The organism is Paraglaciecola sp. IT1134 (assembly GCF_058068185.1).
In genome coordinates, this window is record NZ_CM176486.1 from 4,613,230 (window position 1) to 4,670,900 (window position 57,671).

General features: G+C 41.5%; 42 protein-coding genes and 1 pseudogene (2 of these 43 only partly in view). 20 read left to right on the top strand and 23 right to left on the bottom strand.

The features are described from left to right. The 3 genes in view from AC3RV5_RS20070 to AC3RV5_RS20080 are tightly spaced (at most 31 nt apart) and all read right to left on the bottom strand, a layout consistent with a single transcriptional unit that may run on beyond the window. On the bottom strand, positions 1-84 hold the 5' portion of the coding sequence (locus tag AC3RV5_RS20070; RefSeq protein WP_489729343.1) for a tryptophan halogenase family protein. 1,434 nt of this gene lie to the left of the window's left edge; the window shows 84 of its 1,518 coding nt (coding positions 1-84); it begins with the start codon at positions 82-84; its stop codon lies beyond the left edge, outside the window. Beyond that, positions 81-1,607, bottom strand: a complete 1,527-nt coding sequence (locus AC3RV5_RS20075; protein WP_489729344.1) for a tryptophan 7-halogenase — start codon at positions 1,605-1,607, stop codon at positions 81-83. Before AC3RV5_RS20075 ends, AC3RV5_RS20070 begins: the two co-directional genes overlap by 4 nt. A 31-nt stretch (positions 1,608-1,638) precedes the next feature. Beyond that, a complete protein-coding gene (locus AC3RV5_RS20080) occupies positions 1,639-3,111 on the bottom strand; it encodes a tryptophan halogenase family protein (RefSeq protein ID WP_489729345.1) in 1,473 nt (490 codons plus the stop codon). Positions 3,112-3,420: 309 nt separating this feature from the next. Between AC3RV5_RS20080 and AC3RV5_RS20085 the strand changes: the two genes are divergently transcribed. The 5 genes from AC3RV5_RS20085 to AC3RV5_RS20105 all read left to right on the top strand — a co-directional run bounded on the left by AC3RV5_RS20085 (position 3,421) and on the right by AC3RV5_RS20105 (position 14,161). Continuing rightward, positions 3,421-6,738 carry a TonB-dependent receptor gene (locus AC3RV5_RS20085; RefSeq protein ID WP_489729346.1) on the top strand — a complete coding sequence of 1,106 codons (3,318 nt, stop codon included), beginning with the start codon at positions 3,421-3,423 and terminating at the stop codon, positions 6,736-6,738. A 467-nt stretch (positions 6,739-7,205) separates the two neighbouring features. After that, positions 7,206-8,918, top strand: a complete 1,713-nt coding sequence (locus AC3RV5_RS20090; protein WP_489729347.1) for an endo-1,4-beta-xylanase — start codon at positions 7,206-7,208, stop codon at positions 8,916-8,918. A 240-nt stretch (positions 8,919-9,158) separates the two neighbouring features. Then, positions 9,159-9,251 carry a hypothetical protein gene (locus AC3RV5_RS20095; RefSeq protein ID WP_489732220.1) on the top strand — a complete coding sequence of 31 codons (93 nt, stop codon included), beginning with the start codon at positions 9,159-9,161 and terminating at the stop codon, positions 9,249-9,251. A gap of 26 nt (positions 9,252-9,277) precedes the next feature. Next, positions 9,278-11,065, top strand: a complete 1,788-nt coding sequence (locus AC3RV5_RS20100) for a glycoside hydrolase family 43 protein (protein ID WP_489729348.1) — start codon at positions 9,278-9,280, stop codon at positions 11,063-11,065. Positions 11,066-12,073: 1,008 nt separating this feature from the next. Further along, on the top strand, positions 12,074-14,161 hold the full coding sequence (locus tag AC3RV5_RS20105) for a TonB-dependent receptor plug domain-containing protein (RefSeq protein ID WP_489729349.1): 2,088 nt from the start codon (positions 12,074-12,076) through the stop codon (positions 14,159-14,161). Positions 14,162-14,600: 439 nt separating this feature from the next. Here AC3RV5_RS20105 and AC3RV5_RS20110 read toward each other — a convergent pair whose 3' ends face one another. Next, a complete protein-coding gene (locus AC3RV5_RS20110; protein WP_489728402.1) occupies positions 14,601-15,713 on the bottom strand; it encodes an ISAs1 family transposase in 1,113 nt (370 codons plus the stop codon). Between the two features lie 532 nt (positions 15,714-16,245). Next, positions 16,246-17,340 (bottom strand): glycoside hydrolase family 26 protein, encoded by a 1,095-nt coding sequence (locus tag AC3RV5_RS20115; protein WP_489729350.1) that lies wholly within the window; start codon positions 17,338-17,340, stop codon positions 16,246-16,248. A 756-nt stretch (positions 17,341-18,096) separates the two neighbouring features. Between AC3RV5_RS20115 and AC3RV5_RS20120 the strand changes: the two genes are divergently transcribed. The 3 genes and pseudogenes from AC3RV5_RS20120 to AC3RV5_RS20130 all read left to right on the top strand — a co-directional run bounded on the left by AC3RV5_RS20120 (position 18,097) and on the right by AC3RV5_RS20130 (position 19,587). Continuing rightward, a complete protein-coding gene (locus AC3RV5_RS20120; RefSeq protein ID WP_489729351.1) occupies positions 18,097-18,699 on the top strand; it encodes a hypothetical protein in 603 nt (200 codons plus the stop codon). A gap of 157 nt (positions 18,700-18,856) precedes the next feature. Continuing rightward, a pseudogene (locus AC3RV5_RS20125) lies at positions 18,857-19,153 on the top strand (transposase); the annotation flags it as partial. 278 nt (positions 19,154-19,431) lie between these two features. Next, positions 19,432-19,587 carry a hypothetical protein gene (locus tag AC3RV5_RS20130; protein WP_489729352.1) on the top strand — a complete coding sequence of 52 codons (156 nt, stop codon included), beginning with the start codon at positions 19,432-19,434 and terminating at the stop codon, positions 19,585-19,587. 88 nt (positions 19,588-19,675) lie between these two features. Here AC3RV5_RS20130 and AC3RV5_RS20135 read toward each other — a convergent pair whose 3' ends face one another. The 5 genes from AC3RV5_RS20135 to AC3RV5_RS20155 form a co-directional block, all read right to left on the bottom strand. Then, on the bottom strand, positions 19,676-20,836 hold the full coding sequence (locus tag AC3RV5_RS20135; protein ID WP_489729353.1) for an endo-1,4-beta-xylanase: 1,161 nt from the start codon (positions 20,834-20,836) through the stop codon (positions 19,676-19,678). Positions 20,837-21,263: 427 nt separating this feature from the next. Further along, complete coding sequence (locus AC3RV5_RS20140) at positions 21,264-22,745, bottom strand: tryptophan halogenase family protein (protein ID WP_489729354.1); 1,482 nt, start codon at positions 22,743-22,745, stop codon at positions 21,264-21,266. A gap of 44 nt (positions 22,746-22,789) precedes the next feature. Further along, a complete protein-coding gene (locus AC3RV5_RS20145) occupies positions 22,790-23,806 on the bottom strand; it encodes a cupin-like domain-containing protein (protein ID WP_489729355.1) in 1,017 nt (338 codons plus the stop codon). Between the two features lie 8 nt (positions 23,807-23,814). Beyond that, complete coding sequence (locus tag AC3RV5_RS20150) at positions 23,815-24,549, bottom strand: SapC family protein (RefSeq protein ID WP_489729356.1); 735 nt, start codon at positions 24,547-24,549, stop codon at positions 23,815-23,817. A 110-nt stretch (positions 24,550-24,659) separates the two neighbouring features. Further along, positions 24,660-27,776, bottom strand: coding sequence for a TonB-dependent receptor (locus tag AC3RV5_RS20155; protein ID WP_489729357.1), 3,117 nt, complete (start codon positions 27,774-27,776; stop codon positions 24,660-24,662). A 467-nt stretch (positions 27,777-28,243) separates the two neighbouring features. On the opposite strand from AC3RV5_RS20155, the gene AC3RV5_RS20160 reads away from it, so the two are divergent. After that, positions 28,244-28,936: a GntR family transcriptional regulator gene (locus AC3RV5_RS20160; RefSeq protein ID WP_489729358.1), complete on the top strand. Its 693-nt coding sequence runs from the start codon at positions 28,244-28,246 to the stop codon at positions 28,934-28,936. Between the two features lie 24 nt (positions 28,937-28,960). On the opposite strand, the gene AC3RV5_RS20165 is transcribed toward AC3RV5_RS20160, so the two are convergent. Then, positions 28,961-29,965, bottom strand: a complete 1,005-nt coding sequence (locus AC3RV5_RS20165) for a substrate-binding domain-containing protein (RefSeq protein ID WP_489729359.1) — start codon at positions 29,963-29,965, stop codon at positions 28,961-28,963. 305 nt (positions 29,966-30,270) lie between these two features. Here AC3RV5_RS20165 and AC3RV5_RS20170 point away from each other — a divergent pair, with 305 nt between their 5' ends. The 8 genes from AC3RV5_RS20170 (at position 30,271) to AC3RV5_RS20205 (ending at position 41,286) form a co-directional block, all read left to right on the top strand. Beyond that, positions 30,271-31,107, top strand: coding sequence for a hypothetical protein (locus AC3RV5_RS20170; protein WP_489729360.1), 837 nt, complete (start codon positions 30,271-30,273; stop codon positions 31,105-31,107). Between the two features lie 2 nt (positions 31,108-31,109). Then, positions 31,110-32,108 (top strand): Kelch repeat-containing protein, encoded by a 999-nt coding sequence (locus tag AC3RV5_RS20175; protein WP_489729361.1) that lies wholly within the window; start codon positions 31,110-31,112, stop codon positions 32,106-32,108. 393 nt (positions 32,109-32,501) lie between these two features. Beyond that, entirely contained in the window at positions 32,502-34,154 is a 1,653-nt protein-coding gene (locus AC3RV5_RS20180) for a glycoside hydrolase family 43 protein (RefSeq protein WP_489729362.1), read from the top strand. Next, entirely contained in the window at positions 34,141-35,919 is a 1,779-nt protein-coding gene (locus AC3RV5_RS20185) for an IlvD/Edd family dehydratase (protein WP_489729363.1), read from the top strand. Before AC3RV5_RS20180 ends, AC3RV5_RS20185 begins: the two co-directional genes overlap by 14 nt. A 31-nt stretch (positions 35,920-35,950) precedes the next feature. After that, complete coding sequence (locus AC3RV5_RS20190) at positions 35,951-37,132, top strand: fumarylacetoacetate hydrolase family protein (protein ID WP_489729364.1); 1,182 nt, start codon at positions 35,951-35,953, stop codon at positions 37,130-37,132. Between the two features lie 10 nt (positions 37,133-37,142). Beyond that, positions 37,143-38,732, top strand: a complete 1,590-nt coding sequence (locus AC3RV5_RS20195) for an aldehyde dehydrogenase (NADP(+)) (RefSeq protein ID WP_489729365.1) — start codon at positions 37,143-37,145, stop codon at positions 38,730-38,732. Between the two features lie 251 nt (positions 38,733-38,983). After that, complete coding sequence (locus tag AC3RV5_RS20200) at positions 38,984-40,318, top strand: glycoside-pentoside-hexuronide (GPH):cation symporter (protein WP_489729366.1); 1,335 nt, start codon at positions 38,984-38,986, stop codon at positions 40,316-40,318. Continuing rightward, positions 40,318-41,286, top strand: a complete 969-nt coding sequence (locus AC3RV5_RS20205; RefSeq protein WP_489729367.1) for a D-2-hydroxyacid dehydrogenase — start codon at positions 40,318-40,320, stop codon at positions 41,284-41,286. Before AC3RV5_RS20200 ends, AC3RV5_RS20205 begins: the two co-directional genes overlap by 1 nt. A 33-nt stretch (positions 41,287-41,319) precedes the next feature. On the opposite strand, the gene AC3RV5_RS20210 is transcribed toward AC3RV5_RS20205, so the two are convergent. From AC3RV5_RS20210 to AC3RV5_RS20235, 6 genes are all read right to left on the bottom strand, one after another. Beyond that, the gene (locus tag AC3RV5_RS20210) at positions 41,320-42,330 is read right to left on the bottom strand and encodes an SMP-30/gluconolactonase/LRE family protein (protein WP_489729368.1); all 1,011 of its coding nucleotides are present in this window, start codon (positions 42,328-42,330) and stop codon (positions 41,320-41,322) included. After that, complete coding sequence (locus AC3RV5_RS20215) at positions 42,327-43,385, bottom strand: Gfo/Idh/MocA family protein (protein ID WP_489729369.1); 1,059 nt, start codon at positions 43,383-43,385, stop codon at positions 42,327-42,329. Before AC3RV5_RS20215 ends, AC3RV5_RS20210 begins: the two co-directional genes overlap by 4 nt. Positions 43,386-43,415: 30 nt before the next feature. Continuing rightward, positions 43,416-44,948, bottom strand: coding sequence for a tripartite tricarboxylate transporter permease (locus AC3RV5_RS20220; protein WP_489729370.1), 1,533 nt, complete (start codon positions 44,946-44,948; stop codon positions 43,416-43,418). Between the two features lie 5 nt (positions 44,949-44,953). Then, positions 44,954-45,757, bottom strand: coding sequence for a tripartite tricarboxylate transporter TctB family protein (locus tag AC3RV5_RS20225; protein ID WP_489729371.1), 804 nt, complete (start codon positions 45,755-45,757; stop codon positions 44,954-44,956). 1 nt (position 45,758) lies between these two features. Further along, a complete protein-coding gene (locus tag AC3RV5_RS20230; protein ID WP_489729372.1) occupies positions 45,759-46,766 on the bottom strand; it encodes a tripartite tricarboxylate transporter substrate binding protein in 1,008 nt (335 codons plus the stop codon). Between the two features lie 93 nt (positions 46,767-46,859). Beyond that, positions 46,860-47,966, bottom strand: a complete 1,107-nt coding sequence (locus tag AC3RV5_RS20235; RefSeq protein ID WP_489729373.1) for an isocitrate/isopropylmalate dehydrogenase family protein — start codon at positions 47,964-47,966, stop codon at positions 46,860-46,862. Between the two features lie 385 nt (positions 47,967-48,351). Here AC3RV5_RS20235 and otnK point away from each other — a divergent pair, with 385 nt between their 5' ends. From otnK to AC3RV5_RS20250, 3 genes are read left to right on the top strand one after another with little or no spacing between them, the layout of a single operon-like run. After that, positions 48,352-49,635, top strand: a complete 1,284-nt coding sequence (gene otnK, locus AC3RV5_RS20240; RefSeq protein WP_489729374.1) for a 3-oxo-tetronate kinase — start codon at positions 48,352-48,354, stop codon at positions 49,633-49,635. Further along, positions 49,626-50,264, top strand: a complete 639-nt coding sequence (locus AC3RV5_RS20245) for a class II aldolase/adducin family protein (RefSeq protein WP_489729375.1) — start codon at positions 49,626-49,628, stop codon at positions 50,262-50,264. The genes otnK and AC3RV5_RS20245 overlap by 10 nt, the downstream gene beginning before the upstream one ends. An 8-nt stretch (positions 50,265-50,272) precedes the next feature. After that, positions 50,273-50,590 carry a putative quinol monooxygenase gene (locus tag AC3RV5_RS20250; protein WP_489729376.1) on the top strand — a complete coding sequence of 106 codons (318 nt, stop codon included), beginning with the start codon at positions 50,273-50,275 and terminating at the stop codon, positions 50,588-50,590. Here AC3RV5_RS20250 and AC3RV5_RS20255 read toward each other — a convergent pair. From AC3RV5_RS20255 to AC3RV5_RS20280, 6 genes are all read right to left on the bottom strand, one after another. Beyond that, positions 50,583-51,281: a DUF6445 family protein gene (locus AC3RV5_RS20255; protein ID WP_489729377.1), complete on the bottom strand. Its 699-nt coding sequence runs from the start codon at positions 51,279-51,281 to the stop codon at positions 50,583-50,585. The genes AC3RV5_RS20250 and AC3RV5_RS20255 overlap by 8 nt on opposite strands. Before the next feature lie 9 nt (positions 51,282-51,290). Then, on the bottom strand, positions 51,291-52,772 hold the full coding sequence (locus AC3RV5_RS20260; RefSeq protein WP_489729378.1) for a tryptophan halogenase family protein: 1,482 nt from the start codon (positions 52,770-52,772) through the stop codon (positions 51,291-51,293). A 31-nt stretch (positions 52,773-52,803) separates the two neighbouring features. Next, positions 52,804-53,820 (bottom strand): cupin-like domain-containing protein, encoded by a 1,017-nt coding sequence (locus AC3RV5_RS20265; RefSeq protein WP_489729379.1) that lies wholly within the window; start codon positions 53,818-53,820, stop codon positions 52,804-52,806. Between the two features lie 39 nt (positions 53,821-53,859). Next, positions 53,860-54,582, bottom strand: a complete 723-nt coding sequence (locus AC3RV5_RS20270) for a SapC family protein (protein ID WP_489729380.1) — start codon at positions 54,580-54,582, stop codon at positions 53,860-53,862. Between the two features lie 34 nt (positions 54,583-54,616). Further along, positions 54,617-56,173 (bottom strand): tryptophan halogenase family protein, encoded by a 1,557-nt coding sequence (locus tag AC3RV5_RS20275; RefSeq protein ID WP_489729381.1) that lies wholly within the window; start codon positions 56,171-56,173, stop codon positions 54,617-54,619. Between the two features lie 251 nt (positions 56,174-56,424). Beyond that, positions 56,425-57,671 carry the final stretch of a TonB-dependent receptor gene (locus AC3RV5_RS20280; RefSeq protein ID WP_489729382.1) on the bottom strand. Its footprint extends 1,795 nt past the window's final position, so 1,247 of the gene's 3,042 nt are visible here — the last part of the coding sequence; its start codon lies off the right edge, out of view — the gene reads right to left on this strand; it ends in the stop codon at positions 56,425-56,427.

Sequence of the window (57,671 nt, forward strand, 5' to 3'; positions counted from 1 at the left end):
CAGCGCCGCCGCAGACATCCAACCTGCGGTTCCGCCGCCAGCGATAACAATTTTGCGGATACGATTGGTAGATGACTGACTCATGATTGCCTCTTTAAATAATTCAAAAACTTTTGTGTATATAGTGAACTGGGTGGCATTTTGGGCACAATGGCTGCTATTGCATTTTTTGTATGCAATAAGTGCTGTTTAACATTTGAATTATCGATGTTGTCGCATTGACTATCGAGGCGTCTTGGAAAACGCCGCATACCAAAGTGAAGTATTATCCAATCTTCGGTATTGAAGGGCTCAAAGTCGTAGGCAACCATTAATCCACGGTGCAAATATTGTGCTAATTTTCTATCAAGTAATGCTTGTGTATCACTATCAAGAACCTGATTCTGAGTGGAATGCTCATGTCGCAAAAAATGCCTTGTATCGGTCAATGCCAAGTTAAATAGTTTGGCGTGTTGAACGTCCAACCTATAGCGCCGATTGTACTCTTTTTGTTCCATGCGCATATTATTCGAGATAGGAATTAGCTGTAGAAGGCGCTCGATATCAAGCTTAAGCAATCTAAACGGCACATTTGAAAATGGCTCAAGAACAGCTGCACTCAGGCTGATTGCAACACAATTACCTACCCAAGCTCGCTCTTGTTCACCAATATCAGCCCTTATTGATGCAATTGTGTTGGCAGAACTTTTATTTTCTGCAGACGTCTCTTTAGCACTATTTCCAGCGCTATCTACAGTACTAGCCGCTTGCAATATCTGACTAGAATTTTGTAAGTAAAGCGTCGACTGCCAAGCATTCACATGTCCCGATACTATGTTACATGGTTTCATCTGTGCGTCATTTTCGTTAGTTAATAACGAAAGGTTTATTTGCGAGTGCACTCGTTTTTTTACGCCCAAAGCGCTCATTAATTTAGCGTCAGTGCCCGAACAGTCAATGAATAAATCGGCCTTAATGCACGAGTCATCATTTAGTCGCAAGCTAGTAATATGCTCATCCGCAACATTGGCTTCTAAAAGATCTGATTGAATCAGTCTTATATTTCTCTGCTTAATCTTATTTAGCATAAACAAGGCGTAATTTTGATAATCAAAATTATACCCATATTCAGCCCTAGACAATGGCGATGCCGGTTGATTTTGCGGTGGGTGAGCAAACTTGTCTTGTAAAGCTGACTGGGCCCCAACTAAGTAGGTTTGCAAGTCCTGTTTGTGTTTTAACAAGACCTGGTGGAAGTCCATACCGTACTTCGAAGTAAACGGCAAACTAAACGCTTGCACCCAGTCAAGTTTTTCTCCAGTCCAATTTTGATAATGCGTTCCAAACGAAAAACTTGAGTTGGTTTGTTGAAATAACTCCGCCTCAGAAATATCCATTGCCAAATGCAGGTTATAAGCATCAGGCGTACTCGTACCACCATACAAGATATCGCTATGCGCCTGATCAGCAGGTAATATCAGGGAAAGCGTAACGTGATCTGCAAGTGCGTTATGGATTGTCAGGGCTGATATAAAAGCAACAATGCTGTGGCCATATATCACGATATCTAGGTTTTTCGGATTCGGTATATTAACGGAGTTGTCCTTGTGCACTTCATTTTTATTCATTTACAGCATTCCTTACGATGCATCGGCAAAGTCATGATAAATAGCGATTCAAAAAAGCCTGATGTTCTTCAGCCTGATGTAAACCTAGCTTGATATCTTCGCGCATCGCATTTGCTTTAGAACGTATATGATTAGACCCAAACGCTTGCACCCTAGGATCGACATTATGCGGTATCAAGTTTTGTCCAAGCAAAACTGCAACCCAACTTGGTGGCAAAAACGCGCCTATTTCATAGCGTTGAATGTAGGCTCGATGCATCCACGGATCTAGTTTTTCTTGCAGGCTATCTGGTAGTGTCATATTTTTAAAATATGCCCACATAGGGCTATCACTGCGGTCATTTGCAACATAGTGTAATAATAGAAAATCTCGAATACGCTCATATTCTAAGCTCATCTGAGCATTGTATTCCGTAATATCTAGTTCATCTATTATCAGTGTATCCGAGGTGTTTTGTTGATCATCAAACGCGGGGAACAGCTCGATTAACTTAGTAATGCCTTCTTGAATTAAGTGAATGGATGTTGATTCGAGTGGCTCTAAAAAACCTGCCGACAACCCGATAGCAATAACATTGTTTTTCCAAAAGTGATTTCTACGGCCTGTTTTAAATTTAAGTTTGCGAGGCTCAGCCAACACCTTGCCATCCAATTGCTCTAAAAGTGAGTTTTGAGCTGCGTCGTCACTAATAAACTGACTGCAATACACATGACCATTTCCAGTGCGATGCTGTAACGGAATTCGCCATATCCAACCTGCTTCTTTAGCTGTTGAGCGCGTAAAAGGATTTAACTGCTCTGCACTTTCACAAGGCACAGCAATGGCTCGGTCACATGGTAACCAACTAGACCAGTCTTGGTAGCCAGATTTTAGACTTTGCTCAATCAGCAAACCACGAAAACCTGAACAATCAACAAATAGGTCGGCGCTAACGCGTTGGCCATTCTCCATCGTTAATTCTGAAATGTTTCCATTTATTTCGTTTAACGAGGTGTTAACAATTTTTCCTTCTATTCTATTAACCCCGAGTTTGCATGAAAATTCGCGTAAGTATTGCGCATACAGGCTTGAGTCAAATTGATAGGCATAACCAAAGGAGTTTTTTAAATCTGGTGCTCCCACCTCTGGTATAGTGAATTTGTTGGATTTTGCGGCGGCAATACCAAATGCATAGTCCTCTAATCTACCAATGTCATTATTTTTTTGAGCTAACAACCAATACTGATAAAAGTCGACTGAATTTATTTTTTCGCCAAAGTCACCAAAAGGATGAATATAACTCTGTCCCTTGCTTCCCCAGTCAACAAACTCGATGCCTAGTTTAAATGTTGCTTTGGTTTTACGCATAAAATCACGCTCGTCTATGCCAAGCGTTTGATTGAAGAATCTTATATGCGGCAAAGTGGCTTCTCCGACTCCAACGGTACCAATCTCTTGGGATTCGACCAGGGTAATTTGAAGTTTTTGTCTTGAAAATTTTTTTGCAAGTGCTGCCGCTGTCATCCATCCAGCAGAGCCTCCTCCCACTATACATAAGTGCATAATTCGACCTGTTTTTTATTACCTAATTTCACTTTCGCTTTCATAAATACCGCAAACTTAAAAAAAAATTGTAAATAAATACGACATGATGTTATTAATGAAATGTTAACGCTAACATATAATATATTGTCAATAAAATCGCGAATTATAAAAATAACGAGTTTTTATATCAGGTCAATGGTCGAAGTATTTTGAACCACTAACCCAAAGGAATATAGCTAAGAACACGTCGAATTTGGCGTAGAAAACACATAACTAGGAGAATACACAATGAGCTTGCAAAGAAAAACTTTTCTAAGCGCCTCTGTAAGAGCAGCCATGTTTGGCACGACAGCTCTTCTCACAGCAGCCACAAGTCAATATGCCGTCGCACAAAGTGTTGGCGAAGAAGAAGAAGCTGCAGTAGCCGCCGAAGAAGCGGTTGAAGTCATCGCAGTTACCGGTATTCGTGGTGCACTAGCCGTCGCAGCTGAAATTAAACGTGAATCATCAACATTTGTCGACTCAATTACCGCATCTGACGCAGCTGCCATTCCTGACTTGTCAGTTGCTGAGGCTCTTTCGCGTATACCAGGTCTTACTGTTTCTCGTTTTACCGCTGGTGGAACTGCGGGCGATTTTCCTTCTCCAGAAGGTTCAGGTAACTTAATTCGTGGTCTTGGTTTTATTCGTTCAGAATTTAACGGACGCGATGCGTTTTCAGCAAACGGAGGCAGAGCTTTAGATTGGTCGGCAGTGCCTCCACAGCTTATTGGCCGTGTAGATGTATTCAAAAACCAACAAGCCGACCTTATTGAGGGCGGTATTGGTGGAACAATTAACCTACAAACACTTGCACCATTCGATAATGAAGACGGTGTAGCGCAAATTTCTGTTGATACTGTTTATACTGATATACGCGAAGAATGGAGCCCGACATTTAGCGGTATATTTGGTAAAAACTTTGATACCGATAACGGCAAGTTTGGATTTGTAGGCTCATATTCTTCATCTGAATTACAGTCAGACATTAATGGTTACCAAGCAGGTTCGCTTGTTCCTCGCGATAATATACCGGCCTCTAGTTTTGCTGAGGGTCAAGGGGTAACTGACCCTGTAGGCACTGTCGCCCTAGCACCTGGTTTCAATTTACGCACAAACGAAGTTGATCGCGACAGAGAAAGTATCTACCTTGCAGGACAATGGCGCAGTGCTGACGACAGTGTTGAAGTATTGGTTAAATACGTAACCGTAGAAAATGAGATAAATGGTCTTGAACGCACCTCTGAGTGGTATGCTGACGCTGAGACAGTGAGATCTGGAGGGGTAGAGATTAGTGATTTGATTGTGTCACCCTTTACGTCAGATGGGATTCCTAAATGTAATGGGAGCAACGAAGATCCTGCTGGCGAATGTGACGAGCTAATCCCCGTTACAGGTGGTTTAATGGAAGAAGGCCTGATAACAGATGATTTTAGAAGCTGGGCTGGCGCGTACGGATTGCGAGTGTCTAACCTAGGCATAGGTAAACAAGAATATTCAAAAACTGATGATGTCAGTGTTAACGTAAAATGGCGTGCTACCGACCGATTGATTGTTGAATTTGATGCCCATAGAACAACGGCCGAAGCGTCTTTCGAAGAACAATGGATTGGTGTAAATACATTCTTAAACGTATTTTCTCGTCCTAGTTTAGATAACCCATATTTAGAATTTTCTGTTGATCCACGTACTAACCTCAATGAAGGTAACCGCCGAGACGGTGGCACGGTTCAAGTTCCGTACGTAGCGCCTACTAGTCCGGCAGACCCTTCTGGTTCTTATGTTGGTTTTGCAAACGACTCATTCAAAGAAGGCGAAGGCGATTTACAGGCGGCTAAGCTTGACGTTGAATATGAATTTGACAACTCAGACGGTTGGTTTCAGTCTGTCAAAATGGGCGCACGCTACTCTGAGCGTGAACAAATCAACAAAGAAGCAGATAGCAACTGGAAAGGCGTCACCCCATTATGGAACGGGGGCGTAGCGCCTTTAAATTCGTTAGACAAAAATATTTACGATGAAGTCGATTTCAGTGATTTCTACCGTGGTGGTGTGGTAGGTGGTGAAAATACCACACTACTTTATGCTAGTGCTGACCTGTTGCGTAACCCAGCGTTATTCTACGATTACTTACAGGCTGAGCCTGATTTCGCAACATCAATCTATTCGCCCTTCGCGGCTGATACTGATCTTAATCCTGAAACCCCACCTGATGCGGACCTACTGCGTCGCACTAGGGATGGAAACTATACTAAAATTTATGCGCCAGGCGGTATTGCAGATGTTGTTGAAGAAACAATCAATTTGTATGCCATGGTAAAATTTGCACAAGAATTTGACAACGGAATGTGGTTAGAAGGTAATGTAGGTTTACGTTATGTTAAAAACACATTGGGTTCAAATGGGAGGCTTAGCTATAACCAATTCGGCGAAGATAGACAAGAGCTTGACGATCCCGAGGAATATCCACTTTACACGCAAGAAGTGGAAGATCGCGATGAAATCAATGACTTTTTGCCTGAGACAGAAGCATATTTACAAACAGCAGACTCTGTACGAAGAGTTAACGTAAAAGATGAGCATTGGTTACCTTCATTAAATGTTAAATTGAACCTTAACGACGATATGCTCATCCGTTTTGGCGCGAGCAAAGGGGTTACTCGTCCAAACATGTCAGACCTTAGTGCGACTCAGACAATAGATGCCAAGACGAGTGTTGAGCGTTTCCAGAATCCTCTTCCTGGTGACCCGGATTTTATTCCTGATGACGGGACTCCTAGGCCTCCTCGTCCTTTAGTAAATGGCACCTTACAAAATATCCGCATTGAGGGCGGTAATCCAGACCTTGTAGCGACTACAGCGAATAGCTTTGACCTTTCATATGAATGGTACTTCGAAACAGGCTTTGTTACCTTTGGTGTGTTTAAAAAAGATATTAAAAACATCGTGCAAGATGGCTTACAACCAGTTGACACTATTAAACTAGACAACACACAAGTTAATGTTAACTACAGCGGTAAAATTAATTTAGCCGAAGCTGAAATTTCAGGTTTTGAAGTCGCTTATCAAGATTTCTTTACTGGGTTACCGGGCATATGGGCAAATTTTGGTATTCAAGCCAACTACACCTTTGTTGACGCGTCGGCAACACCACCGCCACAGTTTTTAGATATTGATGACGATGGAGTACCTGATTCGGCTGATACTACTTTCCGTTTCGGTTTAGATAATCTGCTTGGACAATCAGAGCATACAGGTAACCTAATTGGTATTTATCAAGATGATGCGTTAGAAGTGCGTTTAATTTATAACTATCGTTCAGAGTATCTGAATTCATATCGTGACTTTGTAACGGGTAACCCAGTTTTCCAAAAACCCACTGGATTTTATGATGCGTCTGTTAGATATCACTTTAGTGACAATCTAACGGCGAATTTTCTAATTGCCAACATCACTGATGAGAAGAACAAGTCAGAAACACAGGTTGACGCAGCTGGTACTCGTTACCAACGTTCTAGCTTCTTGAATGATCGTCGTATACAACTAGGATTAACTTATAAATTTTAATTTAAACTTATTTTAAACTTATATATAAAAAGGGAGAGATTAACCTCTCCCTTTTTATTTTAGTGAGATCATTAAATCACGTATTGTCTACTAGTAAAAATGAACCTGTAAGTTTGAATAGATTCACCAGAGCAAAAAACAGTTAAACAATAAATAAATCATTCATCTATAAACACTGGGCATTTCAGTCACCAGTGCGGCTATTCAAAATTAATATGGGCTTTGGTTAATATCAATCCATATTAATAAGTGCTCTCTCAGAATGCATCCAGCGGTTTTTGAACAAGGTGTCGGTATGTAGGAATGGTAGCGCTAACTTTGCATGGTAATAGTAATTATTTTCGATTTAAAAAAGTGTTACTGCAATTAACATCATAAAAATAAAAACGTAGATTAAAATGAAGTCAACTAGAGGGATTTTCGTATTTAACGACTCATTTTCTTGCTAACTTAAGAGGAAAAGTAAAATGAAAAAATTATTAATTCGCTCGGCAAGTACAGTGACACTCATGTCACTATTGACAGCATGTGGGATAGAGGATCATCCAAAAGATGTAGAATTTCCAGATAACGTATCTGTAATTCCAGAACCTGAAGCTCCCGCGCCTGAAGTTCCAGAAGAATTTTCTGTAGTGACGGCGACTAGCCTAAAAGCATTAGCACCTGGTTTAAACATTGGTGTAGCTGTTCCGGCTGGTGGTAATTCTAACAGTATAATAAACTCACCTGAATCTAAAACTGTTATTCAACAATATTTCAATCAGTTATCTGCTGAAAATATTATGAAGCAAGCCTCTTTGCAACCACAGGAAGGAGTGTTTTTCTATGATGATTCTGATGAACTTGTTCAGTATGCAAAAGACAATTCACTAACGGTACATGGTCATGTATTAGTTTGGCATTCACAAATAGCAGATTGGATGAAAAACTTTGTAGGTGAGAAAGCTGATTGGATAACCATGATGAAAAATCATGTAACACAAGTAGCAACTCATTTTGAAGAAGCAGGTGATAGCGATACAGTTACTAGCTGGGATGTTGTTAATGAAGCCTTTATGGATAATGGACAATACCGAGGTGCAAAAACGACTACTCTTAGCGATGATGCATCTGTTTGGTATGAAAATATTGGTGAAGAATTTATACCATTAGCATTTACAGCAGCAAGAGCTGCAGATCCCGATGCTGATTTATACTACAACGATTTCAACCTTATTTGGAGTAGCGATAAATTAGGCGCTGTTATTATTATGGTTAATAATATGCAAGCTGATGGTGTACCGATTGATGGTATTGGTTTCCAATCACATATTTCAGTTAATAGCCCTGATATTTCGACAATCAGAGCTCAATTTCAGAAAGTGGTAGATATTCGCCCAAAAATCAAACTGAAAATCACCGAACTTGATGTTCGTATGAACAATGAAAATGGTACTGATTTTACTACCCTAACAAGTGCAAGAGCTGAGGAACAAAAGGAATATTATCATGACATTGTTGAAGCATATTTAGACATTGTTCCTGAAGATCAACGTGGTGGTATTACTGTTTGGGGAATCATTGATGCAGATAGTTGGTTACAAAGCTTTCCTGAACCTACAATAGAATGGCCATTATTGTTTAATGATGATTTTACTCCTAAGCCAGCATTACAAGGTTTTGCTGATGCATTAGAAGAAGCTAATTTTATTCCTACTCCAGATCCAGAAGTAACTTCATTCTTTAATACAAACTTTGAAACTGATCTTGATTCATGGGGATCGCGAGGAGATGCAACAGTAACGTTAGAAACTACCGAAGCACACGCTGGTAATAATAGCGCTTTAGTTGTAGGACGTACGGCTAATTGGCAAGGTATATCAAAAAGTGTTGTAGGCTTATTCACAGCTGGTGAAAGTTATAACGTTTCTGCATGGGTTAAGTTATCTGATGATGCTAGTACAGTTACACCTAGCATGAAGCTAACTCTAGAAATAAACCACGGTGCAGGTGACGGTACCACTGAATACCTTGAAATGACTGCTCCTGTAACAGTAAGTGCAGGTGATTGGGTTGAACTAACAGGTACTTACACGCATACGATAACAACTGTAGCAAACTCTGCTAACCTTTATGTTGAAGGAAGTGAAACAACAGTTGATTTTTATGTTGATGATATTTCGGTAACATTGGCGGAATAATATATATATTAACTTTGATTATTCATTATTGATTACGGATTTACATCTACTTTAATGTTTAATTACAGTTAAATACTATTAATGAAAAAGAGCTAACAGATTTATCTTTTAGCTCTTTTTTTAGATCTAAATTTAGTCGTTAAACGGTAGCAATTCATAAAAGCCAATGCGGCATTAGATAATATAAGTCTTACAGCTTGTGAGTTTTTCAGGATGTATTCTGAAATGAAAAAATACTTTATGGGTGGAAAGTTATGGAGTCAAAACTACCTTGTAGAAACGATTGGTAATGCAAATGAAGAAACAGTTATAAATTTTTATCTTATTATCTAACCCTACTTTAAAAAACGAGTCTTTATATGAAAAAAAAGTACCTATTATCTTTATTATTCAGTGCTGCTTTATTAGTTAATTTATCCTCTTGCTCTGATGAAAGCACGATAGAAAGTTCTAATCGTCAAATATATGATGATAAAAAAGAAATTTTGGTAGATAAAACCGTCGCATTTGACTGGTTTGAATATCAAGGTAATGATGCGTTTTTTACTGATAAATTACCTGAAGGTCAATTTCAAAACCCCATTGTGGCAGGATTTTATCCTGATCCCAGTATTACCCGAAAAGGTGATGATTATTACATGGCGGTTTCTTCTTTTTCATACACCCCCGGGGTGCCACTTTTACACAGTAAAGACCTAGTTAATTGGGCGCTTATTGGCCATGCGTTAACACAAAAAAATCAGATTAATCATAGTGGATTAACAGTCTCTAGAGGAATTTACGCACCAACAATTCGTTATCATGATGGTTTATTTTATTTGATCACTACCGCGGTTGACTCAGGCGGTAATTTTTTTGTTACCGCAGAAGATCCCGCAGGTGAATGGTCTGAACCCTATTGGTTGCCTGGAATTGCCGGTATTGATCCCGACATATTTTTTGATGATAACGGCAAGGTTTATATTACGCATAATGGTGAACCTATTGGAGCGCCTTTATATGAAGGACATCGCGCCATTTGGCAATGGGAATATGACATGGAAGCCAAACAAGTTGTTAAAAATTCAGGTCGCGTTATCGTCAATGGCGGAGCTGATTTAAGCAAACAACCTATTTGGATTGAAGCACCTCATGTTTATAAAATTAATGGTTGGTATTATTTAATGTGTGCAGAAGGCGGCACCGCTTACGATCATTCAGAGGTGATTTTTAGAACAAAAAGTTTAAGTCAAACTTTTGAACCTTATGCTTATAACCCCATTTTAACTCAACGTGATTTAGACATTAACCGCGACAATCCCATCACCACCGCAGGCCATGCTGATTTAATACAAACGGCAACAGGGCAATGGTGGGCAGTATTTCTAGCAACCCGTGCGTACGATAAAACCTATTATAATACGGGTCGTGAAACGTTTTTATTACCGGTAACTTGGCAAGATAACTGGCCAGTGATTCTTGATCAAGGTATTGAAATACCAAAGCAATTAAACAAGCCTGTTATTGTTCTTGATAATCAAACACCTCAATTACAAACTGAAGCCTTAACGGGAAATTTTACTTGGCGTGATGATTTTGACTCTTCTAGCACTGAAACTCATAGGTTAAGCCCTCATTGGAGTTTATTGCGTAGCGTGAATAATGATTGGTATGCAATAGCGTCAGGGAAAATTCACCTAAAACCTGCCGCTATTACACTTGCGTCATTACAGCAACCCAGGTTTATAGCTCGTCGCCAACAACACATGACTTATCAAGCTTCTACGGCTTTAGTGTTGCCAGAATCTGAGCGTATTTCTGCGGGTATTGTTGCTTTTCAAAATGAAAAATATCATTATTATTTTGCGGTAAAAAAAGTAAATCAAGGTTATGAATTATTTATTGAACAAGTTAAAAATGGTAGCGTAATTAAAATTAATAGTGTGATCATTAATACTAGAGTTAATGCAAGTGAAGAAGACGAAGCAGGGCAGTTATTAACCTTAACTATTATCGGAGACAAGGCTGATATAAGTTTCTCTTATCAACTAAGCGACGCTGAAAAAATAATTTTAGCACAAAATATCGACGGAAAAATATTAAGTACCTCAGTTGCAGGTGGCTTTGTAGGAAGCTTTTTAGGAATTCACACAAGAATAGAATTGTAGATTTGGTAGCCGAATAAAAAATAGAATTGTCTTAGCAGGTAAGTAAAGCCCCTGATGATTTTAACCCACAACTATTTTAAAAGGTTTACATGTGTTGTTATTGATTTCGATAAGGACACTATAAGGATGTAAAATTATTTGAAAAGGAATGAGCTATTCTCATGAATAACCATTTTATTCTATCAAAGTCTGGCCTCCAAGATTTTTAATTATCGCTAAGTGGTCAATTAATTATAATGTACTTGGTATAAGTACTAAGTCTTTAACTATGAGCTGAAGGCATAGTAAATCCACTAGATATGGATATACTAATGTACTTTTTATTCGCTTTAACATCCAAGTTTATTACTAATACGATCCAACGACCTCTAGCAAATTAAGTTTCGTCGTTTTCAGGGGTTTTACCATTTGTCATCGCTACTGAACGAACGGTAATCATGTCGTTTTTCTTAAAGTGGTGTGTCATTGTTATCTCCCATGTAAATAATTCACTATTCGCTACTTAACGTTTTAATTAAGAACATGTTTCGGCAGTTATTTTTACTTTTTAGTCATGAGTCACAAATAACTCATGTTTATTAAAACTTATTTAGAAAACGGTAAGAAGTGGGCTTGGAAAGGTTAGATACAGCTAGTTTTTTAGTATACCAAAAGCAAAAGATGATATATAAAAAGTCTTTTATCAATATATGCATATCATGCGCTTAAAGCATGATTCGATAGAGCAATGTTCTTTCAATTTAAGTTGTGAAAGCTCAGCAGCGTGTGTGCATTAAAACTTAACCCTATGATATTTTTGTTAATAATCTTAATAGATTAGCTCATAAAATAGGTGTGACTTATCACTAAAAAAACCTCAAGTTTTTCAAATGTTTATTAAAATATATAGAACTAGCTTAATCATATTCAGTAATAAAAACTTATCTTATATTCAATTTGACCATTACCGTGTAGCCATATATATTATTGTGTACGCGCGCGCTGTATTCTAATTTTATGGAGAAAGTTTTGAGTCCCTTAAGTCATTATTATAAAAAATTTCTGATAACAAATAATCGTATATTTTTTTTAAAAGTATTAGTTTCATTCTTTTTTATATTAAATTTAATAGGCATAACACATGCTGCAGAAAAAGAAGATGCAAACTCTACTTCCTCAACCTATCCAAGAGAATACTTTGAACAATATAATGCCCAAAATGCTTTTGAAATGATCCAACGTATTCCTGGCTTTATCTTAGAGGGAGGAGGCAATGCGAGAGGCTTTAGTAGTAATGCAGGTAATGTTTTAGTCGATAATGTTAGACCTACAACAAAAACTGGTGGGTTAGACTCTGTGTTAAAACGAATTCCTGCAGGGCAAGTAAAGTATATAGAGCTACTTCGTGGAGGTAATGACAAAGGGAGTGAGGCCTCAGGGCAAAGTTTAGTTGCTAATATCATACGCGAGCAAGGTACCAGTAGTGGCACATGGAAAGTAATAATAAGGCGAACGCCAGAAAATAGAATACGTCCCGACCTCACAGCAAGCTACGCAACTCAATTAGGCGATTGGCAAACATCATCAGAAATGACCATAGGTAACTATCCAGAAGACAAAACGTCATTCCTTCAAAATTTTTCTTCTGAACAAGTACTCACATCAGAAACCGACGAAAAAATAAAGTTCTCAAAAGATTGGGTAAGATTAAGCAATGAATCATCACTTAAAACCGATAAGGGTTTATTCGTACTAAATAGCCGATTTGAAAACGAAATAGAAGATGAAGACAAACATCGTACAATAAATAACATTAATGATACTGACACAACATGGCTACTCACCGAAAGAGAGAAAAAACAACTTGTCGAATTATCACTTGATTGGACTCAGCCAATAAATAACTGGAAATGGCGTTTACTAACATTAGGCGTAGTCGACAAAGAAAAATATTCAAACCAAGAAAATAGCTATGCTTTATTAAAAGGAAAAAATACAAACCTTTACTCCGACTCTTATCAAGATGACAGTACAAATACTGAATTGATTATACGAAGCACATTAGGTAAAGTTTTAGACACTAAATTCAAGCCTGAAATAGGTTTTGAAATAGCGAGTAATCGTCTTGATACCAAAGTTAATTCATTTAGCAACGGTATTGAAGAACAATTAAGTAATTCTGACGTTGTTGTTTCTGAAATAAGAGCCGAAATTTTTGTTAATAGTACCTACCAAGTAAACAAAGAATTAAGTTTAGATACCAATATTACCGCAGAATTTTCTAAGATCAATGTGGATGGAGATAATCCACGAGAAAAAAACTTTAATTTTATTAAATCTAGAGTAGTGTCGAATTATCAGATAGATATAAATAATATAATTTCTTTTGAAATTGAAAAAAAGGTCGACCAACTAGACTTTAGTGACTTTTCATCAAGTGCTGAAGCAGTTGATGACAGAGTAACCGTAGGTAATTCAAATTTAGTCCCAACACAAACCAATAGAACCTCTCTTAGCTATGATTGGCGATTTAGTGACGCAGGTGCATTAAAAGTTGAACTTTTTTATGAATGGAAAAAAGATGTTCTAGAAAAGATAATATTACCTTCAGGAGATCAAGCATTAGGAAATGCTGGCGATGCAGAGTTTTTTGGCTTTGATGCCGATTTAACACTACCTTTAGATTTACTATTAAAAAATAGTAACTTGATATTAAACTACCAATATAAAGACACGAGTTTTTATGATGAAATAATTAACGAATATCGCTCACATAACGAAATTATCCCCGTTAAATACTCAGCTAAATTCCGTCAAGATATTACCTCATTAAATTTAGCTTGGGGTGTTGACTATGTTAATGAATCTTACGTTGATAAATTTGAAGTTAATGAAATAGAAAGAAAAGATAGAAAAGGAAAACTCTCTTTATATCTAGAATCTGGCTTTATCGAAGGCATAAAAACAAGTTTTATGGTTTCTAAAGCTAGTACTGATAGGGAAATAATTAATCGTTCATTTTTTATAAACAATAGAAGTGGTGCAAGAAACGGAAACGAAATCAATTATCATCAGAAAAAGCCTGTATTTGAATTAACCTTATCTGGAAGTTTTTGATTATCATTATCGGCTAAAAATAATTAAACAGTATATAAAGAGAAAGCCTCTACCTAAAACAACAATATCGACTGGCAGATAAAAATTCAGGCATTATTACTATCATAAAGGGTAATTTCAAATGTAAAGATAGGTAAACAGATGCAAACGTCTTCCATGTCGGAATTTTTGTCATTAGCAAATTAGTAGTTATCGGCCTTTTGCAGACATTTCGATGAACCTAACTCCGCCGTTTTGTTATGGCGTTTTCGCTCCCAGCAGCAAGCTGCGAGCCCAAGTCACTACATATAAACATGGAAAAACAGCCTTAAAATAGCCAGTAAAGAAGACGATAAGATAGACAACTAGCAGGTAATCTAACTTATCTCGCAAGGAGACTGTTGGAGGGTATGACAATAGTCATATTCATCCCCACGGCAAGAGCGTGAATGCCTAATTATCACTCAACTAACTCGGATCCCGCTAAAAATATAGCCTCAAGGTAATCAGTATCCATTGCAGCCATGCGTTGTTTACGTCTTACACTGGCTTTTCTGCTCGTATCAACTTTTATCAGATTAATCCCGATATGCCTTAGGCGGGCGATATTCTCTGCTCCATCACCACGGTATATTTGACAGTTATCTTCTCGCATCGCTGTGTCCAGCACCCAGTGCAACTTACTTTCGATACCCCAGTGGCCTCGTGCCGCTTTACCAAATTGTTCTGCTGTCAGCAGGGTAGAGCTAATGTAATAGCGGTACTCTAATGACTCTTTTTGACCATTATGCTGGTAGTTTATCGCCATACCAATGCTCGTTAAGCCTGCCCAATCAGGGAATGCCTTGGCGATATCGCCTCCATCTAGCAAGTGATATTCACGGGCTTCAACCCGACCATGTCCTTTCTCCATATGCAGGGTAGATGCTTTATTCGCACAGGCGAAGGCCTGTTTGATGCTATCGTACAACCGCTGCTGATTGCCTTTGACCGCAATCAGGTAATCCGCCCCTTTATCTATGATGGTCTTGGTTATTTTATGTTGGCATCCCATGGCGTCAATGGTGATAAGGCAACCTTTGATATCCAGCAAATTGAGTAAATCCGGAATGGCTGTGATTTCATTCGACTTGGCGTCGGTTTTAGTCTGCCCGATAACCACGCCATTAGCAGTGGCAAAGGCACTGACCATGTGAATGGCAGATTGTCGGTCATGACGATTATATGAGCTGCGTAAACACTTGCCATCCACCGCGACCACTTCCCCTTCGCTCAGCTTCACCACCTCTTTCATCCAGCGAATAAAGGTCGATTGCAATGCACTGGGGTCTATCCTTGAAATAAGACGGGCTATCGTATCGTGAACAGGCAACCCATCTTTAAATAATCCCAAACCCTGTAGCCAGGTTAATCTGGCTTTACCGAAATCTTCAATATCCTCCCAGCCCTCGCAACCAGTGATGATGGCGCAAATAGATAAGAACAATACATCGTAAAGGGGATAGCTTATTTTCGCGGTTTGGCGAGGGTCTTTTACATCAGCGAAGTGTCGGGCAAATACATCGATTGTCATGGTTGGTCTCCCAAAAGGGAGTATAAGATCACAGCGACAGCAGCCCGTCAAATAATGTTGTTTTTGTTCAAAAAACGTTCATGATCTTGCCGTGTATTCATCCCCGAGCACATATTTATTAAAAAACAATGTGGGGCTCTGCACGCTAGAAGAGGCAAGTTTTGCCGACATAACCTTCTCCACATTTAGACCGACTGCATGTGCTGGCATTATTGTCTCCAATTAAAAAATGAGGCGACAACTATCCTGACATAGCGGGTTATTCAGCGATCTTCCTGATGTTAATACGCATAACCCACCTACCGGACTAAAATAAAACACCTGTTAAGTGTAGTTCAGTTCAAAAAAGAGGTGAAATTAACATGGCTGTCTTCGTAATTCGTCTTCGTAATTCATTCGTAATTCATTCGTCTTCGTAATTCATTCGTAATTCTAAGTAAATGTTTGTTGTAAACGTTTAGCAATTTACCATTACGGTTAACGTTACTGAGTGACGAGTAAATGTTTGTTAGCCGACTATTAAAAATGCAGCTCACTTCCCTTCAAGGGTCGACATTTCAAGCTTAATAGCTTGCTGTGAATGCAACCAAATAGGATCTTTAAGTTCATTAACATAGTGCTTATTAATATATTCATTCTTTTCAATTCGGGCGTCTTTCCAGTTGTGCCAAGGGAAATCTAGAAATTTAGCCCAATAGTCCCAATCCCAATTAATATAACTAATAGCTTTTATTTCAGGATGTTGTTTAACCATATTAAAAAATGGCCGGTACCAAGCGTCCCAGCTTTTTTTACCGTCGTTAACACCTACATGACGAGGAGTTGTTTCGCCGATCATCACCGGTTTTCCATGTTTTGCGGATAACGCATAAAATTTACCAAGCCAAGGATTAGTGATTTCTTCTGGTGAAAATATATCTACTCCCCACCAATCAACATATTCATCTCCAGGATAATATTTCATAAGTTCGTCGAAGTTGATAAAATTTGCAGAACCTCCGCCAGAGCACCAAACATAGGCTGTTTTTTTAAGTCCTTGAGCTCTCGCTTTATTCACTATACGTTTAAAAGTAGCGGCATAAGCATTTGGAGTATATCCATTCCAACTACCTTCAAACTCGTACCCTATTCTTAAATACGCAGGACGATTCAACTCAATAAGTGATTGTATAACTTGGTCAATAGCCTCGTCGAATTTACCACTGGCTGCATCTTCCGCACGACCTTTTCCTTTATCATTACCACCAGTAAAACTCAAACCAATTTGCAACACGGTATTATGTTTAACTTGGCTATCTATTTCTTTTTTTAACTTATTTTTCCATTTTTCAACTTCCGCACTTCCTTTGCTAATACTGACATATGTCATGTAGATAAGCGGTTTATGCTCGTCAGCAAATAATGAAGAATAATGATTGAAACTTTCTACGTCCTGACCTGCCCCGTGAATAATTTCACTTTCAGGCTCTAATACTGCACCAAAGTACTTGCGAGGCATATATTCATATACACCAGAAGTAGAGGTAATTGGTTGTTTTGCCTCAGGAGAATCTATACTTTTTTGTGGAATATTTTGGCAACTAGCAATAGCAACCAGCAAACTTAGAATAAATAATTTAATTTTCACGGTAATAATTTCCTCGCTCTTTTTCTTTAGTCGGCTTCACTAAGGAATCAGCTTCCTTTTCTGTTAATCCGAAATAGCAGGTTCCAATTTGGGGTACTGGGACATTCCGTCCGCTAAAGACATAATCCCTGAAATCCCTTTCTCAACAGGCCCTACAGAAAGAGACATTAATTTCTAATAAAGGAATAACGTGTTTTTACGCTTTCAAGCCGAGCCTCGAATTTCTGACCATCTGCACTGGCATGAATAACACCTTCCTGGATATAATAATGCTTAAAAATTCCAATTAAGCTGTCGCGTTGTTGATCATATCACTGGTTTCAGCAAGTGTTTCAGGAAGAAGGTAATTAGTTTGAACCAAGCGAAGCCGTACATAGGAACGATCAGAGATGTTAGCTAAGCCATACAACACTTATTGGAACCATTATCAATAAGTGGTGCTAGTAAATCATTTTGGTACTGGATTTGCTCTGACTGTACCTGACGAACATGTTCAAAGCTTGATAATAATTCTGCAGAGCTCGGTACTTCATTGACTCAGGAATATACAATTGCCCATGTAACTTACTCTGTTAGAAACAAAATACGATAGTAGTATCCCAGCCCATATCAATCTAATTTCATCATTACAATTCTAAGCGAATAAATAAACTATATATTGCAATAAAGATGATAAAAATAGCACATGATTTTAGATGTTGTTGATGTCAATCTATGGCGATATTTTCCACTTCAATACTATATTTAAGGAAAGATATGAACATCGCCTATTGTATAATTCTAACTGTCTTGTTTTCCCTGTGCTCGCACGCTAACGAGATGAGTCCAATTAAACTTAGTGAAGATAACAACTTGGCATACCTCATTAATGACAAACCGTTAACAGATAAGAAGAATATTCGTAAGTTAGCACATGTAAAGAACGTACTATTCGCCAATGAGGATTTTCAGTTAGTAACTGAAAGTACTAAACATTCTGTTTTTTATGATGACAGCAAGACCGATTCGTTGGCAATAGATGCAGCTATTTTGGGTTACCGCGACAAATACGCGGCTGCTACCTACACTGTCGATGCAAGTTTAAAAGGCAAGTTCAACATTGGTTTAGTCACACTTTCTGAATTTGATGGTGAGAGTCTTTACAATATCTACATCAACAATAAGCTTATTGCTAACTTTCAGAACCCGAGAACTGAGCTCGATTATCACGAAGTGTACTTTACTGCAGCTGACCCAATCAATCTAAATGAAGGTGATATAATTAGAGTAGAGGCAATTCCTCATTCAAACGGATTGATACCAGAAGATGGTGGATTCGCTTGGGCTCGCGGGCGCTGGCGTGCAATCACCTTTAACTGATAGGGACGCTAGGTAGACAAAAGTGTTTATTCACTGGAACCCAACATTCGAATAAACCAGCCAAAACAAACCTTCATCATGCCATAAACAAAGCGTCCAAACCCCACCCGAATTTGGAATTCCTTTCATATCTAACAGATTGATGCGGTCCAAAGGTGAACTCATGGATAAAGGAGTCGAACTGATAACCACCGTACGCAAAAACATGAAAAAGAAATTTATATCGCTTTGGGACAGAGCTATTCTAAAAAAGCGGCTCATTATCGAAACGGTCAATGACCAGCTAAAAAATATATCTTACATTGAACACTCCAGACACCGCAGTATTCATGGGTTCATGCTTAATTTATTAGGTGGTTTAATCGCTTACTGTTTGAAAAAGGACAAGCCTTCCTTAGATTTATCTGCCCAAGAATTTGAACTGATAAATGGTAATAATATGATGCTCGCTTAACCAGATCTCAGGTTAACTCAGCCTACTATTCAACCCGAGCGAGAAGCTCACGGTCAACCAGATAAGGTAAGACTCCCTCAGTATGCTCATGCCAAGTTAGCGAGATGCGAATACGTTTAAACCAGCGCCTTTAAATACTTGGATAAAATATCTCCCGCCAGTAAAGCTCAATTTTCTTCATTCGAGGCATCAAAACTGATACCTCCTTTTATCACTGCGACACTTGTTCTAGGCATATTTAGTCAGGTAAGTGATATGGCGTGATGCTCGGCAATGTTATGACTAATGTAACTTCAGGGTCAGTGCACATTATGACTTCGGATATTGCAGAGTTATTTGTTGTGTCGTTATTGCTGAACGACGACTTCCGCTGCGACAACTGGCTGATAGCACAAGCCATAAGAAATGAAACCAAGGTTAACTTTATTAATTAACCTAATATTCATTACCTATGATGACTTATACACACAATAAATAGTGGGGTTGCACAATCCCCCGCCATTTATGAAGATGTCTCGATGGTTATTCTAATGCTAAAGCCAATACTACATCATGTGCTTTTTTGGGTTGGCCGTCGCGATTAAATAATAATGGGAAATTGGTTCTTCCTTCTACAGGCCAGCCATTTAACCAAGAATCACCATCGGTAACGCCCCAAAAAGTAACGCGATCAATGCTTTTTTGATGCTTAATAAACGTTTGAAAAATTTCTTGATAACGCGCCGCTAATTTATCTTCGGCGGCTGGTGAAAAGTTACCATCAGGGTATGGGTTGTTTTCCGGTGTTGCAGTTAGCTTATTGATATCAACATTAGCACCCAACATGCCATCTCTGCCTAAAAAATCAACGTCAAGCTCGGTAATATGTAACGGCAAGCCAGTTGCCGCATAAGCGGTTAATGTTTCATCAATTTTTTCTGCGCTTGGGTTAACCATTCCCCAGTGACCTTGCAAGCCAATGCCGTCAATACGTACACCTTTTTGTAAGAAATCATTAACCATAGCGATGACAGTATCTCGGCGGCCTTTTCTGTCCATACCATAATCGTTATAGATCAAGGTTGCGTCTTTTGGCATTTCTTGATCAGCAATAATAAAAGCTTGTTCGATAAAGTCATCACCAATAATTTGGTTATATAATGATTGACGTAATGAGCCATCATCTTCTATCGCTTCGTTAACTACATCCCAAATTTTAACTCTGTCACCATAACGGCTAGCAAACATTTTTGCCCGTTCTCGCATACGCTCAAGTAAGCCATCTCTGGTCAATAAGTTACCTTGTGTATCTTTAAAAACCCAGTCAGGTGTTTGGCTGTGCCAAAATAAGACGTGGCCGACCGTAGTGATATTTTCATCAACGCCAAGTTGCGCAAATTGATCGGCGATATCAAATTCGTATTTCCCCGGTAAAGGATTAATCCGTTCCCATTTCATATCGTTATCAAGAGTAATTGCGCTGAAATGGCGTTTTGCTAACGCTAAAGATGGGTGATTTGGTTTGGTAAACATTGACGCGCCTAAGGTCGCACCCACCAAGAATTTATCTGCATAAGCATCTTTTAAAGTAATCTTAGTACTTGGCTGCTGAGTGGTTTGTTTAGTTACGTTTTCTGAACAACTAAATAGCGCAACGGTAAATATAGCGATAAGCGCTATATGGGATATCTTATGTTTGTTCATAACATCACCTTATAAGTAAATTTTGTGTTTATAACCTGAATTGTAACGAACGTTATTTTCAATTCAGTTTATTTCAATAGTACTGCTATTATGATTTTTAATGATAATGGTCGAAATTTAGCTTTTGTGGCCGTTAGAATTTCTAGCCATCGTTGTGGGTGTATTTAATAATCAGCGATTGAAAGCACATAAATATATTATCTATAAATCCCCTCAATAATTCGAAACAACTCTGCTTGCTCGTACAAAAACTCGCAATATCAAGCATCGAACAGTCGTGATGTTTCGCCGCAATACAATTTCATTCAACTCATGAATACGTATAACTGTCACACCTGGGTAGGAACTACCTCGTGCTCATTGTGATCGACAGCTAACGGATAAGCTAAAAATATTTTGCCATTTAACATACAGTGACAACCTGCAGTTATTGATTGCTAAGCACGTCATACTGACGCAGAAAGTCGCCATGCAGCGGCATTTCATCGACCGCGGTTTTGATGTGCTTTCGTAATTCGTTAAACGCTTTGTATAAATTATCATTTGCAACTAAGCGACCCATTTGATGATAGCCCTCAACTTTAATACCTTGACCCAACATCACTTGATTCCAAGAATCCACTCGAAAGAGGTCTCCATCATTTTGAAATGCTATTGACGTTTTTGTATATAGCTTCATCCTGTGTTTGAGCGTGTCGGGAATAGCCATAGTGGCAACATGGCGCCAAAAAGGCTCCGCTCGTCGGTTCAAGGTGTAATGCAAAATAATAAAATCTCTAATGCTATTTACCTCGCCATCAACGTAAGTGTTGTAATGTTTTTGTAGCGTTTCATCTATGCCATTAAACGGAAACATCTGTACTAGTCTCGTTGCTGCAATCTGACTAAGATGAATACTGGTCGACTCAAGTGGTTCAAGAAATCCACTAGCAAGGCCCATAGCCACACAGTTCTTAAACCATGCTTTTTTACGTTTTCCTGTTTTGAACTTCAGCAAACGTGGCTGGGAGACCATATCGCCCTCAATGTTGTCAGTGAGTATCTGAAGCGCTTCCTGCTCAGAGGTATAGTCACTGCAAAAAACCAATCCGTTGCCTACTCTATTTTGTAACGGGATACGCCATTGCCAACTGGCGTCATGAGCAATCGATTTGGTGTAAGGCGGAATATGCTGCATCCCTTCTGTTTGCACCGCCCAAGCACTATCCATAGGTAACCAATGTGACCAGTCTTCAAAGCCTACTCCTAAAGCACCATTAATAAGTAACCCTTTGAATCCTGTACAATCTATAAACAAATCACCCGAAACATTTGTGCCATTACTTAATAAAAGATGGCTAATATGCCCACTTTTGCTATCCATTTCTATGCGCTCAATCGTCCCCTCGATTCGCTTAACACCTCGTTGCTGACTAAAATCACGCAAAAAAGAGGCGTATAAGCCAGCATCTAAATGGTATGCATAATTGACGTTAGTTTTACTGTCGTTAGCGAATTTTCCTGCTTTGGCAGCTTGAAGTTCAAAACAGTAATCCTGCAATTCGCCCCCCCAACCTAATGTATTGGCGTGTTGCCAAAGATGTTGAAAATCCCCCATCCACGTAGAGCGTCCAATTTGACCAAATGAATGAAAATAGCGCTCCCCAATATTTCCCCAATTGCTAAATTCAATACCCAATTTAAACGTCGCCTGGGTTTGTCGCATAAATACTTGCTCGTCAACGCCAATAAGACGATGGAAAGCTGTATGCGTAGGTATCGTTGCCTCTCCCACCCCGACAGTTCCTATATCTGCAGACTCAACGAGTGTAATGTCAATCAAGCTACCTAATTGACTCGATAACGTAGCCGCTGCTATCCATCCAGCTGTACCACCACCTGCGATGACCACCTTTTGTACCTTTTGCATCTGAAAGTTCCTATGAGCTAACCAAAATATGCGTGCTTAAAGCATTACCGATTAATCTTTTTCAACACTTTATTGCGCAGTACCCGAGCACTTAATTCATCTAAATCACGTAAGGCTCCCCACGTATGCTCAGGTAAGTGTTGGCGTGCCTGCTGTTTGTCTTCAAAAACATAATATTGAAATAGCGCCTGCCATGCGTCTTTTTCACTTTGCGGTCGACCGCGCAAGCTCAACATGGCATGGAATAACGTAGCCATGGGGTCATCAATGTAAGCGGGGGTGCTATTCCACCAGTAGTTAAGCATCACGTTAAAGTCATCTAATGCTTCAACTTGATGCCACCATAGCGCTGGGTATACCAATATATCGCCTGGCTCTAGATCGACTACTACCGCGTGTTTGAGAGCCTCACGCGCCTTTGGATAGCGAGCAAAATCGGGGGCTGAGATATCCACCATACTTAATACTTGGCCCCCAGGCGTTGGCTCTAATGGCCCTGGATATAAATTGCCACTTTGCTCAGGCGGGAACAAGGTGAACCTGCGGCGACCGAGCATACAGGCAGCAATATTATTCGAAGTATCGAAGTGAGTAACGGCAGTCGTTTTATTACCAAGCCAAATTCCAGCTTGGGCTGAATGCCCGGAAAGGTTGGTATGATGGATAGGTAGATTGGCCTCTAGTATTCCTGGAAAATAGTTGTCCAGCCTAGCCGAACCAATATAAAAAGAAATGTCGCCATGGCTCATCTGATTCTGTGCTATATCGTTAAAAAAGTCGCTCAATTGGACATAGCGCGTTGTGAAATTCATTCCATCAAATTGCGCGTTGTAGGAAAATCGGCCTTTTGCTGCAGCTTCGCATTGATAAACCAACATAGGCTTTTGAGTATAAAAAGTCTGTAAGTACTCTTTCGCCGAGCATAAGGATTGGCGGCCTTTACGAACTAAAGGAGAGTCCGCAATTGCTCCTTTTATTAAACATGGCTGACCTAATTCCGTTAGAGCGTTAAAGTTTATTTCATTAAACTGACACGCTTCAATTGTATTAACGTAGCTCATCATCTTTCCTATAAATTGGGCGAATGAGATGAGTGCATTTTCATATTAACTAGGTTCGCTATGTTGCCCGCGGACGATGCCACTGCAAAACAATGTTCCAGTAAGCCCATCCCATTTAATTCATGCAATTCATCAGCGCCTAGTGCAGCTAAACGCTCACGACTTATCGTGAATAAGTTCGCCATGTTGCAGGTACCCATTTGCCCTAAATTCACCGCTATTTCGACTGGCTCTATCAGCTCAAACTTGGTTAAAATCGCAAAAAAATCACCAGTACTGTGGCTGCCGACATGGATCCTTTGCATCGCTTGCATTATCTGTTCAAAATAGGGGCTGTAACCTCCATGGGTCTTGAATAAAGGTTTTCCTATTTCATTACTGATACGAGCGTCATCAATGTCGACCATAACAATGGGGTCTGCCATAGTATGCTGCTCGCTCATATTATTTATTAACTGCAACGCGAATGGCCCCCGCATTGACATGGCGGGAATGTAACGTGCAGCCCAGCGAGTATTATCTAAAAAAAGATTTTCACTCTGGTCAAATCCCAAAATACAGATAGCGTAGTAACCTGTTGTTGCGCTATGGCGAAAAAAAATCGGATATTCTCTTTGCAAGCTTTCAAATTCAGTAGGAAAAACGAGTGCCTGATTGATATTGTCGCCAAATTCTTCACCGTATTGATTACGCACTTTGAGGTTTTGGTGAGTCACACAATCTAATGCTTTATAATTCGACATCTAACACCTATTCATGGTTATTACGCCTTTAATTTATCGCACCGAAAAGCATGAGGCGCGCCGTTTGAATAAAAAATTAAACCGCCATCACTGGCGGTTTAATTTGCGTTTTATAAAAACTTATATCGCACGCCTAAGTAGTAACGTGCTGCATTTTCTCGTAGAAAGTGCAAATCTGTTTTCGAACGTGAAAACGAACGAGAGTCTTCTTCATTTAAATTTATTGCATCAAAAGAGAGTGCCAAATTTTCACTAAACGAGTAACTAAGGTTGAAATCTATCTGACCATACTCTTCAACAAAAATAGGATTGTTAAATCCACTGCCGTCATTCGCTGACGCCAGAAACTCATCTCGCCAGTTATAAGCTAAGCGGCTTGACCAACCATCTTTTTCGTAAATTAAAGTGACGTTTGCGGTATCACTTAAGCCCTGTAATGCAAATTGTGATACATTAGGCGCGCCAGACACATCGTATCCAACATCACCGTTGACCACGGTATAACTGCCCACAACGCCAAATCCTGATTCACCAAAAAAGTGCTGAGCTTGAAGTTCTAGCCCGTTAATTTTAGCTGAATTATTGTTGATAGGTTGATTCAAAGCAAAGTTGAATAACGGATCATCACTGTTTGGTACTATCTCAAAGCTACCTTCGAGACGATCATATTCAGCATCCTCTATATTCCCATCAACATCTTGATTGGCCGTAAACAAAGCCATTGCTTCGGCCATATTTGCTGATTGGTCAACGTATACAGTTGCGGCGAATAGATTAATTTCGTTTGCTAATACCCCTAAGTTGTCGAGTATTTCTAGTGCCATACCTGAACGAGTACCTGGTGCGCCAGACGAAGCATCGCGTAAACCAAACAAGTTACCATTAACCGTTTCACGACCAACAAAATTACTTACACGCTTAGAAAACAAGCCCGCTGAAACATAACTAGTTTCATCGAAGTACCATTCTACAGACACATCATAGTTATCTGATTCTAACGGTTTTAACCCTGGGTTACCTTTACTGCCCGTTACCACGTTTCCTAATGCTGTTGGACCTGAAGGGGAATTTGCATTGTCGCTAGCGTATAAATTGTTATATGTCGCTCTTGCAAGTGTTTTACTGTATGACGCTCGTACTTTAATTTCATCAGTTAGGTTAATCGCAAGATCAATGTTTGGTAACAAATTACTGTATGATGAATCTGAAGAAAATCCAGAACTCGATGCAGCCGCAGACTTAGCAAAGTCATTATCGCCTTGCCAAATAATGGCAGATGTTGGAGATGATTCAGTTGTTGCAGTAACATCGGTTTGTTCGTACCTAAGTCCTACATTCAAATATGCGTCTAAGCCACCAATTTGAAATTCATTTGTAAGCTGAACAAAAATGGATGTTACATCTTCTTCGATGACATCATAAGCACTGCCTGTCACGCGTAGAGGCCGAGAAGACGCACCGGCGTAACCCGCTTCATAAGCTGGCGATAGCGCAGCAAAGATATCCGCGGCATTGCCACGCACAGCGTAAACTTGGTTGTTTGTCGCTCCACCAACAGAAGTAGTTCCACCACCTATTGTGTGATCATTAAATTTACAAGATATGCAAAAAGTTTCAAGCGAACCTGGAGCTAAATCTTCTACGTCTCCAGGATTTTCAGAACCCCAGTTTCCTAAAATTTGTTGATAGTCAGTTCTATCAGCAACGTTTTTCTGAGTGCGATAATTAGCCCCGACCGTTAGGTTTGCTCCATCGTCTAACACCCAATCAGCACGAAAATCGAATTGATCGATTTCATTAATTTGTGTGACCTTACGCATACCATTAGCAACTTGACTTGCTACTATTTCAGGACGAATAACTGTCTCTCCTGATAGTGTCTCGACAGTACGCACAGGAATTGCGCCACTATAATCGACGGATTGAAATACCGAGTCGGTCGAAGAGTTGCCGTATTTGTGATCTAAGCCGACATTGATTTCGGTATAGCCCATTGGTGCATCAGGCGTCACTTCAGCCTTCGAAGTATGGCCGTCGAATGTCAACGTAAGCGTGTCGTTTACATAGTATTGCGCGTTAAAGCCAAGGGAATTCAACTCATCTTTTGTGGCACGCATAACCTGAGGCATACCACCGCCTTTATTGATGGCTTTTTCTTTTATGAAGATAGTACTTGGAACCGGACTATCGTCAAATACCACCTCAGTGAAAGGACGATTGAACCAATTATAAAATTCTACTTTTTCTTCCACACCTTTATTCACAGCAAAAGTGTAATCTGCTGTCATAGACAAGTTCTCGCTCGGGGCAAACTGCAATACTAACTGACCATTACTGCGCTCGCGTTCAAATTCCGAAAACTGGTAGCGGCTATCTCTTGGTAAAGTCACGTATTGGTCTAAAGAAGTAGGTGCATTAGTAATAATGGTATCTTCGGTAGTTAGCCCTAGAAACTCAGAATATGGGATAACATTCCACGATGACGATGTAGCTCCTGCTGCTGCACTATCTCGATTTGATATACCACCAAAAAACCCAATACCAAACGTATTGTCTTCATTTGCCCAACTAAAAGAGCCACCGATTTCAGGAGTAATACTGCTTCCTCTATCCACCGATGTATCATGTATTGCTTTGGCGCTTATTGAGCCTTGCATACCCGAAGTTCCCAAAGGACGTCGTGTCACAACATTAACGGTTGCTCCAATACCACCAGAAGAAATATCGGCACGACCGGTTTTAAATACTTCTAGTATCTGCACCCCATCAGAGGATAAATTTGAAAAATCAAACGCTCGACCTGAAGCTCCCGAAGCACTGCCACTACTACCTGCCCCAACAATTGGCACATTCGCAGTGGGCATGGTACGACCATTAAGTGTCACCTGATTAAAGTCGGCGCCAAAACCACGTACGGTGATCTGTGAACCTTCTCCGTTTACTCGGTCGATAGATACACCAGGAATACGTTGTAATGATTCAGCTAAATTCGTAGAGGGGAATTTACCAATATCTTCCGACGAAATAGCGTCAACTACCCCTTCTGAATCTCTTTTAAGATTCATAGAGTTAAACAAACTACCGCGAATCCCAGTAACTGCAATGACTTCAGTTCCGTCATTGGCTGGAGACTCTTGTGCAATGGTCGGCATGATGACTGATGAGCTTAGCAGCAGCGATATGCTCTTTGTCAGTAGTGTCTTTTTAAACTTATTATGCGTGTTCATATTTTAAGCCTTTTGATCTTCTTCCTGTTAATTGGATGATGTGTATCGCTAGACGAAAGAGCCTGCACACTCTACGTATACATTATCAACCACCAATGTATACATTAATATTCAAGGATTAACATGTCAACGCTAAAATTAACGTTTTGGTTACATGCAATAAAAAATTACCCATCTTTTAAAATAAGTCCGTACTATATGCCCCCTTACCTTGGGGCCAGGGAAAAGCTTAATAATGCACATGCTCAATATAATGGGAGTATGCAAAACCCTTGTAATACAGGTTATCTTGAGGTTTTAATAAGAATGAGGCGGGTTAGAACATGAAACTCACTGGCACTTTATTTCGTGATCATTGACAAAAACGAATGGCGAAAATATGAAGCAAGTCTGATCCCCTTAGCATTTCACGAAAAAACACTTATCTATATAAAATGATCATCTGCATCTAGTAAAAGAAGACATGTATGAATAAACCAATGAAAACCAGTGCAATATCCCTTTCTGAAAAGGCCTATCAGACCATCCGTGCTTTAATTTTGGAAAATGAGTTCAGAGCTGGCGATCAAATACTAGAGAAAGTATTGGTAGAAAAACTCAACATCAGCCGCACACCCATTCGTGAAGCGTGTGTGCAACTTGAAAAAGAAGGTTTGATAGAGATAAGGCCTAGACGAGGCATATTTATTAAGCCTATATCAGGTGCCGACATGAACGAAATTTATGACATCATGACGGCATTAGAAGCCCAAGCCGCTAAGATATTAGCTGAAAAGGTGGCAAATAAGACGATTACAGAAAAAGAGCTTAAGCAGCTTGAACTACCTACATTGCGGATGGAAAAAGCATTACAACAAGACAATTTAAAAGATTGGGCCGAAGCTGATGAAGAGTTTCACCTGGGTCTATTAGAGTTATGCGGAAACGTTCGCTTGAAGCAGGTGGTTCTTCAGTTCTGGGGGCAAGCCCATAGAGTTCGTTACTTTACACTTGAACTGCGTAATAAGCCCACAGATTCAACAGCTGATCATATAGCTGTAGTTGAAGCTATTAGAGCTGGTGATGCGAAAAGAGCAGGGGAAATACATAGCTTACACCGTCAGAAAGGTAAGCATAATCTACTCAGTATTATCGAAAAGTATAGGTTCGATAATCTATAGAGCCGAAATGCTATATAGACATATTTAAATACTCTCGCCATCGTTAATTTCGAACCCAAGATCGATGCACTCATCGATAACTTGCACACCATCAATACGAGACAACAGTTGCTCTGCAGCGACTTGACCAATATTAAATCTCGGCGTAATGACACTTGCAAGCTTGGGAGAATAAAGCTGCCCCATTTCGTGCCCGTGCATTCCAGACACCGCAAGCTCATCAGGGACGAGAATACCCTTTTTCTTACAGCTTAATAACACCCCCATAGCTACATCGTCGTTGGTACAAATGGCGGCATCCACTTTGGGATGTACGCCAAGAATACTATCCAAAATTTCAGATCCCAAGCGAATCGAGGACACATCAGGAGAACGAAAGACCAAGGACTTAAGTCCGTGTTCGGTAATTGCTGCCTCATAACCTCTTTGCCTCAATATATCCCGTACATCCCCTTTCGCGCCAATATAGGCGATATTCTTGTATCCTTTTTGAATAAGCTTTTCCGTCATTTTTCGTGACGCTTGCATATTATTGAACCCGACAGCCTGCTGGATCGGGGGAGTGCAGGTATCCATTATTTCTGTCACCGGAACACCAGATGAACTGATCATCCGTAAAGTATTTGCAGTATGTACACTCTCAGACAAGATCAGGCCGTCCACATGATATCCAAGTAAGGAGCCTATTCGTTTTTCTTCAAGTTCTTTTGAATAGCTGTAATGAGCAATCATAATTTGATAACCCGCGGGCTCAGTAACCGACTCAATACCACGCAATACTTCATCAAAAACATGATTAGATATTGATGGAAAAAGCACACCAATCGCATGGCTTTTCCCCTTCGATAAGATATTTGGGGCTCGATTGGGAATGTAGCCTAATTTGCTTATCGCTGACTCAATTTCAATACGCGAAGATATTTTAACCAAATTCGGGTTCTTCATATAACGGCTTACGGTCATCTTCGTCATGCCAACCACATCAGCAATGTCTTGTAATGTCGTTCTTTTCGCTTTGTTTTTACTCATCGATCACATTCACTAATATTTTTATATCGGTAGCATTATCCACGCACAATAATCTATTAAATAATCACTGTCAGGAAAAGTCTCTTATAAAATAAACTATTGCTCAATAATTATGTTACTGGTAACTTATTAATGTATACATTAATAGCACTTAATTAAGACGACCCGCTCAACTTAGTTATTGGAGTGACTCAATATAAAGTAAAGGGTGAGTCAGGCTTTTAAAACCATGTTGGCTGTTAAGTCATGTATGTGATGACTTAACAGCCAACAAATCTAACCCGTTTCCTCCAGGAATTTTAAAAATGAAAAAGCTTTACATACTTACCTTCTTTACTGTGTCTGTTTTATTCTCACTATTTAGCCATGCTACTAACGATGTCCCCCAGTTCGATAAAACTAAAGACTTATTATTGTTAAATTTCGACCTCAAAACTGACGTAGATGATGTTCATACTATTGCTGCGCTGGATCTTATTTTGAAAGCGGAAGCTTTTAAAAACCTCAACTATTTTGCAGTTAGTGGCACCTACGGTGTTCAGGGAGGTTTATATGTTCCAGCAAATTCGCTATTTGATTTAGTATTCAAAGACAATTGGACCGATGCCCATTTGCAACGTAAAAAGGCACTTAACGACACGACTCAAAAAGTTAAGCAAGTGATTGCTTCAGGTGGACGGGTATGGGTTGCAGAAGCAGGCCAAAGTGATTTTACTCAAGAATTACTTAACAGCTTAGCTGAACTGGATAAACCGCTGACAAAAGAGCAGTTTATTGTCGTTCAACACAGTACTTGGAACGAGAATGAGACTAGTAAAGACGCACTAGCATTTGTTAAAGCACATACCACTTACATAAAAGTGCCTGATGGAAATGCTGCAGAAAATGGCACGCCGGGCTTCAATAACACTTCTTACTCAGTAAAAAAACTTGAAGCGGACAATCTACCTTCGTCACAGGTATGGAAAACAGCTAACGCCATTAGTAGCCAATATAATGGCGTGAACGGGCGTTATCAGAACGATAGCATTTTTTACGGCGGGGCTGACTTTTCAGACTTGGTAGAAGTAACCTGGCTCTTAGGCATCACAGAGGTCGATACGGTTGATCAGTTTTTTACAAAATTCAACACAAAGCCGTAACCATGTTGACTTCTTTCAGGCAATTACGACTCATTGCAGGTTTGCTGTATACCTGCAGTGTTATGGCTTTTGCGTCACAAGAAACGTGGAGCAAGGTAGAAACTAATGGCGCATTTTCAGTGCGCCATGAAGCTGGATTTGTAAGCGTCAATAACAAGGGATATTTAATCGGCGGGCGGGGTATCAAGCCAGTTGACGAGCTCGATCCTAATACGCTTAGTTGGCGCAACTTATCACCCTCACCTATTGAACTTCATCACTTTCAACCTAGCGTGTGGCAAAATAAAATTGTTATTGCGGGAGCCCTAACGGGCCAATACCCTAGTGAAGAGCCAGTAGAGCATATCTATTTTTTCTCGCCTGAAAAAAATACATGGCAACAAGGAGCCGCTATTCCCCAAGAGAGACTCAGAGGCGGCACTATAGCCATTGTAAACCAAGATATACTTTATTTGATTGGTGGAATTACAAATGGTCACCTCGACGGTAACGTAAACTGGGTTGATAGCTTGGATTTGCGCACCCAAAAATGGACTATTTTACCCAATGCGCCTCGGGCTCGCGATCACGCTCAAGGGGTATGGATAGACCATAAAATCTATGTGGTTGGTGGACGACGTACCTTAGGTGCACAAAACAAAGTATTTGAATTGGTCGAGGAAAAAGTAGACGTATTCGATGTCTCGAGCCAAACATGGACTACCCTGCCACAAAACATGCCTATACCTAGGGCTGGTCTTTCAATCTACGCTGAGCAAAATAACTTTATCGCGGTAGGTGGTGAAAGCGCCAACCCAAATAAAGCCCATGAAGAAGTTCATCGCTACGATATATTGCAAGGTAAGTGGTCATCTGCACCATCTTTGCTAAAAGGTAGACATGGTAGTGGTGTCATAAAGATGAACGGCTACCTGTGGATAGCATCAGGCTCGGGTATGCAAGGCGGTTCTCCTGAACTAGATTCAGTTGAACGCATACTCGCTGACAACATATTTAAATAACACCAAGTGATTACGTAGGAGCTCATAAACGAAGATCCGTTTATGAGCTCTTCGTAGCAACTACCAAAAAGTCAGGTTTATCGAGCCTAACAAAACATTATCTGCCCCTAATCAAGTTGTTTAAACCCACAGGCAATAATTCTCTTCAAGATGAAATGCCACACAGCCAATCCATCTGAGCTGCGATGTTTGATAGGGGAACAGAGCCAGATAATAAATGCATTATGTAAAGGCATTTAATCTTTACGTTAGTTACCCATAGTGACATGACGCCTTGAAATGTTACCGGGAACATTTTAGTGTGGTTAGCATATTAATGATGTAAAACTTTTGTTTCTCCATCACCTATTGGCTGAACAATACCAAACATATAGAGAGACTAGTCTGGTGCAAATGATTAGCAATCCAATTATTAAAGGCTTCAATCCCGACCCCGTCATCTGCCGCCAAGGTGACGACTACTACATAGCCACTTCCACATTCGAATGGTTTCCTGGGGTGCGCATTTATCACAGCAAGAACTTGCAAGATTGGCAATTGGTTGCACATCCACTCGATCGGGTAAGCCAACTAGATATGCGGGGGATCCCCAATTCTGGCGGAGTTTGGGCACCTTGCCTAACTCACCATGATGGTCTTTTTTGGTTAGTTTATTCAAACGTAAAAAGTGTAGAAAGCCCATGGAAATGCGGTGATAACTTTTTGGTAACCGCGCCAAACATAGAAGGGCCATGGAGCGAGCCGATTCAGCTACCATTTGCAGGATTTGACCCCTCGTTATTTCATGATGCATCGGACAAAAAATATATTACCTATCGAGAATGGGGTCCTCGTCATCATAGCAATCCGCACAACCACATTATATTGCAAGAGTATTTTCATGATAGGCAGAGCCTGTCTGAACAAAGCAGCATTATCTTCACCGGTACTGAGCGAAAACTAACAGAAGCACCGCATATTTATCAGCTCGATGGTTACTACTATTTATTCGTTGCTGAGGGCGGCACAGCTTACGATCATGCGGTCACAGTACTGCGAAGTCGTGAACTAACAGGACCTTTTGAGTTGCATCCCGACGAGACGATTTTAACCAGTGCTCACATGCCCGCACATGCATTGCAAAAAGCCGGGCACGGGGCAATGTTGCAAACCCATAATAACCAATGGTACATGGTGTTTTTAGTCGGCCGTCCGTTAAATACCAATACTCAATCCGCGCCAGAACAAACAAAGGGCTATTGTCCATTAGGCCGCGAAACCGCCATTGATCAAATTGAATGGCGCGATAACTGGCCCTATGTGGTCGGTGGCCAACACGCAAAATCAGCGATACCCGCCCCTGAGTTTGCAAGGGCAAAGAATGCTCCTGATGAAAGCTTTATTGACCGATTTGACACTGGAAAGTTAGATGCAGAATGGCAAACACTACGCGTGCCATTTAGTAATGAATTAGGCGAGATATGCTCAGACAATAAGTGCCTAAGATTGTTTGGTCGTGAGCCTCTTATATCACTATTTACCCAAGCGACCGTTGGCCACAGATGGAAACATTTTCAGTTTGACGCCTTAACCACAGTGTCATTCAAACCTGTCAATCCACAGCAAAATGCCGGTCTTGTTTGTTATTACAATACCCAAAATTGGATTTATTGTTTCATCGATTTTGATAGTGCTCTTGGTTCGCGCAGCCTAAAAATAATCCAACTTGATAACAACGAAGCCAAATATTTTCTATACGACTGCCCCATAGCACTGCCCGCATCGCAAGTCTCGGTAGCACTTAAAGTAAGCGTTAGAGCGCAAACATTGTCCTTTAGCTATGCCTTAGACCAAGACAACTGGTGTCCTATCGATTTGACTTTCGAGGCGTGGAAATTGTCCGATGATTATGTCAAAGGTAAAGGCTTTTTCACCGGGGCATTTATTTGTTTGCATTGCAGTGATTTAAGCAACAGAGGTATTCATGCTGACTTCCATCACTTTGAATACCTTCCCCTCACTACTAGTGACAATTTAACAAAAGATATAGACCATGACCGCACATAAAAAAACGCGCTTTCGCTCTCAAGATTGGTTCGACAACAAAGAACACATTGACCTCACCGCTTTATATCTAGAGCGCTTTATGAATTATGGCATTACGCCAGAAGAGCTACGCTCAGGTAAGCCTATTATAGGTATTGCCCAATCAGGCAGTGATCTTGCTCCTTGTAATCGCATTCATATAGAGCTTGCTGCCCGGGTAAAAGACGGTATTCGAGCCGCAGGAGGCATACCCATCGAATTTCCAAGCCATCCTATTTTTGAAAACTGCCGCCGCCCTACCGCCGCTTTAGACAGAAACCTGGCCTATCTGGGCTTGGTCGAAATATTGTACGGCTATCCCATTGACGGCGTGGTGTTTACCACCGGCTGTGACAAAACCACACCTTCAAGCCTTATGGCGGCGTCTACTGTGGATATTCCAGCCATCGTTTTATCTGGTGGTCCCATGTTAGATGGTTGGCACAATAATGAGTTGGTCGGTTCTGGCACTGTGATTTGGCGCTCACGAAAACGACTCGCCGCTGGTGAGATAGATGAAGAAGAATTTCTTAATTTAGCCATGAGTTCAGCCCCGTCAGCGGGCCACTGCAATACGATGGGCACCGCCTTAACCATGAATTCGGTAGCAGAGACACTGGGTATGTCTCTGACCGGTTGTGCTGCTATTCCTGCTCCTTATCGAGAGCGAGGACAAATAGCCTATCGTACTGGTGAGCGTATCGTAAAAATGGTCTACGAAGACTTAGTCCCTTCACGTATTCTCACGCGAGCCGCTTTTATCAACGCAATGAAACTTATTGCCGCTATCGGTGGTTCTACGAATGCGCAGCCCCACCTTATGGCGATGGCAAAACATGCGGGCGTCGAAATAAACGCCCAAGATTGGAATGACCTAGCCAGACCCATTCCACTGTTAGTCAATGTACAACCTGCAGGGGAATTTTTAGGCGAGCGCTTTCATCGGGCTGGCGGTGTGCCAGCCGTATTATGGGAATTACTCGAAGCCGGTGAATTAGACGGAGATGTGCTGACCGTATCTGGTCACTTATTGAAAGACAATATACAAGGTAAACAAGCCAGCGATAGAGCGGTTATCAAACCCTTCAACGCCCCCATGTTAGCAAATGCTGGGTTCGCGGTACTCTCGGGCAATTTCTTTGATTTCGCCATAATGAAAACCAGTGTTATATCCGCAGAATTCAAACAGCGTTTTCTATCACAACCTGGTAGTGAGGGCGTATTTAACGCCAAGGCAGTGGTGTTTGAAAATGCTGAGGATTACCATAAAAACATCAATGATCCGGCCTTAAAAATTGACGCATCTTGCATACTTGTATTGCGCGGTGCTGGCCCCGTAGGCTGGCCTGGCTCTGCTGAGGTGGTCAACATGCAACCCCCAAACTACCTTATCGAGCAAGGGATCACGAGTTTACCCACACTGGGGGACGGCAGACAATCCGGAACCTCTGACAGCCCCTCTATCTTGCACGTTTCTCCTGAAAGCTCCACCGGTGGAGGACTCGCCTACATCGAAAGCGGCGATATGCTGCGCATCGATTTGGTTAACGGAAAATGTGATGTGGCTTTAAGCAAGGAAGAGATGGCACAGCGTAAACAAAATAAGACGCTCTCGACACCTGTATCTGACACGCCCTGGCAAGAAATCTATCGCAGCACGGTTAGCGATCTGTCTCAAGGCGGGGTTATCGAATTGGCAACCAAGTATCAGAAAATTTCACACAAACTACCTCGTCACAACCATTAGTGTGACGTTCATTATTTAATAGGTTTCGTAAATGAACATAGAAAAATATCTACCTGAAGACGGGTTTGCAGGCACATTGATTGCGAGGGCGTGGCTACCAACATCGTCAAACAATGCCGTTGCTGGTCCAGCGCCTGTTTGGTTATCACAATCGGGCGTGTATGACTTGTCAAAGTTAGCCCCCACCTGTTCCGCATTAGTAGAAAAAAGCATAACTAAAGCAGACTTAGAAGATAAAGCCTTGCCCTATATGGGTAGTGTTGAAGCACTCTTTAATAACTCTTTGGAAAAACCACTAGATAAAGCATATTTACATTTGCTCTCGCCGTTTGATTTACAAGCGATCAAGGCGTGCGGCGTGACATTTGTGGGCTCCATGCTTGAACGTGTAATAGAAGAAAAAGCCGGAGGCGATCCACATGTAGCACAAACAATACGCCATAAAATAACCCATACCCTAGGTACGTCGGTTGATAATTTAGTACCTGGCTCAGTAGCCGCTGAAGAGTTAAAACAAGTACTGATAAAAGAAAATATGTGGTCACAATACCTTGAGGTTGGCATTGGCCCTTATGCTGAGGTTTTCACTAAAGCACAACCTCTTTCTTCCGTTGGTTTTGGCGCAGAAATAGGCATTCACCCCATATCAACTTGGAATAATCCGGAACCAGAAATCGTTTTAGCGATAAACAGTCGAGGAAAAATAGTCGGCGCCGCCTTAGGGAATGACGTTAACCTGCGCGATATTGAAGGTCGTAGCGCTTTGTTATTAGGTAAAGCAAAAGACAACAATGCTTCCTGCGCGATTGGCCCCATCATTAGATTATTTGATAACACGTTTACCCTCACCCAGCTTAAATCCACTCAAGTGAAACTTAATGTCAGTGGAGCACAAGATCACTATCAACTTGATGCGACTAATGACATGACAAAAATCAGTCGCGACATTGAAGATTTAGTTTCTCAAACGATTTCTGATTGCCATCAATATCCCGATGGACTGGCCTTGTTCACCGGCACCTTGTTTACCCCTACCCAAGACAGAGACGAAAAAGACAAAGGTTTCACCCATAAGCCCGGCGACATCGTCAGCATTTCAGCACAAAAACTCGGCTCTTTAGTCAACACGGTGCACTTTTCAAATGAAATTCCGCCTTGGGAATTTGGTATCAGTGCCTTAATGAACAACCTCGCACAACGTAACTTAATATAGGAGTAGAACTATGACCCAAGTCAATCAACAGTCTTACATAGCCGGTGAATGGGTTTCCCCAACTGGGCCAGCTTTTTGTGCCCAAAACCCTGCTACTTCAGAGCTTTTGAGCCCATTTTACAACTGTCAAACACGCGAAGTAAGTACAGCAACTCAAGCCGCATGGCAGGCATTTTTGCAATTCTCGCGTATAAGCCCCATAAAACGCAGTGAATTTTTAAGCACCATTGCTGAAGAAATCCAAGCTTTAGGCGATGATTTACTTACCTTGTGCAACGAAGAATGTGGCTTAGGTTTACCAAGATTAACCGGTGAGCGAGCTCGTACCGTCAACCAAATTAACGCATTTGCTAAAATCGTAAAAGACAGCAGTTGGGTTCAAGCTAGCATTGATACGGCTGAGCCACAAAGACAACCACTACCCAAACCCGACCTGCGTAAGATGTTAAAGCCCATAGGACCTGTTGCGGTGTTCGGTGCATCTAATTTCCCTTTTGCATTTGGCGCATTGGGTGGTGATACCATATCAGCGCTAGCGGCAGGTAACCCAGTGGTATTAAAGGGGCACCCTACTCATCCTACAACAAACGCCCTTTTGGCCCGTGCAATTGACAAGGCCATCACCAAATGTGGCATGCCCAAAGGTGTATTCTCCTTGTTGCAAGGCAACGAAATTTCGCTCTCAGTGCAATTAGTCACCGATCCTTTGATCCAAGGCGTTGGTTTTACCGGCTCTTTGCAAGGTGGCCGTGCCATCATGAACGCGGCAGCTAAACGGGATACACCTATTCCCGTGTTTGCAGAAATGGGCAGCACTAATCCAATGTTTTTCACCCACAAGGTGCTGCAACAAGACGCAAATAACTTAGCGACTAAACTTGCCGCGTCAGTATGCATGGGCACAGGCCAATTCTGCACATCTCCGGGGATCATTGTAATTGAAAAACACCCCGACTTTGTTGAGGCTTTAACTCAAGGACTTAATAGTCAAGCCAAAACTCCGATGCTGAATAAAAACATCGGCACGGCCTTTGTTACAGGGGTAAAACGTTTCATCGCTTACAATGATGTTCAATGGCTTAATAAAAAAGATGATGCCTTGCACGAGCCTCTAATGCCCGCAAGTGTATTACTTAGTACATCCGCTACCGCATTCTTAAATAATGAGGCTATGCAGAACGAAATATTTGGCCCCGCAACCTTGCTTGTCGAATGTGACAGTGAACAGCAAATGTTAGCAGTGGCCAATGTACTAGAAGGAAACCTTACCACTTCAATTCATGCCACCGAGCAAGACGAAGGGTTTATTGCTGAGCTACTGCCGATATTAGAGCAAAAAGCTGGCAGAATTATATTTAATGGCTTTCCTACTGGCGTTGAAGTTTGTGGTTCACAGCATCATGGTGGTCCCTATCCCGCTTCGTCAAATGGGGCATCAACCAGTGTCGGCATCGACGCCATCCATCGATTTGCTAAATTTGTTGCCTACCAAGATACGCCTGCTTACGTGTTACCCCCAGAATTAGCAGACGAAAATCCGCACAAAGTAGTCCGTCGAATTAACGGTTGTTTTACCGCTTCGCCAGTTAAGCAATCTTAGTTTGCGAGCATTATGTCGAGCCCACTGCTGAACTAGCAGTGGGCTAGACAGCTTATTTATAACCAGCGGAGTGTCTGCAAGTGGAATACTTGATAGCCCAGCTGTAGCTGGAGCCCTGTTTTCCCTAAGGACAGAGTCACAAGGATAGGCCGAGAATACATTTTCAATAATATAACTGGCCACGCCAACCAACTAAACTAGCGGCACAAAAACGTGCCAATAATAATTATTCACGTAAAGGAAAAGGTGACATGGGATCCACAGTTAAACTAACAACAAAAGAAAAAATTGCCTACGGCTTGGGGGATACCGGAAGTAACATAGTATTTCAGGTTGTGATTAATTTCATGATGTTCTTCTACACAGATGTTTTTGGGATCACGGCCGCCGCCGCAGGCACGTTAATGCTGGTCGTTCGGGCTTTTGATGCCATCACAGATCCCTTAATGGGCGCCATAGCCGATAGAACAAAATCCCGCTGGGGTCGTTATCGCCCTTATTTATTATGGATGGCAATACCGTATGGCTTATTGGCCGTCATCGCCTTCACCACACCTGACACCAGTGAATCTAACAAACTGATATATGCTTATGTAACCTACGCACTAATGATGGTGGCTTACACGGCTATCAACATACCTTACTCCGCATTAGGTGGCATACTCACCAGTGACATTAGAGAACGTGCGTCAGTGCAGTCATGGCGCTTTGCCATGGCAAAAGCCGGTGGTCTTATTATCGCCGTTTTAACCCTGCCACTCGTCGCTTTTTTTGGCAATGGAGATGATCAACTTGGCTTTTCTTTAGCTATGGTGGTGTTGTCTATCATCGCTATTTTATGTTTTGTTGCCTGCTTTGTTTATACCAAAGAAAGAATGACTCCCTCTGCAGAGAAAGTTCCCGTTAAGAAGGACATCGGGGCTGTGTTACACAATGACCAATGGTGGGTTGTGGCAGCTATCACCTTTGTATTATTGATTACGGTCGCTATGCGTGGTGGCGTTATGCCCTATTACGTCAGCTATTTTTTACAAACTGAATCTTTAGTTGCCACCTTTGTGACGGTGAGCATGATTGGGGGGATCTTTGGGGCCCTTATGGCAAACTGGGCCAGTACCATAATGTGCAAAGTTAAACTCATGAAACTTGCTTGTGTGGGTATCGCAGTGACAAATATTGTGCTGTATTTTGTCCCCCAAGACTTAATGTATGTCGCACTAACCATCACCTTGTTAACACAATTTTTTCATATGATTTTAATCCCTATGTTGTTTTCGGCGATACCCGACACTGTAGATTATTATGAACACAAAAGTGGTTATGCTCCCATGGCCATGAGCTTTTCAGGACACCTTCTGAGCTTGAAATTTGGCATCGCGATAGGCGGAGCCTTAACGGGCTGGATTTTGGCAGGTTACGGCTACCAACCCAATATTCAGCAATCAGAATCAGCGCTAGACGGTATCCGCATTATCTTTGCCGCAAGTCCGGCTATTGGTGCCTTGATTTGTTTAGCTCTCTTGTATTTATATAAGTTGAACGATAGTTGGTCTACCTCATTACAGACTGCAAAAGGCCAAGCATAATGATAGTGCTCATGTGGATAGATGAGATGTTCATGGATGCTAAATCGCGCCAAACACTAATACAACATGCAGGTTCCTATCAGGTTTTGATCACCACCAATATGCAGCAAGTGCTGCAATGTGCTGAGGATATTGCCGTGGTCCTCGGTGACTTTCCCCGTCAGGAACTAACCTCTTTACCAAAGCTACGTTGGTTTCAACAATTTGGCACCGGTGTAGAATGGCTACAAAACCATCCTGAATTAGTGCATAAACCTTTTTTACTGACCAATTGTTCTGATGGCCATTTTGATGTAGTTGCAGACCATCTAATGGCCTTGTTGTTGGGCGTATTACGCGGCATTCCAACCGCCGTGAGAAATCAACAACAGGCTTCTTGGCAGCAGATTAGTTTGGCTGAGTGTGACTCTTTATTCCAAATTCGAGGTAAAACGGTACTGATTGTTGGGCTTGGCTCGGTTGGGATAGCCATCGCGGCGCGCCTAAAAGCATTTGGTGCCCATGTTATTGGCATAAGACGAGATCCAAGCAAAACCACCGCCAATGTGGATGAAGTTTACCCCTTAGCTGATTTAAATCAGGTAGCCAAAAAAGCCAACATTGTGGTTTCGTGCCTACCTCGAACGACACAAACTAATCACCTATTTGACAGCCGTTTTTTTGCCTGTATGAAAAAACCTGCTTTCTTTTTTAATATTGGAAGAGGTAATGCAGTTAATGAAGATGAACTCGCAAACGCGCTAGCAACAGGTGTGCTTTTTGGGGCAGGCATAGACGTGTGTACCCAAGAGCCACTAAGCAAAGACTCGCCTTTATGGACTCTTGACAACTTATTGATCACACCTCACCTAGGAGGTACTTACGATCAGGTGATTGAGACTTGGCGGGATGTAGCATTGGATAACTTGCAACGTTATACCACTGAGCAGCCACTGAGAAACCAAGTCACAAAGGTCTCTGGTTATTAATTCATTATGAAGCTTAGTTAACCAGAGGTCCGGTTATCTAAGCTTTTTAGCTATAGTGTACTCAGTGTCTGAGTCAAAATTCCAATGTGCTGGAGCCTCTCCTGTCACAGTTCCGTATAAAACGGCGACGGCCTCCCCCAACAAACACCCAAGATACAGAGTGCGGCGATCCAAACCACCAAATGCTAAGGAGCTAATATTCTTAAAAACCTTACTTTGGGCGGTACTCAGATGGCTACTGTTCATTGACCCCTGTATGAAGGCGTCTTCAACCCAGTTGACATGACTTTCTTCTACATCTTGCATCACAAGGTCCACTTGAGAAGTTTTTGGATCGACCCTTAGAATGCTATTACTGACAATACTGGTTATCCACAGAGAGCCACTTTCATCCATGGTCAGCCCATCAGGGAAAATTCCCTTTTGGTACTGGGCAACGATACGTCGATTAGCAAGATTATTATTTTCATCAATATCAAAGGCCAGCGTTTGGCGCGCAAACGTCGCGTTAGCATAAAGGGTTTTACCATCTGGCGTGACGTAGACTTCGTTTGTATAACCAATGTTATCAGCCACAATTCGCGGCCCATGGCCATCCACCAACACGATGAAACCGTCGGCCACATCACGCCTATAACCTTTTGCTCTAGGTGACTGACGTGTGCTCACGGTAATCCAAAGGCGCTCTTGATGATCAAGTAAAATAAAATTGGTAGGGGGTAGGGCTTGCCCCTCAACTTCGGTTAAAAAAGGTTCTATCTTGTTATCACGATAGACACGATAAATGCCGCCGCTATCATCTCCAAGGTGAGCCACCAAAAAACTACCGTCTGCTAACATGCAGATGCCATTGGGTTTGAGTTTCCCAAGCCCCTGCACATTTTCACCACCCATAAATTGAACATTTCCAGCAGTTGAGATTTTGGTGACACCGCCACGAAAATCAGAGACATACAAATTGCCCGCTTTGGTTGCTAACACACATTCAGGTCGCACCAGCCCCGAACCGACAAACTGCACGTCATTTATCGACATTGTGCTCATGGTGTTACCTCAATACTCGCCTGCAACTCTAAATCAATGCAGCTGCGTTGTTCATGTGATCGATAAATGGCTTGTTCAACCAAGATATTGCGTAAATATTCACAGCCTTGATTTTCCAGCGCACTGCCCTGGTGGTAATGCTGCACAATGTGTTTTATCGTTTGGTAAACACAGTCCCCACCAAAATTTGCGTCTTGCCACTCGTAAGGTATTTCGTTGCTGATTTGCTCGTTTATTTTTCGCAGCCATATTCGCCCTTCACCATCTATGTTTAACGTCCCCTGTGTTCCTGCAACTTGGCATTCCCCCATGGTACGACGTGGATTGGTACTGTTATGATCGAGCAAGCGATTTCCATCTAAAATAGCTTGCAAGTTGTGGGCAAATTGAAAGATGACTGTGCCCGCGTCTTCCCCTTTGATAACCGGGTTACAACGACGAAGTTGAGCATAAACAGAATGAGGTTCACCAAAAAAATAGCGGAAAACATCCACTATGTGTATGCCGGTTTCGTGGATCAAAAACTTAGGCATCTCTTGAAAATAAGCCTGGCGTGCTAAGTAGGCATCTTTCCCCTGACCATCGCCCGGTCTGAGATTAAATTGCACATTTAATATCTGTCCTAAAACCCCACTATCGATCACCTCTTTGGCTTTACGGATCCAAGGCATAAAACGAAAATTCTCGTGAATAACCAGTTTAATCCCCGCGTCTTTTGCTATTGTTACCATTTGCTTAGCCTGCTCGATGTTTTCACCAAATGGCTTTTGACAACATACATCTATCCCCAGCTTGGCAGCTATAGTCACGGCCTCAAGATGGGTTACGGGTGGGGTAATAATATCCAAAAAGTCTGGCTTAAGTTCGCGCAGCATCACTTCTAAGTTCTGATAATAATGCTCAATTTGGTAAGTCTGAGCGAAATGCTTGGCTTTCTCTAGGTCTCGGTTGCACACACCCACAAGTTTGACATTATCGAGCCGATTCCATGCTTCATAGTGAAACTGACTAAAATACCCTGTGCCTGAACAGGCTACTCGCAATACGTTATTCATCTTTTACAACACCTTGAGTTTGTATATCGCCTAGTGACGAGCGGTACGTCTAAAAAAGCGGTTCATAAATGCATTGCCACCACGTCGAATCAAAGGGATCTGAATTGCACAAAAAGACACAATGATAAGCAGTAAAATAACGGCAACGGGTCGCTCAAATAAAGGCCAAAAGGACCCCTCAGATAACATCAAAGCGCGCCTCAGGCTCTCATCTGCCATGCCACCCAGCACCAACCCGATCACTAGAGGAGCTAAGGGAAACTTCATTTCACTTAAAAAGTAGGCACAAATTCCCACCGGCAACATGATGTAAAGATTAAAAATGTTGATACCTAAGGAATAGGCACCCAGTACACAAAGCACACCCACCACAGGAATAAATAAGGGAGGTGGCACCTGCAATATCTTTAGCACTTGTTTTGCTAGCAACATACCATTGGCCCACATCGCCAAAGACGCCAGAACAAGGATGGCCGTTACCTCTAATAGAAAATTGGGATGATCAATCTCAATGGTTGGCCCAGGGGTAATGCCATGCAAGAGTAAAGCGCCCAATAACATGGCTGCTGGCGGGCTACCAGGTATGCCCAAGGTTAGCAGAGGGATTAATGCCCCACCTACACAGGCGTTATTAGCGGTCTCGGATGAAACGATGGCCGCTTCGGACCCATGGCCAAATTTCTTTTGCTCTTCAGGACTTGATGTTTTTTTAGCCGTGCTATAACTCACCCACCCTGCAATATCTTCTCCAATGCCGGGCACTGAACCAATACCAACACCGACACAGGCTGAGCGAAATATATGCTTAATATTACGTTTGATGGCAGCAAGTTCTGGCAGCACGCGGGATAATTTCGAGAGCTTGCCCAAGGTCTCTCTATCACTCAAGACACGGATCACTTGAGGTATACCAAATACACCAATCAACACAGGTACAATTTCAAGTCCACTGTCGAGCTGACTTTGCTCGAAGGTATAACGTGGAAAATATTGCAGTGAATCACGTCCTATGGTGGATAAAAATAATCCTAAGAACCCCGCTATCCAGCCTTTTATTACAAGGTCTTGGCTGGTAATAGAGCCACTAATAATAATGCCAAACAAAGCCAATAAGAAAAATTCCCAAGAGGTAAACTGCAGAGCGACAGCAGCAATAGCGGGGGATAAAACCACTAAGAAAACTAATCCGATAAGTGTACCAATAAGGGATGCGGTAGTGGTTAACCCTAATGCTTTTGCGCCTTCGCCGCGTTTAGCCATGGGGTATCCGTCTAAGGCTGTAGCGGCAGCAGCGGGAGTGCCGGGAATATTTAACAGGATAGCCGGGTAAGAGCCTCCGTATACCGCACCCACGTACATGCCCAACAGCGAAATAAGCGCGGTATCTGTGTTGAGGCTATAGGTCAGCGTAGTCAACAGTGCGATACCTAAGGTGGCAGTTAATCCGGGCATCGCACCAAACAAAATGCCGATAAAACTAGAGGCAAATAGTATAAGTAGATTGCTGGGCTGTGAGACTAAGTTAAAAAGAATACTAAAGAACTGTAAAAACTGGTCAATCATAGCCATCAAATCCCTAAAACATCGTAAACGAGATAATTCAGAAAACTCGAAACACTGCCATATTCAACTGGCATTGGTACGTAGAGTAAAAAACTAAAAACACAGATTAGTATCAGGGGGATCAACAAGCTGTATATCCACACCCTCAGCAGCTTGGCTGGCTCAGCCTTTAAATTAATCACACTGGCGAGTAGCAGTAGACCTAAGGCCGCAGCACAGCATAAATCGTTGATCAAAATAAGCGGCTCATCAACAATACTATCAACTAAAAACCAACTAAAAACCTCGCTATGCATACTGCGAACACTAAGCAGGACAATAGCCAGCGGGATGTGCACATATAACACCCCACGCCACATTCCAGTAAGTTGCAGGTAAAACCTGAGCATGAGCGATAACAGGAACAAACAGGTTACTAAGTAGAAATCCGCCGAGGGAATGTAGACGTAGATGTACACACACAACAGCGCGATGACGTACCATTTATCTTGAGTTTTACTATCCTTGCTGGCTGCATTGGCACTTTGCACGGTTAGTGAATTGAAATAATCACACTCCTTCCACACCTTGATGATCATTATCCCGCTCAATAGGATCAATATACTCAGCACCGATAGTGGAAATAAGGCGGGTGACACATACCACTGATTTTCTACACCACCGTACGAGCCTGTCATTGGGAAGGATAAAGTATGCACAAAAAATACAGCACAAATTATCAGCAGCACTAGCCCAACTTTAAAATTTGTACGAGCTAATGCACGACTCTTCTCGTCCATTTCCGCGACAAGCTGAATTTCCTGTTTCATATCAATTTGGTCGCGGAATATTGAGTGTTTCAGGTGACACCTTGTTGGCATTCAGCGCTTCCAAAGACCAAGCAAAAAGCGACTCTAAGCGAGCAAACTCTTGCTGTGCAGCCTCACCATACACACCACTTAGCTGATAATAGTTCAGTCGTGCCCAGTCTTTAACAGCAGATGAAGCCATCGCCTTTTTAAAGGCTGCAGCGAGTTGGTCTTTAACCACAGTTGAAGCCTGGTTATTAACAGCAAAACCAATGGCTTGACTAATAGGTAGGTGTTTAGATAACTCAGGGAAATCCACAAAGGCACTAGGAATTTTCTTGCCATCATGCATCTCAAAGGATTCTGGATGCAGCATAGCTAAGGGTCTTAGTTTGTTGCCTCGAATTAATTGAGATTGTTCTGCCATGGAGGTTATAACTAAATCAACCTCGCCGGTTATCGCCGCGGTTTGCGAAGGCGCTGAGCCCGGATAAGGGATAAAGCTTATATCTATGCCTGCTATTTTACTGAGTTCCAGTAGATGTAGATGATGATTACTGCCCAAGCCCCCTGCACCTGCACTGAGACTGCCGGGAGCGGCTTTAGCCGCAGCGATCAGTTCGGCAAGTGAATGGTAAGGAGAGTCCATTTTAACGGATATTACATCTGGAGAACTACCCACTATGAAGGGATACCACACCTCAAATTTCTCTTTCCATCCACCATTAACCGCAGCGGATACATTTGAGCTTGCCAGACCAACCAAATTATATCCATCAGGGCGTTTTCTTAAAGTGGAACTCATGCCGATTGAACCAGAGATGCCACCCGTTATATTGGTAACATTGATCCGCACACCGAGTTCTTTCGACATTTCAGCCATTATCACCCGATTTGCCGCGTCAGTACCGCCACCAGCTGACCAAACAACAGTTGTTGTGATCGGTCGCTTTGGATAGGGCTGTTGTGCATCTGCCCCAGCGCTGATAAATAGAAAAGATAACAAAAATATAAGTAAGGTTCTTAGCATAATAATTCTCCGTGTCGTTACCTAAGTGAAGACTTTGCTACAACAATGACTAGTGACATTTATGAACAATCTGTCACTAGCCACAACTGCGGTTTATAGCTTGTCTAACTCTGCCATAATACTGCGGGTGATTTTATCAGTTCCACAGGCACCACCTAGTTCATAGGGGAGAATATTCGAACTTGCGTAAGCATTCTCAACGGCGGAATTTATTAAGAGCCCAGCCTGAATTGCCGCCGCGTTATCATATTGACTCCCTAACCAATCCAGCATTAACGCGCTAGATAAAAACATCGCGGTAGGGTTCGCCTTGCCCTGACCAATAATGTCTGGTGCACTGCCATGACAAGGTTGAAATACAGCATTGTTTTCACCAATATCCGCAGACGGTGCCATGCCCATACCACCCATCAAACCAGCACCAAGATCAGATAGAATGTCACCAAACATATTCTCGGTTACCATGACATCAAAAATCCACGGTTTGCTAACCATCTGCAACGCCGCTGCATCAACATACACGTGGTCTGCTGCTATATCAGTGTGCTTGCTGGCCATTTCATCGAAAATTTGGCGCATATAATAAAACGAACCTAACACATTCGCTTTGTCCACACAGGTCACCTTCCCTGTATAGCCTTTATGTTTTCTTCTTTTTGCAAAATTAAACGCAAAATCGAACAAGCGCTCACACCCTTTACGGCTAATTTTTTGTGTATCAAAAGCGGCTTCATCGGCCCCTTCACCTTTAATGATGAAGTTATTACGGCTGGCAAAAAGACCTTCGGTACTCTCGCGGATTAATACAAAGTCTAGATTTTTAGCACGCTCATCTTGCAGCGGTAAAGGCAGACCAGGTAGGGTTTTAACCGGTCGAACACCAGCGAAGAGATCAAGTTTTTCGCGTAATTCCAACTGCGGCGCAATTTCCCGGCCATCGGGATAACGAATACTTGGCATACCCATGCAGGCTAATAAGGTGGCATCCGATTGTCTGGCGTGTTCAAGAGCTTCATCAGGAAGAGATACACCTGTCTTTTTGTAGAATGCGGCACCAGCCTCAAAAGAGCTGAAGTTCAAAGAAAATCCACCCACTTTTTCCGCCACTTTGTTCAATAAATCAATACAAGGTGGCATAACCTCATGGCCAATACCGTCACCTGGAAATACTGTAATCGTAAATTGTGTTTTACCGCTCATGTTAGCCTCAATCATCCTAAGTTATTAAATGTAAATGTTTGCTAATCGAGACGCTTTAATCATCACAACTAGAATTTCATCGTCGTTTGACAATGTGTTTTTTAAATTTTTTTGCCGTCGCTTACGCTGCTCAATTTATCCGCCACTTACCTTGCCAATCAGCCATACCTATAGATTGCCGGTACTGGCAACCATCTCGTTTCTAAGCTGATTTAACCCTGCGTCATTGCAGCTGATTTAAGTGTAATTTTAGTGGAGATAAGTATTGCAAAACAAACAATGTATAAGTTAATCTTAAATCAATGTATACATTAATTTAAATTTACTGACGTTACGAAGTCAATATATTTTTTTGGTAATCGTCATTTAGATGGAACAATGCGTTATGAATAATTACCTGCAGAAACCCATTCTCGGTTGTATCGCTGATGACTTTACGGGGGCGTCGGACTTAGCCAGCTTTCTGGTTAATAGTGGTTTAAAAACCCTACAGATCAACCGTATTCCCCTTGACTATGTGCTTGAGCTAGATGGTTATGACGCCATAGTCGTCGCGCTAAAAACACGTACTGTAGACGCTCGTGCTGCAGTTGAAACATCGCTCGCCGCCTTACACTGGCTGCAAGGCTTGGGCTGTCGCAAGTTCTACTTTAAATACTGCTCAACATTTGACTCAACGCCTAAAGGCAATATTGGCCCGGTAATAGACGCGCTGCTTGATGCCTTAAAACTATCAAGTACGATTATTTGTCCGGCACTACCTGTTAATGGCAGAACGGTATACATGGGCCATCTTTTTGTGGGTGATGCCCCCTTAAACGAGAGTCCCTTAAAAGATCACCCTTTAACGCCCATGCAAGACTCCTCGGTGGTACGGCTTATTGAAGCTCAGGGGCAAGGTAAAGCGATAAACATTCCCTATCATTGTATCGAAGGAGATGAGGTCTCTTTTAAGGCAGCGTTACGTGCAGCCGCGCAAAATTATCGATATCTCGTACTGGATACCTTAAGTACCGAGCATTTAGAACGCATTGGCCGAAATGTAGAAACATTCACCCTCATCACTGGCGGCTCAGGTTTAGCAACCAATCTCACTAGTGAATTTTCTCAATATGGCTGGGTAGCTAATTCAGCAAAAAACACAGTGCGACAGACGGATGGGCCGACACTGATACTCAGTGGCAGCTGTTCTGCCATGACCCAGCGGCAAGTGGCTGATTACAAACAAACACACCCAGCACTTTATATCGACCCTTTTAAACTGCTAAATCAAAGCCAAACCTATGAGCAAATACTCGAATGGGCCCTGCAAAATAAATCTGCAGCACCCTTAATTTACAGCACATCCTCGAAAGAAGTAGTCAATAAGGTACAAAGTGAAATAGGCTTTGAAAAATCCCAAGTGTTACTAGAAGGGACCTTAGCTAAACTGGGTGAAGACTGTATTAAGGCTGGTTTTAAAAACATTATTGTTGCTGGCGGTGAAACCTCGGGGGCCATTGTGAAGCGTTTACATATACATGCTTTCGAAATTGGCCAGAGTGTTAGCCCCGGTGTTCCTATATTACATTCCATAGCACCCCCTATCATCAATCTGGCATTGAAATCAGGTAATTTTGGTGATCAAACTTTCTTTCAAACTACGCTGGAGAAACTCACATGCCGATAGATGAAAAAACCGCAAAACAAAAAATTGTCCAATACGCCCGCTCTATTTTCAAGCGGGGCTTAACCTCTGGAGCATCCGCGAATATGAGTGTTCGCATTGACAGCGGCTGGGTCATCACTCCGACCAATACTTGTTTCGGTTTTTTACAAGAGGATGAGCTGTCCGTTATCGATCATCAAGGTAATTTAATCCGCGGTAGTAAGGCCTCTAAAGAGTTCAGCTTACACAAGGCAATGTACGATAAACGCCCCCTAGATAACTGTATTATTCATTTGCATTCCACTTACGCAACAGCGTGGTCTTGCTTGCCTTTGGATAATCTGGCTGACTGCGTCCCCACTTATACTCCGTATCTAACAATGCGCTTGGGGACAATTGCTTGTGTACCTTATTTTGCTCCCGGCGATATTGGTTTGGCAGTGGCAGTAGGCAAAGTCGCAACAAAGCATGCTGGCGTCATCATGGCTAACCATGGGCCGATTGTATCTGCCCAAACTATTGATGCATGTTTCTATGGGATGGAGGAATTAGAAGAGAGTTGTAAGTTAGCCTTTGTGCTAAGCACAAAGCTTCCTCGACTATTGACCGACAGTCAAATAAACCACCTAAGACAAAACACAAAACCTTAAGGAAATTTATGTTTGTAGTTACCGTAAAATTCATCGTTAAAGAGACTTTCCAATCTCAATTTATGGAAGCCGTACAAAAACAAGCGAACGATTCTTTAAATCTAGAATCTGACTGTTATTACTTTGATGTGTGCACGAGTCAAGAAAACCACAAGGAAGTATTTTTGTATGAAATCTACGGGTCAGGCAGAGCATTTGATCAACATTTAATGACGAGTCACTTCAAAAGTTTTAATCAAAAAACGGCTGACTGGATAGAGTCAAAAAAAGTAGAAATTTATAAGCATGCGAGAGCACGGCAAGAGCGTATAGAGGGATTCAACTAAATTCGATAAACATATTCGCGGTTAACCTTCCGTTTGATGGCTTAGCACTGATATCTCGTTCTACATCAACGATTACAGAATGTAATAAGTTGCCCGGATAAATAACGAGCCTGTTCACGGTATAGTCTACTTGATGATACAGCTGGTAATGCGCAGAGCTGGTATTACAAAACCCAGTGGGCTTTTGATAATCGTGCAAAAAACGATTGGCTGCTTCAAAATAATCCACTTCCTGATGAGCATTGATCCGTTCCAGTCCAGTTGGGTTATGCCGAAAAAAACCGGTGCCCCCGTGTCTTGCATCATGCAAATAATGTAATACTGCAAAAAAATAAGGCTTGGGCGTGTCTATATGCGGAATTGACTGCACCAAAGTCAGTTCATCTGGTTGAGTCGTGATCAGAGAGAAATAATTACTTTTTGGCGTTGGTTTCAACTCTTTGGGTATTTGGTATACAGAGTAAAGCCCTTGCATAATCGGCTTTAGGCACGCAACCACGTATTCTTTAGGTAATTTTGAGCGCACACCTGGGTAGTAGGTCTGCGTATCTGGCTGAAAATCACTTTCCGAGTACGCGTACTCAACAACAGGGCTAAGATCCTCAGCGTAGTTGTCAATAATAATAACAGGCGTCTTCTGCCGTCCTATTAACTCAACCTTGGGTACGCTTGTACGATTGATTTGGATCATTTAATAAGACTACATTCTTATAGGACAGTAATTTTTGATAAATTCCAGGTGATTCGGCAAGTTAGCCACTTTGCGGCTTATGGTTGAACTGATATTATCCAAAAAGCCTTTCAGCTCTTTATCGCTCATCATATCCACAATAGCATGATACTTTTGTGGTATAAGCCCTTGTCCCAGCATTACTTGGATCCACGATGTCTCGCCAAATAGTTCACCATCAGTTTTGTGTGCTTGGCCACTTTCTTCAAATAATTTTAATCGTTGCTGCAAGGTGTCAGGAATTGGCATACTTTTACAATAGCGCCAAAATGGGCTGTCAGTTCGATCGGTTACATTGTAATGCAGGATGATAAAGTCTCTAATATTATCAATCTCGAAACGCATTTTTTTGTTGTATTCGTTGATGTTTGACTCTTCCATTTGCTTGGAAGGCATTAACAACATGAGTCGGATAATACTTTGTTGGATCAAATGGATGCTGGTTGACTCTAGGGGTTCAATAAAGCCACTCGATAAGCCCACAGCAACACAGTTTTTATTCCAGTGTTTGCGTCGAGTCCCCGTGCGAAATTTTATCACCCTAGGTTCGTTAAGTAGTTTACCTTCGATGTTATTTAGCAGCGTTTTTTTCGCCTCATCATCAGATAGATATTTACTGCAAAATACCAAACCATTACCCATTCTGTTCTGTAGCGGAATTTGCCATTGCCAACCAGCTTGATGGGCGATTGAACGAGTATAAGGTACTGGGGGTTTAACTTGTTCAGTCTGCACGGCTATTGCACTATCGCAAGGTAGCCAATGACTCCAATCTTCATAGCCAGTATTTAGAGCCTGCTCAATGAGTAAACCTCTAAACCCCGTACAGTCAATAAACAAATCGCCTTCAATTGTTTGCCCGTTTGCTAGGGTAATTGATTGGATAAAGCCGTTTTGTTCATTGAGCGTAACTCTATCAATTTTACCTTCAATGCGTGTTGCTCCGTACTGTTCTGAAAATTTTCTTAAAAATTTAGCGTATAAACCAGCGTCGATATGAAATGCATGATTGCGATCTTGATTAGGTAACACCGCAAACTTTCCTTGGCGGCAAGCGACGTGTTCTAGGCAATAATCACCAATTTCACTGGCTAAACCTTGTTGTTGCCCTTTTATCCAAAAATGCTGAAATCCGGCAGCCCAGCAGCCTTGCCCTAAATAACCAAAGGAGTGAATGTAGTCTTTACTGACGTCACGCCAATTCTCAAATGAAATACCCAATTTAAACGTAGCGTTTGTTGCGGCCATAAAATCGGATTCTTTTATTTTTAACAAATCGTGAAAAATATGTAGAGTGGGGATGGTTGCTTCACCCACCCCGACAGTGGGAATTTCATCTGATTCGACTAGGGTAATATTTAAATTTTTACCGAGTAATTTTGCTAGGGCGGCGGCGGCCATCCATCCAGCGGTGCCGCCACCGGCTATAACAACATTTTTTACTGCATTCATGGTACTTGGCCTATCTTTTGGTATCGGACTGTTATCGTCTCAATTTATTTTGCAAATCAGCACGGATTTTTCGGGCTGATAATTCGTCCATTGGACTTGCTAGAAAACTTCTGGCTTCTTCAGGAATATGTGCAAAATTCTCTGTTTTAAAATCAAAAACATATTGTTCGAATAAACATTTCCATGCATCTCGTTGCACTTGAGGTAAATCTCTTATACTCATGATTGAGTGCAAAAGTGCGTTGGTTGGTCGCCCCATATAGCCAGAGCTATTGCGCCACCAATGCGTAATCAATACATTAAAATCATCTAAACCTTCAACATGATGCCACCACATACTTGGTAGTATTAATGCGTCTCCTGGCTCTAACTCAGCAACCAGGGCTTTTTCCAATGCTTGGCTAAATTTGGGGTGTTGTTTAAAATCTGGAGCCGCAAAATCAACGGTACTAATTTCTTGCCCACCCGGAGCTCTATCGAGGGGGCCTACATAAAGATTTTTACCTTGTTCAGGAGGAAACAAAGTAAAACGCCTGCGTCCTACAACTGAGCAAGCCAAATTTTGTGCAAAATCGTAGTGAGCAGCGATACGACTGCGACTTCCCAGCCAAATATTGATAATAGAATCATCCAATGCACTCGAAGCCTTTGCTTCGTCTGCTAAGCCGGGAAGAAATTGCTTTATCCCGGTTGAACTGACATATACGCTTGCAGGTTCGTTTTTACCTTGTTCGGCAAAAATAGCCTGCAATACTTGCTTTAAATCTTGCTGTTTTGATTCGAAATTGAAACCCGTCATATTGGAGTTATAGTAAACACGCCCTCGTTCTTGGGCTGCAAGATAACAGGCATTAATTGGCATGCCCCGATAAAACCTTAATAAATAATCAGCTGCGGCCTTAGCAGATTTCCGCCCTGCGATAACTATCGGCCAATCCGCCGAAAAATCTTTTAAAATCAATGGCACATCTGAAGCCAGCATCTCTACTGAAATATTGTTAGGGCTATAACCAACGAGGGTTTTTACTTTTTGTGTGATTTTTAACATTATTGTCTCGTTTACAAACTCTCTTTAGCAATGAGATCGTTACAGGCGAGCATTTTTTCTATCAACTAAGTCTCTAAAATGCACTTGTGAAGCCAGCATCAAATACGCTGCCTGCAGGTAGCCTGATTTATGCAATTCAGTAATTTTTTGATCACTAAGCTTATTTAAGGCATCTTCATTAATGGTGTAAAACCCCATTAACTGGTGTTGACTGCCATCTTTTTGTTCAATATCTATTGTCACTGACTCAATCAGATCACAAGATTCTATCGCGTTAATAAAATCTTCATTTTCTTGCAAACCTTGATGCAAGGTTTCCAGAATGTTGGCAATATTTTCTAAATATTCACTGTTACCTCCATATTCCAAAAATAAGTCTGTGCCCTTATCCTTACTGACTCTAGGGGAGTCCAAATCAAGTGTAATAACACGTTGTTTTTCGGTGGTTCCGCCATTGGCTACATTCTGAAAGCCGATTAAAAAGGGCATGCGCTGCAAAGCTAAAGGAATATAATTGGCGTCCCAACCATCCTCGTTCAGAAAAAGGTTTTCTTCGCTCTTAAGACCAAATAAAGCAACCGATACAAATTTTCCGGTGTTAGCATCCTTATTAAATAGAATAGGATAATGGGCTTGCACACTGCGAAACTCTCGGAAAAACGTTTGGCAATACCAAAGGTTGTCACCGTATTTGGCACTGCGTGCGGTGTTAATTTTAAGATCTTTGTGTTCAATACTATTTAATAAAACGTGGTTTGCCATTTTTTAATCCAATTTCAGATACTTAAGCCAGAAACTATATTTTTGATAACCCATATTGGCTGATTTTGTTAATTAATTGACGGTTCGTCGGTAAAACAGCCAGAAGCTGCTTGGTGTGCTGTCTATTTTCCTCAAATAATTGTTCTGCTTTTTCTCTGTGAGCCAGCCTCTTAGGTCGAGGTAATGTCTGGGTTATAAACTTCATGCCATATAAAACATATTGAAAACTTGCATAAGGAAACAACTCTTCTGTTTGGGCTAAGTCATATTGACCTGGCACTTGATATTTCCATAACTCAATCATTTCCTGCAGATGTTCTGGTACATGAGCTGACGCTCGGTTATCTAACCAATAGCTTGAATCAGATCGATGACTCAGTACGTAATGAAGTTTTAAGAACTCAATTATTTTTTGCCAACGATATAAAAATTTATCGTTAAAGCGTTTGGCTACAATATCCATGACACAACGGTTAGCCGGTAAATTTTCGCTCAGCATTTTTGCTGATAGCTCAATCAAGGCCAACGCTGAAGCCTCCAAAGGCTCAATGAATCCTGCCGATACACCAATGGCAACACAGTTTTTGTGCCAAAATTTTTCCCTATGCCCAGGATTAAACGATAATTTTCGCACTGCAACGGCATCCGCTGCGTTTTGGCCCATTGAAGGAACAAGATATTCACGTAATTGACGTTCAGCTAAATCATCTGAAATGTGCGAACTTGAATAGGTATGACCTACACCTCGCCTTGATTGCAAACCAATATCCCAAATCCAGCCAGCCGTTTGCGCGGTAGATAAAGTAAATGAAGCGATAGGATCTTCTTCAGTTTTGTTCGGCACGTGAACCGCCAGCGCTGAATCGTTAAATAGCACTTCTTTTTGACTGACAAAATTGATATTGAAGTGTTTACCCAGCAGCAAAGAGGCTCCCCCCGTACAATCAACAAACAGATCGCCATGAATGTCTCCATGCTGTTTGGTGGATACTGAGGCTATATCACCATTTTCGGATGAATTGACAGAAGTGACATGGTCGACAATGTGTTTTACGCCCAGTTTTTCGACACAGTGTTTTCGCAAAAAAGCGCTAAATTTTCCTGCATCGAGATGGTAGCCGTAATTAGCATTGAAAGCATATTCGGCAGTAGAAATTTGTTTTGGCGCTAAACCATTGCTGCATAGGGTCCCTTGTACGCACACCGCATCAGCAAAACTTATTGCATTGCTGTGAGGTTGCCAGTAGGGGACTAAATCTAATTCGTTATGCCCTCTTGGTAGAGAAAATGGGTGGTAGTAGTAATCTGCGTTACGATGCAACCAAGCACTGAATTTTGAACCCTGCTTAAAACTTGCATCGCATTGTAAAAGAAACTCTGTTTCAGAAATGCCCATTTTTTTAAGCGTATTTCGCATCGAAGGCCAAGTACCTTCACCTACTCCCAGCGGAGCAACGTCCGCCGATTCAATTAGTGTAATGGCAATGCCAGTATTGTTTTCCACTTTATGTTCTGCGGCAATAACACCAGCAGTTAACCAGCCTGCGGTTCCCCCCCCAACTATAGTTATTTTTCTTAGGACATTATTCATACTACTTCACCACACACTGTAAGTTTGAGTAATACATCAATATGAAGTTTAGTGTTCAAATAGTCTGCTCTTCTTTTACGCTGAAAGAGACATTTTTGTGAACAATGTTTTTATGGACATAGAGTATTGTAAACACTGTGCTAGGCACCCTAACTTATCTTTCAACGCTAAACTTTTATAGCATAAAAGGCCGCATGAATTCACCAAACTCAGCGGCCTATTAAACGTTTTATTAACTATTTATTGAGTCATTAGAACGTATATCGTGCACCTAAATTATATCGAGCTCCCGACTGCGTCAGGCGATAAGTTAAAGCTTCTTCACGACCATGCTGAGTAATGTACTCGTCAGTAATGTTGATTCCTTCGAAAAACACCGTTAGACCTTCAACCTGAGGAACATCGTAACTCACATTAAAATCGATTTGTGCATACGCCTCAGTGAAAACAGGCATTGTTAAATCGTTATTAATACGACGCTCACTCAAAAACTCGTCTCGCCAGTTATAAGCAATACGCGCTTGTAAACCGTCTTTGTCATAAAATAACACTGCGTTCGCGGTATCACTCAAACCTACTAAGGCTTCTGTATCGTTAAGTGACGAAGTGTCATACGCAAGGTCGGTATCCACCATGGTGTAGTTGAAGATACCACCAAAACCAGTTTCACCTAACAAATGTTGAACGTTAAATTCGAACCCATCGATAGTGTGTTCTTTATCACCGTTAATAGGCACTCGGATGGCAAAATTAACTACGTTATCAGTAGCTGGATCACCAATAATTGAGCCTCCGTCTAAATTGCCGTCTGTATCAAAATTTGGTATTACATTAGGATCATTTGGATAATTAATAAAGATATAGTCACGAATATCAGCGAGTGAAGAGCCAACGGGTAGCGCGGCAACTGCAGCATCATATTTTTGACCATCGAAAGGGTTAGGTAAATTGAATACCTGCTGATTTACTGTACCGGTGCTTAACCAATTTGATACCTTTTTCTTAAAGTATCCGACAGAGGCATAACTTCCTTCTTCGTAATACCATTCAAAAGATAGATCAAAGTTTTTCGATTCCAGTGGTTTAAGACCTGGATTACCTGAATTACCTGAATATCCACTTGGTGTACCACCGGTATTAATTGTAGTGCCACCCAATAACGAATTATATCCTGCGCGAGAAATAGTTTTACCTGCCGCTGCTCGTAAAACAATATCATCAGTCAATTCTATGTTGAAATTCAAGCTTGGCAAAAATTGGCTATAGTCAGCAGACTCATTCAGTGTGGCAAGACCATTTTGGCCGGTAACCGAGGTGGATGTCGCTTCATTCCATTCTACTCTGCTATAACTTGGCACTGACGCTTCAGAATAAATATCGGTACTTTCTTGGCGTAAACCTAAGTGAGCATCGAAAGGCATTGAACCAATTTCGCCGTCGTAGTTAAATTTTATGAAGACTGCAGTGGTTTCTTCTTCGGTAAAACGGTTGGTTTCTG

Bases quoted from the DNA above. Each gene is read 5' to 3' on its own strand.
- AC3RV5_RS20075 (WP_489729344.1), bottom strand. From the start codon at position 1,607: ATGAATAAAAATGAAGTGCACAAGGACAACTCCGTTAATATACCGAAT.
- AC3RV5_RS20080 (WP_489729345.1), bottom strand. From the start codon at position 3,111: ATGACAGCGGCAGCACTTGCAAAAAAATTTTCAAGACAAAAACTTCAA.
- AC3RV5_RS20085 (WP_489729346.1), top strand. From the start codon at position 3,421: ATGAGCTTGCAAAGAAAAACTTTTCTAAGCGCCTCTGTAAGAGCAGCC.
- AC3RV5_RS20090 (WP_489729347.1), top strand. From the start codon at position 7,206: ATGAAAAAATTATTAATTCGCTCGGCAAGTACAGTGACACTCATGTCA.
- AC3RV5_RS20095 (WP_489732220.1), top strand. From the start codon at position 9,159: ATGGGTGGAAAGTTATGGAGTCAAAACTACCTTGTAGAAACGATTGGT.
- AC3RV5_RS20100 (WP_489729348.1), top strand. From the start codon at position 9,278: ATGAAAAAAAAGTACCTATTATCTTTATTATTCAGTGCTGCTTTATTA.
- AC3RV5_RS20110 (WP_489728402.1), bottom strand. From the start codon at position 15,713: ATGACAATCGATGTATTTGCCCGACACTTCGCTGATGTAAAAGACCCT.
- AC3RV5_RS20120 (WP_489729351.1), top strand. From the start codon at position 18,097: ATGAACATCGCCTATTGTATAATTCTAACTGTCTTGTTTTCCCTGTGC.
- AC3RV5_RS20130 (WP_489729352.1), top strand. From the start codon at position 19,432: ATGACTAATGTAACTTCAGGGTCAGTGCACATTATGACTTCGGATATT.
- AC3RV5_RS20135 (WP_489729353.1), bottom strand. From the start codon at position 20,836: ATGAACAAACATAAGATATCCCATATAGCGCTTATCGCTATATTTACC.
- AC3RV5_RS20140 (WP_489729354.1), bottom strand. From the start codon at position 22,745: ATGCAAAAGGTACAAAAGGTGGTCATCGCAGGTGGTGGTACAGCTGGA.
- AC3RV5_RS20145 (WP_489729355.1), bottom strand. From the start codon at position 23,806: ATGAGCTACGTTAATACAATTGAAGCGTGTCAGTTTAATGAAATAAAC.
- AC3RV5_RS20150 (WP_489729356.1), bottom strand. From the start codon at position 24,549: ATGTCGAATTATAAAGCATTAGATTGTGTGACTCACCAAAACCTCAAA.
- AC3RV5_RS20155 (WP_489729357.1), bottom strand. From the start codon at position 27,776: ATGAACACGCATAATAAGTTTAAAAAGACACTACTGACAAAGAGCATA.
- AC3RV5_RS20160 (WP_489729358.1), top strand. From the start codon at position 28,244: ATGAATAAACCAATGAAAACCAGTGCAATATCCCTTTCTGAAAAGGCC.
- AC3RV5_RS20165 (WP_489729359.1), bottom strand. From the start codon at position 29,965: ATGAGTAAAAACAAAGCGAAAAGAACGACATTACAAGACATTGCTGAT.
- AC3RV5_RS20170 (WP_489729360.1), top strand. From the start codon at position 30,271: ATGAAAAAGCTTTACATACTTACCTTCTTTACTGTGTCTGTTTTATTC.
- AC3RV5_RS20175 (WP_489729361.1), top strand. From the start codon at position 31,110: ATGTTGACTTCTTTCAGGCAATTACGACTCATTGCAGGTTTGCTGTAT.
- AC3RV5_RS20180 (WP_489729362.1), top strand. From the start codon at position 32,502: ATGATTAGCAATCCAATTATTAAAGGCTTCAATCCCGACCCCGTCATC.
- AC3RV5_RS20185 (WP_489729363.1), top strand. From the start codon at position 34,141: ATGACCGCACATAAAAAAACGCGCTTTCGCTCTCAAGATTGGTTCGAC.
- AC3RV5_RS20190 (WP_489729364.1), top strand. From the start codon at position 35,951: ATGAACATAGAAAAATATCTACCTGAAGACGGGTTTGCAGGCACATTG.
- AC3RV5_RS20195 (WP_489729365.1), top strand. From the start codon at position 37,143: ATGACCCAAGTCAATCAACAGTCTTACATAGCCGGTGAATGGGTTTCC.
- AC3RV5_RS20200 (WP_489729366.1), top strand. From the start codon at position 38,984: ATGGGATCCACAGTTAAACTAACAACAAAAGAAAAAATTGCCTACGGC.
- AC3RV5_RS20205 (WP_489729367.1), top strand. From the start codon at position 40,318: ATGATAGTGCTCATGTGGATAGATGAGATGTTCATGGATGCTAAATCG.
- AC3RV5_RS20210 (WP_489729368.1), bottom strand. From the start codon at position 42,330: ATGAGCACAATGTCGATAAATGACGTGCAGTTTGTCGGTTCGGGGCTG.
- AC3RV5_RS20215 (WP_489729369.1), bottom strand. From the start codon at position 43,385: ATGAATAACGTATTGCGAGTAGCCTGTTCAGGCACAGGGTATTTTAGT.
- AC3RV5_RS20220 (WP_489729370.1), bottom strand. From the start codon at position 44,948: ATGATTGACCAGTTTTTACAGTTCTTTAGTATTCTTTTTAACTTAGTC.
- AC3RV5_RS20225 (WP_489729371.1), bottom strand. From the start codon at position 45,757: ATGAAACAGGAAATTCAGCTTGTCGCGGAAATGGACGAGAAGAGTCGT.
- AC3RV5_RS20230 (WP_489729372.1), bottom strand. From the start codon at position 46,766: ATGCTAAGAACCTTACTTATATTTTTGTTATCTTTTCTATTTATCAGC.
- AC3RV5_RS20235 (WP_489729373.1), bottom strand. From the start codon at position 47,966: ATGAGCGGTAAAACACAATTTACGATTACAGTATTTCCAGGTGACGGT.
- otnK (WP_489729374.1), top strand. From the start codon at position 48,352: ATGAATAATTACCTGCAGAAACCCATTCTCGGTTGTATCGCTGATGAC.
- AC3RV5_RS20245 (WP_489729375.1), top strand. From the start codon at position 49,626: ATGCCGATAGATGAAAAAACCGCAAAACAAAAAATTGTCCAATACGCC.
- AC3RV5_RS20250 (WP_489729376.1), top strand. From the start codon at position 50,273: ATGTTTGTAGTTACCGTAAAATTCATCGTTAAAGAGACTTTCCAATCT.
- AC3RV5_RS20255 (WP_489729377.1), bottom strand. From the start codon at position 51,281: ATGATCCAAATCAATCGTACAAGCGTACCCAAGGTTGAGTTAATAGGA.
- AC3RV5_RS20260 (WP_489729378.1), bottom strand. From the start codon at position 52,772: ATGAATGCAGTAAAAAATGTTGTTATAGCCGGTGGCGGCACCGCTGGA.
- AC3RV5_RS20265 (WP_489729379.1), bottom strand. From the start codon at position 53,820: ATGTTAAAAATCACACAAAAAGTAAAAACCCTCGTTGGTTATAGCCCT.
- AC3RV5_RS20270 (WP_489729380.1), bottom strand. From the start codon at position 54,582: ATGGCAAACCACGTTTTATTAAATAGTATTGAACACAAAGATCTTAAA.
- AC3RV5_RS20275 (WP_489729381.1), bottom strand. From the start codon at position 56,173: ATGAATAATGTCCTAAGAAAAATAACTATAGTTGGGGGGGGAACCGCA.